Here is a 57,288-nt window from a genome sequence, read left to right as displayed (position 1 = left end):
AAGATCCGCAAAAACTGGTTCGTCTGATGATTCAGGAAATGGAAGACACGCTGGTGGAACTGCGTTCTACCTCCGCCCGTGCGCTGGCAGAAAAGAAACAGCTGATCCGCCGTATCGAGCAGGGTGAAGCCCAGCAGATTGAATGGCAGGACAAAGCCGAACTGGCGCTGCGTAAAGATAAAGACGATCTGGCCCGTGCGGCGCTGATCGAAAAGCAAAAACTGTCCGAGCTTGTCACCACGCTGAAAAACGAAGTCACCGTGGTGGAAGAAACGCTGGATCGCATGAAGTCAGAAATTGGTGAACTGGAAAGCAAACTGACCGAAACCCGTGCGCGTCAGCAGGCGCTGACCTTACGCCATCAGGCGGCGGCCTCGTCGCGTGACGTTCGTCGTCAGCTCGACAGCGGTAAAATTGATGAAGCCATGGCACGTTTTGAGCAGTTTGAACGCCGCATTGATCATATGGAAGCGGAAGCAGAAAGCGTCAGCATCGGTAAAAAGAAATCGCTGGATCAGCAATTTGCCGAACTGAAAGCCGACGATGAAATCAGCGCACAAATCGCTGCCCTGAAAGCGAAAATGAACGGCAACCAGGACGCATAATGTTTGCCAGTAAACCTGCCTGTTCGCAGGCGGGTTGTTGCAGGATAAACGCCGTAACCGGTAATAAAAAAGACTCATAAGGAGAGACAATGAGCTTCCTGTTCTTAGCCATCCCGCTGACCATTTTCGTTTTATTCGTGGCGCCCGTCTGGTTGTGGCTTCACTACAGCAATCGCCAGCAAAATGGCAGCCAGCTCAGTCAGCATGAGATGCAAAATCTCACCAGCCTGACCCATGAAGCGCAACGTATGCGCGAACGTATTCAGGCGCTGGAAGAAATTCTTGATGCCGAACATCCGGGCTGGAGGCAATCATAATGGCGACCCGTCTGTCTGAGAAAAAACTCTACCGTGTGCCGGAAGAGGGCGTGGTAAAAGGCGTGCTGGCCGGGCTGTCGCATTATCTGGGCGTGCCGGTTAAATTGCTGCGGATTATGGCCGTATTGTCGATTTTCTTCGGCCTGTTTATGTTCACCGTTGTGGCATACATCATTCTCAGTTACGTGCTGGACCCGGTGCCTGCCAGTGAATATGACGAAGATACCGCGCCGTCGCCGCGTAATTTGCTGGAAGAAGCCGACCGCGAGCTGCAAGCCAGTGAGCAGCGTTTGCGTCAGGTCGAACGTTACGTCACCTCAGAAACCTTTGGCGTACGCAGCCGCTTCCGTCAGCTTTAACTCAGTATTATCCGCTTTGCCTCTGGTCGCCGGAAATTGCTCCGGCTGCCATTTTCCCTTTCACGTCCCGCTTAAGGAATCACTATGACCCGTTATCTGAATTCCTCGCTGCCGGGTAAGCGCAGCCTGTTTTCGAAAATTTTCAGCGTGGCGATCACGCTGGCGCTGACCTTTGGTCCTGCCGGGCTGGCGGCGCGAGTGCTGGGCGTGGTGGGAAAAGGGCCACTGCGGTATGTTTTAGCACTATTATTAGAACCGTTATTCAAACGTATTCTGACCGCGCTGTTTGGGCGCTACGCCAGGGAGAGCAATGAAAAGACTACAAAACGAGTTTAATTCACTGATCAATCGCGGCATGGATCGCCATCTGCGGCTGGCCGTCACCGGTTTAAGCCGCAGCGGAAAAACCGCCTTCATCACCGCCTTCGTTAACCAGCTTTTACATATGCACAGCGGCGCACGTTTACCGCTGTTTTCGGCTGCCCGCGAGGAGCGTCTGCTCGGTGTAAAGCGCGTTCCCCAGCGTGATCTGGGCGTGTCGCGATTTGCCTACGACGAAGGACTGGCATCGCTTTATGGCACGCCGCCCGCGTGGCCGACGCCGACCCGTGGCGTCAGCGAAATCCGTCTGGCACTGCGTTACCGCTCCAACGATTCCCTGCTGCGTCACTTCAAAGACACCTCCACGTTATATCTGGAGATCGTCGATTATCCCGGCGAATGGCTGCTGGATTTGCCCATGCTGGAGCAAAATTATCTCGACTGGTCCCGCCAGATGGCGGGGCTGTTACAGGGCGATCGTGCAGAATGGGCGAAGCCGTGGCTGACGTTGTGCCAGCAATGTGATCCGCTGGCACCGGCAGATGAAAATCTGCTGGGCGCGATTGCGCAGGCGTACACCGACTATCTGGTGCGTTGCAAAACGGAAGGTTTACATTTTATCCAGCCGGGGCGTTTTGTTTTACCGGGCGACATGGCCGGTGCGCCTGCGCTGCAATTCTTCCCCTGGCCCGAACTGAACCGCTATTCCGATGCGCAACTGGCGCAGGCAGATAAAAACAGCAACCTCGGCATGCTGCGCGCCCGTTTCGACTACTACTGTCAGCACATCGTGAAGGGCTTTTATAAAGACCACTTTGTGAAATTTGACCGCCAGATTGTGCTGGTCGATTGCCTGCAACCGCTGAACAGCGGACCGCAGGCGTTCAACGATATGCGTCTGGCGCTGACTCAGCTGATGCAAAGCTTCCACTACGGCAAGCGCACGCTGTTCCGTCGTCTGTTTAATCCGTGTATCGACAAACTGATGTTTGCCGCCACCAAAGCCGACCACATTACCGGCGATCAGCACGCTAATCTGGTGTCGCTGTTACAGCAACTGGTGCAGGAAGCCTGGCAGAATGCGGCGTTCGAAGGCATCAGCATGGACTGCGCCGGTCTGGCCTCGGTGCAGGCGACGGAAACCGGCATGGTGGAATATCAGGGGCAAACGTTGCCCGCGCTGAAAGGCCACCGTTTGCAGGATGGCGCGCCGCTGACCGTATTCCCCGGCGAAGTGCCTGCACGCCTGCCGGGACATGCGTTCTGGCAGAAACAGGGTTTCCATTTTGACGAGTTTCGTCCGCGTGAAATGAGCGTGGACACCCCGTTGCCGCACATCCGTCTGGATGCGGTGATGGAGTTTTTACTGGGAGATAAAATGCGATGAGCGAACCGATTAAACCGCGTATCGATTTTGAAACGGAATTAAAGGCCCCGGTCGATCCGGTGATCAAACCGGCGCTGGCGTTTGACGAGCAAATGTCAGAACGTTTTATTCCGGTTTCCGTTGAAACGGATGAACAGCAGGAAGAGGGCGAGGCCGAAGCAGTGCTCAACCGCGCATTGAAACCACGCCGCAGTTTATGGGGAAAAGTGGTGCGTCTGGGCGTGGCGGTGCTGGGGATCAGCGTCGTGGCGCAGGGCGTGCAATGGGTACACGACGCGTGGATCCAGCAGGATTGGGTGGCGCTCGGTGCCTGTACCGCCGGCGGGTTGATTATCATCGCCGGTGTCGGTTCCGTCGCGACGGAGTGGCGGCGTTTGTACCGTCTGCGGCAGCGTGCTGACGAGCGTGACAAGGCACGGGACTTACTGCACAGCCACGGTCTGGGGCAGGGGCGGGTGTTTTGCGAAAAACTGGCGGCGCAGGCCGGGCTGGATAACAGTCACCCGGCATTGCAACGCTGGCAGGCATCGCTGCATGAAACGCAAAATGACCGCGAAGTGGTCGAACTCTACGCCCGTCTGGTTCAGCCGGTGCTCGATGCGCAGGCGCGTCGGGAAATCAGCCATTCCGCTGCCGAATCGGCACTGATGATCGCCGTCAGCCCGCTGGCGCTGGTGGACATGGCGTTTATCGCCTGGCGCAACCTGCGTCTGGTGAACCGTATTGCCGTCCTGTACGGCATCGAACTCGGTTATTACAGCCGCATCCGCCTGTTCCGTCTGGTGCTGCTGAACATGGCCTTCGCCGGTGCGTCCGAACTGGTGCGCGAAGTGGGCATGGACTGGATGTCGCAGGATCTGGCCGCGCGTCTTTCTGCCCGTGCGGCACAGGGCATCGGTGCCGGTCTGCTGACCGCACGTCTGGGCATCAAAACCATGGAACTTTGCCGTCCGCTGCCGTGGCTGGAAGGGGATAAACCGAAACTCGGTGATTTTCGCCGCGAGCTTATCGGCAAGCTGAAAAACAGCATGGTGAAGAGTGATAAAACCAGGTCAGGCGTTTAATGACCCGCTGATGGAAAAATAATACAAAAAAGCCCCCGCGCGAGCAGGGGCTTATATTACTCTGACTGAGTTGCTTATAAATAAACTTTCTATAAAACGAAAGCCGTTTATAAACTAGGTTGTCAGATAGTTCTGTGCTTTAGCAAGACCATCGGAAATTTGTGAATACGCCTTGTTCACCGCATTACTGGTGTCACTTACCGCGTCCTGACCAAAGTTTGATAGGCGATCGGCAACTTTATTCACATCTTCCGACCAACCCGCACCATTAACCATTTCAATATCATGTTCTGTTAATTGTTTCATCTTAGGCCTTCCTTTTAATCTGTTAAAGCAAGTCCCCTTAAATACCGGGGGCGATGAAAACATTGAGTAAGTCTATGGAGATAATTTCTACGCAATGTCTTCACAGGGATTAAGCCTAGAGCACTGCGGAATGAATTTGACTAGGAATAATCTCCTAAGTGGAATTTTAAATATAACCTTCTGTTTTAAATAATCATTAATCCTTAAGAAAATCTGAATGATTAATTTTACGGGCAAAAAATAATCATCATGAGGTGAGGGTTTTTAATTGTGATTCCGGATGTAAACTAATATGACAGCGCAGCCGTAACTGAACAGAAATAAGGGTTTTTTCTGTTTCAGAGTAATCGCGGTGGCAGAGGGAGTGCGGGCTGCTATCTTTCAAAGATTCTGTTTTTCAGCCTGTTTTTCCGGACTTATAAAATATGCTCTTTCGTAAAGAGGTGAATGAACATCAGCAAAGCCACTGGGCGGGTAAGGCGTTATTACTCGCGGGCTGGCCTTTATGGATCGTGACCTCGCTGACCGCTCTTTTCCTGTTCGCCTTACTGATTTTCCTGATCTTTGCTAACTATACCCGCCGCATTAATGTCAGCGGTGAAATAATCACCCAGCCGCACAGCATCAATTTGTTCAGCCCTGAGCAAGGGGTGGTGACCAAATTGTACGTGGAAACGGGCAAGCCGGTAAAAAAAGGCCAGCCGCTGTATGAAATCGATGTCAGCCGGGTAACACAGGCCGGGAACGTCAGCACCACCACACTGGCCGCCATCAAAAAACAACGCGAGCAAATCGATTCCATCGTGGCGCAGCTGGAGCATAACAAGCAGGAAACGCTGCAAAATCTGCAACAGCAACTCGACCAGTATCAGAAGGCGCATGAGGTTTCGCAAAGTATGGTGGATTCCGCGCAGGAAGGGCTGGATGCCATGAAGAAAAGCATGCAGAACTATGGCGCGTATCAGAAGAAAGGGCTGATCAATACCGACCAGCTGAATAATCAGCGTTACCTGTTTTATCAGCAGCAAACTTCATTCCAGAGCCTGAATACGCAGGCGATTCAGGAAGCGTTGCAGATCACTAATCTGCGCAGCGAACTGGTCACCCGCGCGGCGGAGTTCGATAACCAGATTTCGCAGTACGGCTACCAGCGTAATGACCTCGAGCGTCAACTGGCGCAGGCCGATGCCAGAGGTTCATTGCTGATCACCGCGCCAACCTCCGGCAAAATCTCCTCGCTGAGCGTTACGCCCGGACAGATGGTTAACGCCGGTGACAGTCTGGCGCAACTGGTTCCGGCCAGTAATTCTCCGTTCTTCCTGGTGGCCTGGCTGCCGAACGAAAGTGTGCCTTACGTGAAATCGGGCGAGCACATTAATATTCGCTATGAAGCCTATCCGTTTGAAAAATACGGTCAATTCCCCGGCAAGGTGGAATCGATTTCTTCCGCACCGGTTTCTGAGCAGGAGCTGAATTCCTACGCCAGTGCAGCGCGCACCGCCAACGGCACGGTCAGCGGCCCCTATTACAAAGTGATTGTGTCACTGGATAAAAAAGCCATGGACTGGCACGGCGAGACGCTGAATTTATCCAGCGGCATGAAAGCCGAATCGACATTATTCCTGGAGAAAAGGCCGCTGTATCAGTGGATGTTGTCTCCGTATTACAGCATGAAGAAAAGCGTGGTGGGGCCAATCAATGAATCTCGATAACGTACGGGAGCTGGCTGACCGCCTGCACTTTAGCTGGCGCCACCGGGTGCCACAGATTATCCAAACCGAAGCCGCCGAATGCGGGCTGGCGAGTCTGGCGATGGTGTTCGGCTATCACGGCAAACATGTCGATTTGCAGAGTCTGCGCCAGCGCTACGGCATCTCCTCACGCGGCGCGACGCTGCGCACCCTGATGGATATCGCCACGGCCAATGAGATGAAATCCCGCGCCCTGAAGCTGGATATCGACGAGCTGAACGCGCTGAAAACGCCGTGCATTTTGCACTGGGATCTCAATCATTTTGTGGTACTGGTCGGCGTTAAGCAGGGCAAAGTCATCATTCACGATCCGGCCTTTGGCCGCCGGTCGCTGGGTATGCGCGAGGTGTCCGAGCACTTCACCGGCGTGGCGCTGGAGCTGTGGCCGGACAACGGTTTCACCTCCGAAAAACCGCGTGTCAGGTTGGATCTGCGCAAAATGATGGGCAACGTCAGCGGGTTGATCCCGGCGCTGACGAAAATCTTCTGCCTGTCGCTGATGATCGAATCGGTCAACCTGCTGCTGCCGGTCGGCATGCAACTGGTGATGGACCACGTGATCCCGGCGAAAGACCCGGATTTACTGACCCTGATTTGTCTCGGTCTGCTGTTCTTCATTATTTTCCGTACCGGCGTCAGTATGCTGCGCGCCTGGACGTCGCTGGTGATGAGTACGCTGATTGACGTGCAATGGAAGGCGCGCCTGTTCGACCATCTGATGAAACTGCCGCTCGATTATTTTGAGAAACGCAAACTTGGCGATATTCAGTCGCGTTTTACCTCGCTCGATACACTGCGCACCACGCTGACCACCAACGTGGTGAACAGCATTATCGACGGCATTATGTCGGTCGGACTGATCGTGATGATGGTGTTATACGGTGGCTGGCTGATTTGGGTGATCCTCGGATTTACGGCGATTTATGTCGTGTTCCGTCTGACCACTTATAACGCTTACCGGCAGGTTTCCGAGGAGCAGATCGTTAAAGGCGCCCGCGCCGGTTCGCACTTTATGGAAACGCTGTACGGCATCAGCACGCTGAAAGCGCTCGGGTTGTCGAAAGCCCGCGCTAATTTCTGGCTCAATCTGAACATTGATAACGCCAATGCAACGGTGCGCAAAACCAAGTTTGAGATGATGTTCACCGGCGGTAACACGCTGATCGCCACCCTCGATCAGGTGGCGTTGTTGTGGCTGGGGGCGACGCAGGTCATTGACGGCCATATGACGCTCGGGATGTTCGTGGCCTTCAACACCTATCGCGGGCAGTTCTCCGAACGCGCGGCCAATCTGCTGAATATGGTGCTGCAGCTGCGGATGCTTTCCCTGCACCGCGACCGTATCGCGGATATCGCGCTGACCGACACCGAAAAATCGTTACCGGAGCGTGAGTTACTGCGGGCGGGCGAGGCGGCGTCGCTGGAAGTGCGGGATCTGGTGTTTCAGTATGACAGCCTTTCCGCACCGCTGATTAACGGCCTGAATCTGTCGGTGGCGGCGGGGGAAAGTGTGGCGATCACCGGGCCGTCGGGGCAGGGTAAAACCACGCTGATGAAAATTATGACCGGTTTGCTGACCCCCACTGAAGGCCGCATTCTGATCAACGGCATGGATATCACCACCGCCGGACTGAACAATTACCGCAGTTGCATCGCCTGTGTGTTACAGGATGATACGTTGTTCGCCGGATCTATCGCCGAGAACATTGCCAGTTTCGACGAACAGAAAGATGAAGAGCGTATTATCGACTGCGCGCGCCGTTGCAACATCCACGACGATATCGAACGCATGCCGATGGGCTATGAAACGCTGATCAGCGAACTGGGCGGCAGCCTGTCCGGCGGTCAGAAACAGCGTTTGCTGATCGCCCGCGCACTGTATCGCCGTCCGGCCATTTTATTCCTCGACGAGGCCACCAGCCATCTCGATCTGGACAACGAAATGCGCATTAATCAGGCCATCAGCGAACTGGATATTACGCGGATATTTATCGCGCACCGGCCATCAACGATTGCCTCAGCAGATCGCGAGATCAAACTCGGTTAACTCCTTCCTTCAGGCGATCCCAACCGGTGGGATCGCCTGATAAAATGCGGCCTCTGTTACATCTCCTCACGGAAAGTTCATCATTTGTTTAAAAGTTATTATAAAATGCGGGCTTCATCGTCTGACGGCGCTGCATTGCCTCCTGCCGTCTGAACTGTCTGCGCTCCTGTTTCTCAAAAATATCAGCGCAACAGATTAATTTTTAGGAGTTTTCATGTCGAATCAGTTCCCGAGCTCACGCCTTCGCCGCCTGAGACAGTCCGAATCCCTGCGCACTCTTTTTCAGGAAACTGAATTTAGCGTCAATGATCTGGTACTGCCGATTTTCGTAGAAGAAGAGACCTCTGAATACGTACCCATCGAAGCCATGCCCGGTGTGCTGCGCATCCCTGAATCCCGTCTGGCGTTTGAAATTGAACGCTATGCCCGCGCCGGTATCCGCTCGGTGATGACCTTCGGTATTTCGCATCACATGGATGCCACCGGCAGCGATACCTGGAACGAAAACGGTCTGGTCGCGCGTATGGCGCGTATCTGTAAAGACACCGTGCCTGAAATGATCGTCATGTCCGACACCTGTTTCTGCGAATACACCTCACACGGCCATTGCGGCGTGCTGCATGATCACGGCGTGGATAACGACGCGACGCTGATCAACCTCGGCAAACAGGCTGTGGTTGCGGCGGCGGCGGGCGCAGATTTCATCGCACCTTCTGCGGCGCAGGACGGTCAGGTACAGGCGATCCGCAGTGCGCTGGATGAAGCCGGTTTTATTGATACCTCGATCATGGCGTATTCCACCAAGTTCGCGTCCTCCCTGTACGGACCGTTCCGTGAAGCGGGCGGCAGCGTGCTGAAAGGCAACCGCAAGCAATATCAGATGAACCCGATGAACCGCCGCGAAGCCGTGCGTGAATCGTTGCTCGACGAGCAGGAAGGCGCCGATGCGCTGATGGTCAAACCGGCTGGCGCGTATCTGGATGTGATCCGCGATATCCGCGACGCTTCCCGCCTGCCACTGGCGGCCTATCAGGTCAGCGGTGAATACGCGATGATCAAGTTCGCGGCACAAGCCGGTGCTATCGATGAACGCGCCGTGGTGCGTGAAAGCCTGGGCGCGATTAAACGTGCGGGCGCAGACATTATCCTGACGTACTTTGCGATGGATATCGCTGAAAACGGGCTGTGATCCCCTTCGTCCTTCAAGCCACCTTGCTGCGACCCGAATGATTTTGGGGTTGAGAACAGTGTTCTAAAAATACAAAACCGGGCAATTGCCCGGTTTTGTATTTGCCCGTAAAGGCTACTTCTTCACAATGCCCGCAATATCATTGGTATTCATCAGATGATAATCGCCGTTCATGTCGGTGTAGCTGGTCATGCCGGTATCGCGGTCACGATCGGGTTCGCCGTGGGCGAAAAACTGGTCACCGGATTTGGTGTTGATCACGTAATCACCAGCACAGCCGGTCAATGTCAGCGCCAGAACCACAGCCGTCAGGCAGGATAATTTCTTCATTGTTCAGTCGTTTCCCTTTGCAATCATCTGCCCGCATTACAAAACAACCCGCCGTAAGAAGCAAAGAATAAAAATGTCACTAAGCGTAATAGTGCGTGGTAACAGGAAAATGTGCACCAGTGCGGTGCGATGTGATCCCGTCGTTGTTTCTGTCAGTTGCCCGTAACGCTCGCCTGCCGCTATCTATACTCACATAACCCGTAACATTCTCAGAGGTTCCGTAACACTGGCAGATATTTTGCTTACGTCCTGTACCGCAGAAATTTCTTACCTTTGATGTTTTTACCTTCGGAGAACTTGCGGGATGGCCTCCGTCCGTTGCTGGTGCGTTAAATTTCAGATTGCTGCTTCAGATGTGTCTTTTTAGTTCCGGTTTACCCTCAAACTCAGTGCTAAGGATCATGATGATGTCGATGAAATTTATGAAAAGTCCTCTTTCTCTTTTGCTGGCAGGTTGTCTGGTCACCGCCTTTTCCGCGCGTGCGGATATTGTGATTGGCGTGGCTGGCCCGTTCACCGGCCCGAACGCCACCTATGGCGATCAGTACTGGCATGGCGCCACACAGGCAGCGGAAGACATTAATGCCGCTGGCGGAATCAACGGCGAGAAAATTAAACTGGTGCAGGGCGATGACGCCTGCGAACCAAAACAGGCGGTCGCGGTGGCTAACCGGCTGGTCGATCAGGATAAGGTGCAGGCGGTGGTCGGACATTTCTGCTCCTCTTCCACCATGCCTGCGTCTGAGGTGTACAACGACGCCGGAATTATTGCTATCACGCCGGGATCGACCAACCCGCAAATTACCGAACGCGGCATGAGCGACATGTTCCGTATGTGCGGACGTGACGACCAGCAGGGGCAGGTTGCCAGTGATTACATCATCGATAAGCTGAAAGCCAAAAAAGTGGTCATCATCCATGACAAGGACACTTACGGGCAGGGGCTGGCGGATGCCACCAAAGCGGCGCTCAACAAGCGTGGCGTGAAAGAAGTGATGTATGAAGGTCTGTCGCGTGGCGAAAAAGACTTTAACGCGCTGGTCACTAAAATCAGCGCGCAGAAACCGGATGTGGTGTTCTTCGGCGGCTGTCATCCGGAAGCCGGTCCGCTGGTGCGCCAGATGCGCGAGCAGGGCGTCCAGGCCACATTCTTCTCCGGTGACTGCATCGTGAACGAAGAAATGGTGACTGCCGCAGGCGGTCCGCAATACACCAACGGCATTCTGATGACCTTCGGCAAAGACCCGCGTCTGATCCCGGAAGGCAAAGCAGTAATCGATAAATTCCGCGCCAGCAAGTTCGAGCCGGAAGGCTACACCTTGTATTCCTATGCGTCAGTTCAGGCCATTGCGGCGGCATTCAAAGCCACCGGCGGCAGCGATTCCGCCAAAGCCAGTGAATGGCTGAAAGCCAACAGTGTCGATACCGTCATGGGCAAAAAAGCCTGGGACAGCAAAGGCGATCTGAAAGTCTCGGATTACGTGGTCTATAAGTGGGATGACAAAGGCAAATATCAGGAAGTGAAAGAATAAAGGATAAAGCACTCTTATTTGCCATTTTGAACCCGTGTCAGACCGCGCCTTAGCCAGGCGCGGTCACAAAACGAGACTGCGTATTTATGGATTCATTCTTTCTGCAACAGTTGTTTAATGGCATCACGCTGGGCGCTGTTTACGGGTTGATCGCCATCGGCTATACGATGGTTTATGGCATTATCGGCATGATCAACTTCGCGCATGGCGAAGTGTATATGATTTCGGCCTACCTCTGCGCCATCGCGCTGGCGCTGCTCTCCTTCTTCGGGTTGCACTCTTTTCCGCTGCTGATCCTCGGCACGCTGGTGTTTACCATCGTGGTGACCGGGGTGTACGGCTGGGCGATTGAACGCATTGCCTATAAACCGCTGCGAAATTCCACACGCCTCGCGCCGCTGATTTCCGCCATCGGCATGTCGCTTATCCTGCAAAACTACGCACAAATCAGTCAGGGGCCACGACAACAGGGCATTCCGACCATGCTGGATGGGGCATTTCGTTTCCATATCGGCGAGAGTTTTGTACAGATGACCTACACCAAAATTTTCATTCTGGTGGCTTCGCTGGTGGGGATGCTGGTCCTGTCATGGATTATCAGTCACACCAGACTCGGGCGGATGTGTCGTGCGGTGCAGCAGGACAGAAAGATGGCCTCGATCCTCGGCATTAACACTGACCGCATTATCTCGCTGGTCTTTATGATTGGCGCGGCGATGGCCGGGCTGGCCGGGGTTCTGGTGACCATGAACTACGGCACCTTCGATTTTTACGCCGGTTTCATCATCGGCATCAAAGCCTTTACGGCGGCGGTTCTCGGCGGCATCGGGTCGTTACCGGGCGCAATGCTCGGCGGGCTGATTCTGGGCATTGCGGAAGCGCAATTCTCGGGCATGGTGAATTCCGATTACAAAGACGTGTTCTCTTTTGGATTGCTGGTGGTGATCCTCATTTTCCGCCCTCAGGGCCTGCTGGGCCGTCCGGTCGTGACGAAAGTGTGAGGGGAAAAAAATGACGACACAAACTGCTGTAAACAGTGGCTTTTCACTGAAACGCTGTGTGCTGGATGCTGTTTTTGCCGGGCTGGTGGCGCTGATTATTTTCGGGCCGGTGGTCGGCGTGGTGCTTGATGGCTACAGCTTTAACTTCCACACGCAGCGGCTGGTATGGATTATTGCCGCGGTGATGGTGGGGCGTTTTCTGCTCAGTGCCTTTTTAGAAACGGCGAAGGGACAGAAAATGCGGGCGCGTTTCGAATCGGACAGCGCAGGCGTGTATGTCCGGCCACCGGATCACAAAAGCAATTTGCGCTGGATTATCCCGCTGCTGCTGGTGCTGGCGATTTTCTTCCCGTTCGTCGCCACCAAATACATTCTGACCGTCGCGATACTGGGGCTGATTTATGTGCTGCTCGGACTCGGCCTGAATATCGTGGTCGGTCTGGCCGGTTTGCTCGATCTGGGGTACGTGGCGTTCTACGCCATCGGGGCTTACGGGCTGGCGCTCGGGTATCAGTATCTCGGCCTCGGCTTCTGGTCGATGCTGCCGCTGGCGGCGGTGATGGCGGCGCTGGCCGGGGCTTTGCTCGGTTTCCCTGTGCTGCGCATGCACGGCGATTATCTGGCGATTGTGACCCTCGGTTTCGGGGAGATCATCCGTCTGGTGCTGACCAACTGGCTGTCGTTCACCGGCGGCCCTAACGGAGTGTCCGCGCCGCCGCCGACCTTTTTCGGGCTGGAATTCGGCAGGCGGGCAAAAGAGGGCGGCGTACCTTTTCATGAGTTTTTCCATCTCACCTATAACCCGAACATGAAGTTTATCTTCATCTACGCCGTGCTGGTTCTGGTGGTGTTGCTGGTGCTGTTTATTAAACACCGTCTGACCCGTATGCCGATCGGGCGGGCGTGGGAAGCACTGCGGGAAGATGAAATTGCCTGTCGCGCGATGGGGCTGAATCATGTGCTGGTCAAACTGTCGGCATTCACCCTCGGGGCGTCTACCGCCGGTATTGCGGGCGTGTTTTTCGCCACCTATCAGGGATTCGTGAATCCGACCTCTTTTACCTTTTTTGAATCCGCGCTGATCCTGGCGATTGTGGTGCTGGGCGGCATGGGCTCGACCATCGGCGTGGTGCTGGCGGCGTTTGTGCTGACCGTGGCACCGGAACTGTTGCGCAGCTTTGCTGAATACCGCGTCCTGCTGTTTGGCGTCCTGATGGTGGTGATGATGATCTGGCGACCACGCGGGTTGATCCGCATCAGCCGCAGCGGGTTTACCGTGCGTAAGGGAGTCGCACCATGAGCGAAGCAATTGCGGATAACACTATCCTGAGCGTGGAACATTTGCGTATGCATTTTGGCGGCATTAAGGCGCTGAACGATGTGAACCTGGCGGTGAAACGCGGGTCGATCACCGCGCTGATCGGCCCGAACGGTGCCGGAAAAACCACCGTCTTCAACTGCCTGACCGGATTTTATAAAGCGTCCGGCGGCAATATCTTGCTGAATACGCGCCGTCGCACCACCAATGTGATTCAGATCCTCGGGCAGAAATTCCAGCCGGATGACTGGGTTAAACCGGCACAACTGGGCAAACGGATTTTCTACAAAATGTTCGGCGGCACCCATCTGGTTAACCGCGCCGGACTGGCACGCACTTTCCAGAATATCCGGCTGTTTCGCGAAATGTCGGTGATTGAAAACCTGCTGGTGGCGCAACACATGCAGACCAACCGTAATCTGATTGCCGGCGTGCTCAATACGCCGGGCTATCGCCGTGCCGAAAATCAGGCACTGGACCGGGCATTTTACTGGCTTGAAGTGGTGGAGCTGGTGGACTGCGCCAACCGGCTGGCGGGGGAAATGTCGTACGGCCAGCAGCGCCGTCTGGAGATTGCCCGCGCGATGTGTACCGCGCCGGAAATGATCTGCCTCGATGAACCAGCCGCCGGACTGAATCCGGTAGAAACCCGCACGCTGAGCAAAATTATCCGCTTCCTGCGCGATCATCACGACATCACCGTGCTGTTGATTGAACATGATATGGGCATGGTGATGGAGATTTCGGATCATATTATCGTGCTTGATCACGGCGATGTGATTGCCGAAGGGGGGCCGCAGGCGATTCAGAACGATGAGAAAGTCATTGCCGCGTATCTCGGTGCTGATGAAGACGAAGAGGTCAGCTTATGAGTGACGCCATGCTGGAATTTCGTGATGTGAATGTGTATTACGGCGCGATCCAGGCGCTGCAACAGGTGTCTTTGCAGGTGAATCAGGGGGAAACCGTCGCGCTGATTGGTGCGAACGGTGCCGGAAAATCGACGCTGCTGATGTCGATATTTGGACAGCCCCGCCTGCACAGCGGGCAGATCCTGTTTCGCGGCGAGGATATCAGCCGTAAATCGACGCACTTTGTGGCCTCGGCAGGCATTGCGCAGTCGCCGGAGGGGCGGCGTGTTTTCCCGGATATGACCGTGGAAGAAAACCTGCTGATGGGCACCATTCCCGTCGGCAACAAACACGCCGCGGAAGATCTGCAAACCATGTTTGATTTGTTCCCGCGTCTGAAAGAACGCCGTAAACAACGGGCGATGACCATGTCCGGTGGTGAGCAGCAAATGCTGGCGATTGCCCGCGCGCTGATGAGCCGTCCGAAACTGTTACTGCTCGACGAACCCAGTCTCGGGCTGGCACCGATTATCGTTAAACAGATATTCCAGACGCTGCGTGAACTGGCCAAAAGTGGCATGACCATTTTTCTGGTCGAGCAAAATGCCCATCATGCGCTGAAGCTGTCTGATCGCGGCTATGTGATGGTCAACGGACAGATCCGGCTGAGTGGTTCCGGGGAAGAACTTTTACATAATCAGGAAGTCCGCAAGGCCTACTTAGGCGGGATCTGATCCCCTGCCGCCTTTCTGCAACTGCCATTAATTTGGCGGGGGCAGCGGGTGGCACCTGAAAGGAATTATTCTGAATTTCATCATTTCCGATCTCCCTCCACATTTCTCCCACAGTATTCAGCTATCATGCATTTCTTACAGAAAGGTGACTATAAAGTTAAATTTCTGAGTTATCATGCGAAATTAGCCGTCAATAATTTGTAAAATGTCAGTTTTATAGGGCAAATCAGTGACCTGAATCAGGGTTAGGACGTTGACCCTCACAGGTTCAACAGGCTATATAGCGCTATCCGTTTTTGGCATGAATTTTCCTGTCTCAAGGATGAAGTGAATGACTAACGGGTCATTCGCTCGATGAGTTGAACCGTCGGCGCTGCTCTCAAAACAGCAGAATTGGGTCGTTGAGTTTATTGTTTAATCAGACAGGGTGCTGAAATGGCTTCTGAGATATTTTCTTTTGTTTTATTTCTTTCCTCTATTTTTTTATACGTCACCCGGGCGTCGGCCAGCCGTGTCTGGTTTTCGCTGGTGCTGTTTTTCCTCGGGCTATACGTCATCCTCAACGTCATCCTGATTGGCAGCAATTACTTCACCGGTGAAGGTATCACTGATGCGGTGTTATATACCGTCACCAGCAGCCTGAAAGGCGCGGGGCTGAACAAATACATCTTACCGTTCATCGGCTTACTGGCCGGACTTATCGCCGTCTTCACCTTGCTGGCGTGGTGCCTCAGACAACGTCGCGCGAAGAACAGCAGCGTGGTGTACAGCGTACTGGCGGTGGTGCTGGCGGTCTTCTCGGTGGGATCCACGCAGGCATTCCAGAACATTTCCCGTCTGGTGAAAACGCAAATCACCGGCAACGGCGCAGATTTCGATACCTATTACAAAGTGCCGGAAAAAATTATTAAAGGCGCGAAAAAACCGAATCTGGTTTATATCTATGGCGAAAGTCTGGAGCGCACTTATTTTGACGATAAAGTATTTCCGGGGCTGACCACGGAATTAAGCCGTCATAAAGCGCAAAGCACCGATTTCACCAATACCAAACAGCTGCCGGGCACCGGTTATACCATCGCAGGTATGGTGGCTTCGCAGTGCGGGATCCCGCTGTTTGCGCCGTTTGATGGCAATGCCTCCAGCGCACTGGCGACCTTCTACCCTGAAAACGTCTGTCTTGGCGATGTGCTCAAAGGCGCAGGCTACACCAACTACTTCTATCAGGGCGCAGAGCTGGCGTTTGCCGGCAAAGGCACCTTCCTGAAATCCCATGGTTTTGACCATCTTTATGGCTACAACGAATTGCGTCCGACCGTCGCGGATCCGTCATACAAAAATGACTGGGGCTGGTATGACGATACCCTGCTGGATGAGGTGTACAAAAAATTCGTGACGCTGAGTCAGGAAGGCAAACCGTTCTCACTGTTCACGCTGACCGTCGATACCCATCATCCGGACGGCTTTATTTCGCGCGGTTGTACCCGCAAGGAATATAAAGTGAACGGAAAAGCCAATCAGTCGCTGAGTGCGGTTTCCTGTAGTCAGGAACTGATTGCCGCATTTATCGATAAGATTAAAAAGTCCGGTTATTTTGATAACACCATCATTGTGGTGTCATCCGATCATCTGGCGATGAACAACACCGCTTACAGCATTCTGACCAAAGAAAACCGCAAAGACCTGTTCTTCGTGCTCGATGGCCGTCATCCGGTCGGCGATCAGAATGGCGCGAAACGCAGCACGCTGGATAACGGTGCGACGGTGCTGGATATGATGGGCGGCGATAACTACATCGGTCTGGGCCGCAGTGGTGTGTCTGCAACCTCCATGACCGCGCAGTTCCTGAATATCGATGACAAAGTGAATGCCTGGAAACCGGCGGTCATCAAACAGTGGGGCTTCCCGAACAGCATTAATCATTACGCGGTGAACACCAAAGACAACACGTTCACGTTCTCCGGCATGACCATCAAAACGCCGTTTATCCTGAAAGTCACGGCAGACAAAATCGAACCGATGTTTGATGTCTATCTGTCCACGCCGCTGAAAAAACAGCTGGCCGGACTGGCCACCAGCGATAACTTTGTCTGGGTGGATAAATGCTACGAAATGGGGCGCGTCTGGGCACCGGAACTGTCGCTCAATACCGGCCTGTGTGTGGCGTCCGGCAACCTGGGCGCGAAACCGACCATCGTGCAGGTCACCGGCGATACGTTCAAAGGTAAAGTGGACTTCGCGAAGGACACCTCAGGCAGCAATGCGATTTATCAGCAAACCCTGAAAACCCTGAACATTGACGATTCCGCCACAACGTATCAGTCGAAAGCCATCGCCTTTATGGTGCCGGGATTGCCGGAACAGGTGAAAGCCATCACCGGGGTTTCCGCTGTTGAAAACTGGGGACGCTGGTCTGATGCTAATCTGGCGCCGTCGGTGCAAATTGACTATGTCAAACCGCTGCCAGCCACTTTTGACGTGGTGATCCGCGCCCGCGCTTACGGCAACAATATCGACAAACCGGTGTCTGTCCGCGTCGGTGATCAGGAGCAGTTTGTCACCTTTGGCGACAAAGACGGCATCGTAAAAGTCCAATTCACCAACCCCGGTGCGGCGCAGAGCATTGTGATCACGCCACCGGAACCGACCGAGCCGACCGAAGGCACCAGCGGTGGCTTCCAGCCACGCAAACTGGGCATCGGTATGGTGTCTCTCGAGGTTCAGCCGGTGGATCCGCAGTCATAATCCGCCGTCCGCCATAAAAAAACCCGCTCCGGCGGGTTTTTTTATGGCCGTTAACGCTGACTTTACCTGATGAATGGCCGGGTGGACTTTTCACCATACTGACTGATATTCTGCTAATGAGAATCACTCTCAAAAAAACAACTGGTCAGGCATCTGACTTTTCTGCCAGCTCACTGCGGGGATACATGACAATCAGTCAGGATCTTTTGCGCCAGCGCAAGGGCTTCATTTTCGTCGGCGACAATCAGCATCGGATAGCCCCAGAATTTCTCGTACGTGCGGGCAAAGCTTTCTGCGGCCATACGGTTGTCGGTATCCGGTTCAATATAAATACTGCCTTTTACCCGCTCGCGCAGGGCATGGCGGTTCTTCTTGCGCCAAAGCACAATCGCCTGCATTTCCTCCTGCGATTGCTCATGGCGCTCGCTGCCCAGACCTTCATCGTTAATAAAGACGAACGGCTGGTTGCGGTCAAGCAGGGCATCAAAATCGGCGAACGGCGACTGATTCGCGGCATGAACCGACGTGGCATTAAACTGCACCCTGACGATGGGAAATTGCCCGGCATTAATAAGCATGATGAGGCTCCTGTAGGTAAGAACGGGCGGCGCAGCATGCATTGCCCGCAAAGACCATCACCTTATCTGACCCGCTGGCAGGGCGTCATTGCACAGAATCGCCAGACTGTTGTTCAATCCGGCCACACTGCCGCGTCACGCCGGGAGAGGGGGTTATGATGTCGGTGTCACTGACCGCCACGTCGCTCAGTCAACCTTCCGGCACGTTTGATGTCGATAATGTGCCGCGACCCGTCGTGTTGCTGAACGCCACAGTGGCGTCAGAAAACTGGGAATATGCCCGACACAGCCATCGCCGGGCACAGCTTTTTTATACACTGCGCGGCATCCTCAATTGTGAAGTCGATCAGGGGACATGGATTGTGCCGCCGCAATGCGCGGTGTGGATCCCCGGCAATCTGCCACATTCGGCGCGCGGTACGGGCGAAACCGAATGCTACTGCCTGTTTATCGAACCGGGTACGGCAGTGGATTTGCCGCAGGAATGCTGCACAATTGCCGTCTCGCCCTTACTGCGTGAACTGATGCTCAAAGCGACCCAATTTCCCGAACTGTATGCGGAACAGGGGCGCGAAGGGCGGCTGATCGCCACGCTGCTCGATGAAATTTCTGCCGCGCCGGTTGAAGGGTTACACCTGCCAATGCCGCAGGATGCGCGGTTACGACGCCTGAGCGCGCTGCTGCTGGCGAACCCGTCAGATAAAATTCTGCTGCGGGACTGGGCGACGCGGATTGGCATGAGCGAGCGCAACATGAGCCGCTTGCTGATGCAGGAAATCGGCATGAGCTTTGGCCAGTGGCGCCGGCAGTTGCATGTGATTTTGTCGCTTCAGCGGTTGTCGCAGGGGGAAAGCGTGCAGACCGTCGCGCTGGATCTCGGATACGAGAATGCCAGCGGCTTTGTCACTATGTTCCGCAAAACGGTCGGAAAACCGCCCGCCAGATACCTCGCCGAACGCCAGTAAACCCCGCCCGTGTGCCTTAGCATTTTTATCGATTTGCTATGCCATTTCAGTTATTCATTTCCGAAATAACTATCATTAAAACAATATTATAAAGAAATATGCCGATGGGTATACTCGCCAAATTCCTGCACGGAAACACAGCCCTGTGCAGGCCTCTCATCATACTTTTGGGGATACGCAATGCGCACGAAATTGACTAAAACTAAGACCCGCCTTAACCGTGCTTTTTTACTGGCTGCAACGTCTGCGGTGCTGATTTCCGGCAGCGTGCTGGCACAGCTGAGTGCCGCGCAGGCCGCCGATAAAACCACCATCAAGGTCGGCATTATCAGCGGTGAGGATGAAGATGTCTGGCGTGAAGTGGTTAAACAGGCCGCCGCAAAAGGTCTGACCGTAAAACCGGTGGTCTTCAACGATTACAACCAGCCTAACGAGGCGCTGCAAAACGGGGAAGTGGATGCCAATGCCTTCCAGCATCAGCCTTTCCTCGATAATCAGATCAAAGTGAATCACTACGATATCGTGCGCGTCGGGGATACCGCCGTCTGGCCGATTGGTCTGTACTCCAAAAAAGTGAAAACTGCCGACGAACTGAAAGAGGGCGCGGTGATTGGCGTGCCCAACGATCCGGCGAACGAAGCACGCGGCCTGATCCTGCTTCAGCAATCCGGTGTGATTAAACTGAAGCCGGGTGCCGGTATTTTCGCTACCACGGCAGATATCACCGAAAATCCACGCCACGTCACCATCAAAGAACTGGATTCCGGCATTATCGGTCGCTCCGTGCCGGATCTGGATGCCGCGATTGTGAACACCGACTGGGCGCTGAAAAGTGGCCTGACGCCTGCCGATCGCATTGCGCAGGAACCGGTTAAAGACAATCCGTATAACAACTTTATCGCGGTGAAAACCGAAAATGTGCATGCGCCGTGGGTGAAGACACTGGTCAGTTCTTACCAGAATGATGCCGTCAAACAGGTGTTTGATAAGGTCTATAAAGGCACTGGCGTTTCCGCCTGGTAAGGATTCAGCATGACGACCCTCTCTGAAACCGGCGCGCATTTCACGGCGACGCCTTCAGAAACCGCCCATGCCCGCCCGGCTGACGCCGGGCAGTTTGCAGCGGAAAGCCTGAAGCCGAACCGCGGGGAGGCGCATGACGTCGTCCGTCTCGACCGCGTCAGCCGCCAGTTTGGCACCACGCAGGCGCTGAAAGATGTCTCACTGACCGTCCGGCGGGGCGAAATCGTGGGCATTATCGGTCGCAGCGGCGCAGGTAAATCTACCCTGATCCGCTGTCTCAACGGACTGGAACAGCCGGACAGCGGAGTGATTGAAATCGAAGGCCGCGCGATCACCGGTCTGAACGAGAAAGCTTTGCAGTCGGTGCGCAGCCGCGTCGGCATGGTGTTCCAGCATTTCAATTTGCTGGCGGCCAAAACGGTTGAACAGAACGTGGCGCTGCCCCTGAAAATCGCCGGGTATGACAAGGCCCGGCGGCAGACACGGGTGGCAGAATTGCTGGCGCTGGTCGGGCTGGCAGACAAAGCGAAAAATTACCCGGCGGCACTCTCCGGCGGCCAGAAACAGCGCGTCGGAATTGCCCGCGCACTGGCGGCGAATCCTGCCCTTTTACTTTGTGACGAAGCCACATCCGCGCTGGATCCTGAAACTACCCGTTCAATCCTTTCGCTCCTGCAATCGCTTAATCAGACACTCGGCATCACCATTTTGCTGATCACTCATGAGATGGAAGTGATCAAAAAAATTGCGCATCGCGTGGCCGTGATCAATGACGGTGAAATTATCGAAGAAGGGCCAGTGTGGCAGGTGTTTGCTCATCCGCAATCACCGCTGACCCGTACGTTGTTGCAGGGATTACTGCCGCAGTTGCCGGAAGCACTGGCAGAACGTCTGTCACCGGTGCGAAAAGGCGAGGCGATTTACAGCGTGCAATATGCGGAGCAGGGCAGGCAGGGGGAAATCCTCACGCTGATGGCTATCGCGTTGCCGGGAAAATTCCGTCTGATCCAGGGCGGGGTGGACCATATCCAGCATTATGCCGTGGTTCGTTTCTTCTTCTCAGTGCCGGTACAGGATGCCGCCGCTGAGCAGGCTGTTTTACACTGGCTGCAACAGCACCAGGCCACCGTGGAGCTGACAGGTTATGTCTCCGGTCATGATTGATTTACTGATTAACGCTGTCGAAGACACCTTGCTGATGACGGCGATTTCCGGCCTGTTTTCCCTGATTGCCGGTTTGCCGCTGGGGCTTATCCTGGTGATGAGCAGTCCGGGCGGCATTGCTGAAAACCGCTGGGTGAACCGCTCGCTCGGGCTGGTGATCAACGGTTTCCGTTCGCTGCCGTTTATTATTTTACTGGTGGCGCTGATCCCGGTGACCCGTTTTCTGGTGGGCACGTCGCTGGGCACCTGGGCGGCGATTGTTCCGCTTTCCATTACCGCCACACCTTATTTTGCGCGGGTGGCGGAGGTGTCGTTGCGGGATGTTGATCGCGGACTGATCGACGCCGTGCGGGCGATGGGAGCCAGTAAGCTGCGCATTGTCTGGGACGTTCTGATCCCGGAAGCCTTGCCGGGCATTCTTTCCGGATTTGTGGTCACGCTGGTGGCACTGATTGGCGCTTCCGCCATGGCGGGCGCTATCGGCGCGGGCGGGCTGGGCGATCTGGCGATCCGTTACGGGTATCAGCGTTTCGAAACGGTTGTGATGATTGAGGTGATCGTAGTGCTGATTGTGATGGTATGCGGTATTCAGTGGCTGGGCGATCGCATCGTGGCGCGGGTCGATAAACGGCATTAAAAAAGCCGGTTGTCATGACGACGACCGGCTTTGTACATCTCTCAGAGTTCGCTGCGGGAACGCCACCGTTCCCGCGCCATAAAGCCTTTCACTCCGGCATCCAGCAACGGGCGCGGCGGCAGATAACTGGCGCGTCCGATCCCCTGCATATCCGCCAGCAACGGATTATCTTCATTCAGGGCATGTTCTGCCAGCAGACGCCCGAATGCGCTCTGTTTTGAACTGCCTGAACCGTTACATCCTGCAGACGAATAAACATTGTCGGCAATTTTCCCCCATACCGGCGCGCCGTTGCGCGTGATGCTGATCAGCCCCGACCAGGTATACGCCATGTTCACGTCCTGCAACTGCGGGTAAATGCGCGCAAACAACCGCTGATGTCTGTGCGCATGGCGGCCGGTTTCAACGGCACCGGTCACCAGCCCCGGTGTAAAGTTGACGTGTTCGCGGATCAGGAAGCGGTGGTCAGAGGTATAGCGCAGCGTCGCGCCCGCCAGCGCATTGACGGGTGTTGACCCCCACGGCGCAATATCGCCGATCAGCGCGCGCTGTTCCGGCGTCAGGGGTTCCGTCAGGGTGGCGAATGTCGACATGGCAAACACGTTGCCTTTGAACAGCGGGAGACCGCGCGCGGCGCCATTGATCGCCAGCATCAGCTTACCGGCGCGCACTTCGCCATGTGGCGTTTGCGCCCGGATCGTGCCCTGCGTATCAATCTGTAAGGCCGGAGAATTGGCGTATACCGTGACATTCGGCGGCAAGGTGTCCGTCAGCCCGCTGATCAGCGCCGCCGGATTGACCAGAATACAGTTGGGCGTATACACCGCGCTGCGGTAGAAACTTGTGCCCAGCCGCTGCCTGAGCGCGGCTCTGTCCAGCAGTTCGAAGTGCTCGCCGAGAGTGGTAAGTTCCTGCTGATAATGCGCGATTTCACCGTCAAACTGCTCGCTCACCGCGCAGTGATATTTCCCCGAATTCAGCCAGTCACATTCAATGTGATGGCGGTCGACGGTGTGTTTCAGATGGCTCAACCCGTACTGCAACAGGCGGCGATACGCATTGGCATGCTCCAGTTCCGCTGATGTGCTGCCCACGGTGTGCGGCAAATCAATTACAAAACCCGAATTTCGTGCCGAGGCGTTATCCGCCACATCCAGCGCTTCGAGCACAACAATGTGCTGGTGAGGGCGAAGTTCCGCAATACGGCGGGCAAACGCCAGTCCGGCAAATCCGGCGCCAATCACCAGCCAGTCGGCGGTGACCGGGCCACGCAAGGCCGGGTAACGACGTGTCTCATCCCGCAGCGCGGCCCAGCCATTAATATTCTGATCAAGAGGTAGGTGTTTAATTTTCATCGTGGCATCAGGCAGTTATCCCAGGTGGTTCAATCCTAAGTGATAGCCGTATAGATGTCTAATGCCGATTAGAGAAAAGGATAATACAGGAACGTGTAAGCGGGTGAAAATTAGGACAAAGTGAACAATAAAACATCGAAATACAGAGAGGGAAGACTGGTAGAATGCGCGCGGGTGCTTGAGGCTTGTCTGGCTTGAGCATTGTTGTTCAAGGCATATAAGACGAAAGCCCCGGGGAAATTTTTCAATCTACCCGAGGCTATCCATCGCATGTCTAAGCAACAGCAGGATAGCCTCTTAAAAGCAGAAATGCAACGGAGGGCAAGATGTCGCGAAAGCTTGTGTTACATGGCCTCATCGTGATTTGTTTCACGCTTTTGGCCTGGACCTGGATGGTACGGGATTCGCTTTGCGAATTGCATATCAAACAGGGCATGACAGAAATTGCGGCAGTCTTAAGCTACGAAATTAAGAGCTAACCGTAAGGTGGGGTTCGCCCCACCTTTTACGATGTTGCCAACGTATGTTGACCTCAGGCACCCGTTCTTTTCCTTTTTTCTCCTCATTCTGTCAAGACCACCAGAATGACCCCTTTTTTATTAGTCTCTCGGTGGTAAATGCCTGCTATAACTTACTACCGAACTGAGCGCGGACAACACGCAAACTCCACTAATCGCCGGCATTACTTGAGTGATGCGTTAATTCTTGGCTTCGATGCTTTCCATCTGGCGGAAATCCTGCTCACACAGCCGGTCCTTGAAATCCCAGGCGCGCGCCATTATCAGATGTATGACGTCCCGGAATACGTCGGTCAGGCGGTGGACCACCTCGAGCAGTTTTTCACGCATCATTTACAGGCAGACTATTATGGTTAAAAAAACCACTTCAGAGCAGCGTCGTGAACTCGGTGCTTTCTTAGTAAGCCGGCGTGCACGCCTTAATCCTCAGGACTTCGGCATGCAGCAGGGTACCCGCCGTACACCCGGTTTACGTCGTGAGGAAGTCGCCATCCTGGCTGGAGTCAGTGTGAGCTGGTATACCTGGCTTGAGCAGGGGAGAGAGATTAAACCTTCGGCAGATGCACTCCAGCGTATAGCAAAAGTTCTAAAACTTAACAGAATTGAATCATCCCATCTTTTTGCCCTTTCACCGCGCGAAGAGCCGGTACCCCATCCCCTAGCGGATGGTGTGAGTGATGGCCTGAAAAGTTTAGTGCGCGCTATCGATCCCATTCCGGCCTATGTGAGAAATGCCCGACTTGATATTCTCGCCTGGAATGATGCTATTGCTGATTTGTTCATCGATTATGGATCGCTGGAACCTCATGAGCGTAATACGTTGCGACTGCTGTTTCTATATCGTCCGTATCGCACGCAGATCCTGGATTGGGAGCAGATGGCACGAGGAATGATCTCCGTTTTCCGCGCGTCACGCGCCCATGCTCAGGACAAAAAGCCTTTTGACCATCTCATTGAAGAACTCTCTGAAAAAAGCCCGGAATTCAAGGAGTGGTGGCTGGATACGGAAGTGAAAGGCATGGGTGAGGGGAGCAAACGGCTTTTGCATCCCACTTCCGGACATATTGAATTTACCTATGTTGCACTCACGCCAGAGGGGAGACCCGACCTTTCTCTGGTGACCTATATTCCCCGACACGTTGCCTGTGACTCCCGGTCATAGGATAACAAGACGCCTTCCAGGGATGATTCGACCTGCCTAAACTGAATTTTATCGAAGCACACAACGTGCTTCTCTTAAACCGTTTATGAGGCAAAAACTATGTCATCCCAATATGTCACACAGAATACGCTTTCTCCTGATGTCGCGACATCACGTAATCCTGCGACGGACGAGTTGATCGCGACTTATGCATTTCAAACTGCTGACGAAGTAGAAGGCATGCTGGCAGGTAATAACGCGGCTTTTCGGTTGTGGCGTGCTACTCCCATGCCGAAACGCGTAGAAGCTTATCGTCGTTTATCAGCGATTCTGCGCGAGCGTTCAGGTACTTTGGCAGCGATCATCACCGCTGAAATGGGGAAAACACTGGCAGCAGCCCGCGCAGAAGTTGAGAAGTGTGCAGCGACAATTGATTGGATTGCCAGCAATGGCCCGGCAATCCTCGCAGATGAACCTGTTTCTGTCGAAAATGACGATCAGGTACATGTCTCCTATCTGCCCATTGGCTCAATTTTGGCCGTCATGCCCTGGAACTTCCCTTTATGGCAGGTCATTCGCGCTTCGGGCCCGATTATGCTGTCGGGTAACGGTTTTATCCTCAAGCATGCGCCCAATGTGATGGGCTCTGCCTATGCTTTGCAGGATGCTTATGAGAGTGCAGGCTTCCCAAAAGGTTTATTCGCCAATCTTATTGCTGATAACGAAACTGTTGCAAAAGTGATTGAGGATGATCGCATTGCCGCAGTGACATTGACGGGGAGTATGCGGGCGGGGTCTGCCGTATCGGCGATTGCAGGCAAAGCATTGAAAAAAAGCTTGCTTGAGCTAGGTGGCTCAGACGCATTTATTGTGCTGGCTGACGCCAATATTGATTTGGCTGTTACCGCGGGTGTTGAAGCGCGATTCCAAAATGCGGGCCAGGTGTGCTTAGCCGCGAAACGGTTTATTTTGGAAAAACCCATCGCGGAGGAATTCACACAAAAATTTATCGCGGCCGTCAGACAGTTGAAGGTTGGCGATCCGCAGGACCCGCAAAACAGAATCGGGCCCATGGCGCGAAAAGATTTGCGTGATGAATTACATCATCAAGTAGAACGAACACTCGCAGCCGGCGCGACACGTCTTCTTGGGGGGAATAAAATCGCGGGCCCCGGCAACTTCTATGAGCCTACCGTACTGGGTGAAGTCGGTCCGGGAATGGCTGCATTTGATGAGGAAACCTTCGGCCCTGTTGCAACTATTACTGTCGCAGATGACGTCGAGCATGCCATTGAGCTGGCAAATACCAGTGATTACGGCTTAGGGGGCAACCTTTGGACCAGCGACGTTTCCCGTGCCCAGCGAATCGCGAGACGCTTAGAAACAGGAGGCGTATTCATCAACGGATTTTCTGCCACGAATGCACGCATCCCGGTTGGTGGTGTGAAAAAGAGCGGGTATGGTCGCGAGCTCTCGCACTTTGGCCTGCGTGAATTCACAAATGCTCAGGCAGTTTGGGCAAAGAAAGTTGACTAAGTGCGTTATCAGTACGTGATAAAACGCAGTTGAATAAGCATTAAAATGAGTGAGTTATCTCATCATGACAGGCATCCGCTATGAGAAGGTGCCTGACATATAAAAGATGAAAAAGTTTTATTAACTATCTGTATACGACCGGTCTATTCGGTGTTAGCTTACTCACATGGCAACGGCGACTAAGCGACATAGCACGACAGCCGTTCCGCTGGAATGAACAGCACGCAGAGTTGGCAGGAATAGCAGGCACGGGTATAACATTTTTATTTAAGAACACATTAGACGACTGGTCTAATTCAACTATCACTTTGAAATACTGGAGAGTAATGATGAAAATTCTGATGGTCTTAACCTCACATGACAAACTGGGTGACACCGGCCGCAAAACCGGCTTCTGGCTGGAAGAGCTGGCCGCACCTTACTACGCCTTTAAAGACGCAGGCGCAGAAATTACGCTGGCTTCACCGAAAGGCGGTAACCCGCCGTTAGACCCAAAAAGTAATGAGCCTGACTTCCAGACCGAGCAGACCCACCGCTTCGAGGCAGACGCAGAAGCAACCGCACACCTGGCGTCAACGGTTCGTCTCGACAGCGTTTCACACGCTGATTACGACGCCGTTTTTTATCCGGGTGGTCACGGCCCTTTGTGGGACCTGGCCGAAGATAAAAACTCCATCGCCCTTATCGAAGCCTTCCTGGCGGCAAACAAACACGTCGCTCTTGTCTGCCATGCGCCTGGCGTGCTGCGCCACGTCAAAACCCCGGAAGGAAAACCGCTGGTAGAAGGCCGTAAGGTCACCGGTTTTACCAACAGCGAAGAGGAAGCCGTGGGCCTGACGCAGATTGTGCCTTTCCTGGTAGAAGACGAGCTGATTGCCAAAGGCGGGATTTACTCTAAAGGGGCGGACTGGAGTTCTTATGTTGTTACTGATGGCCTGCTGATCACCGGGCAAAACCCAACCTCCTCTACCGAGGCGGCAGAAGAACTGATTAAACAGCTGGGTGCATAACGGTTAATCACGTGGGGAGGGAATTCTTTAAGCCCTCCCCACGGAGCAAATCTGGACAACATTACACACCTAAATGTCCGTCCGCTGGCCTGTAAGGCAGGGGGCCAGATGTCAGGGTATTAACTTAAAAAATGACAATTGAAGGAAATACATCATGTTTAAAAAATCATTGACCACGCTGGCTTTAAGCCTGGTTCTGTCAGTTTATGCTCAGTCTTCAATGGCTGCGCCGGTAAAAAACATCGTTCTGGTACATGGCGCTTTTGTTGATGGCTCCGGTTGGGATCCGGTGGCTCGCATTCTGAATAAAGCGGGCTACAACGTATCGATTGTTCAGGAGCCGCAAACCTCGCTGGCTGATGATGTCGCTGCGACTCGACGCGTTCTCGCGTTACAAAGTGGTAAATCATTGCTGGTTGGCCACAGCTACGCCGGCATGATCATCAGTGACGCGGGTAATGATCCCTCTGTTGCCGGTCTGGTTTACATCGCAGCGTTCCAGCCGGAGCAAGGTGATTCATTGCTGAGTCTGGCAAAAAAATATCCGCCAGCTGCTCAGTCAATTACTGAAACGCCAGATCACTTCCTTTATATCAAACCGGAAAATTTCCACGCGGACTTTGCAGCTGACTTGCCCGTCAAAGAAACAAATCTGTTGGCGCAATCTCAACTCATGCCTGCAGTAGCCGCATTCACTGCCCCGGCAGGCGTTCCTGCATGGAAAACGAAGCCTAGCTGGGCCGTCGTGGCGACGCAGGATCGTGCTATTAATCCAGAACTGGAGCGCTTCATGGCTAAACGCGCGCACAGCACCGTCACTGAATTGAAAGGCAACCATGCCATTTACGCATCACAGCCGGAAAAAATTGCGGCGGTGATCGAAAAAGCGGCACAAAGCTTATCTCAGTAAACATCAGTGAAATGCTTTCCAGGCCAGTCATTCTTTCAATGACTGCCCAATGTAAAAATCAATATACGAACAAAAATACTTTTAAATCAACTGCGCTGCCCATGAGGCGTCGCCAACAGAAAAGAGAAAAAAGAGATGAAAACTATTCAGGTGAAAGACGGTTCTAAGATTGCATATAAAGACTTTGGCAAGGGACAAACCATTATATTCTCCCACGGCTGGCCATTATCGAGTGATGCATGGGATGCGCAAATGTTGTTCTTCGGTCAGCAGGGGTTCCGTGTCATCGCTCACGATCGCCGCAGCCATGGCAACTCCAGTCAGACGTGGGACGGCAATGATATGGATACCTATGCTGAAGATTTATCATCACTCATCGAACAGTTAGATCTCAAAGACGTTGTTCTGGTTGGGCATTCGACCGGCGGTGGTGAAGTCGCACGCTATATCGGTACCTACGGTTCAGCCCGTGTCAGCAAAGCCGTTCTTATCGGCGCAGTACCGCCGGTTATGCTGCAAAGTGAGAAAAACCCCGGAGGTCTGCCTATGGAAGTGTTTGATGGCATCCGTGCTGCGGTCGAAAAAGACCGTTCTCAGTTCTACAAGGATTTGACCACACCGTTTTTCAACTATAACCGTTCATCAGAGACGCCTTCTGAGGGTGTGAGGGAAAGCTTCTGGCTTCAGGGCATGCAGGGGGGGATCAAAGGTCAATATGACTGTATCAAACAGTTCTCTGAGGTTGATTTCACTGATGACCTTAAGAAAATCGATGTGCCAACCCTGATCATGCATGGTGATGACGATCAGATCGTTCCGCTGGCCGACTCCGCCATTCTGTCCGCGCAACTTGTCAAAGATGCGCAGCTCAAGGTCTATGCAGGATTTGGCCACGGGATGACGATCACCCAAGCCGGGACGATTAATGAAGACCTGCTGCGATTCATTGAAGAGTAAGCGACTGAACATGGCGCAACGTCTTACCGTATTATTTCAGTGGGTGGCGATAACCATCTGTACGGTATTGCTGAAATCTACAAATAAGCATTAGCAAAATGGAATAGTTTTATCTTGCTTGTAGACGACTGGTCTAGTTCTTGGTAGATTGAACATATGAATACTACAACGCAACTACATAGCAATGAAATCCGCGAGCATATTCTGGCGACAGGTCAGCGTATCATGGCGGGTAAAGGATTTTCCGCGGTCGGATTGAACGAAATACTCAAAGATGCTGGTGTGCCTAAAGGCTCTTTCTATCATTACTTTAGTTCGAAAGAAGCTTTCGGCGCAGATATGCTGGCACATTATTTTGATGATTATCTCGCCGATATCGACAGGACACTGGGCCAGCCTGGTCTCAACATGGCTCAGCGACTGATGAACTACTGGCAGCAGTGGCGGGAATCTCAGTCGTTCTCTGATTGTCAGGGTAAGTGTCTTGCCGTGAAACTAGGTGCTGAAGTTGCCGATCTTTCGGACACGATGCGCTTAACGCTAGAGGCAGGCACTTCCGGGATAATCTCGCGTCTGGCAGAAGCGTTAGAAACGGGCGTAGCCGAGGGGTCTCTCACTATTGACGATACACCTCGCACCGTGGCAGAAAGCCTCTACCAGCTTTGGGTAGGTGCAAGCGTCATGGTCAAGATTGTTCGAAATACTGGCCCGTTTGATTCAGCGCTGCTTACGACAAGAAAAATTATTCATATTACCCCCTAGCCAGGGGGTACTTAGTAAAGAGCTGTTTTTTGTACCCGTTTAATATACGACCGGTCTAATATTTATCACTTAATTAGACGACTGGTCTAATCCAATTATTGATTTGAAATGCAGGAGTTGTTATGAAAATTCTGATGGTCTTAACCTCACACGACAAACTGGGTGACACCGGCCGCAAAACCGGCTTCTGGCTGGAAGAGCTGGCCGCACCGTACTACGCCTTTAAAGACGCAGGCGCAGAAATTACGCTGGCTTCACCGAAAGGCGGTAACCCGCCGTTAGACCCAAAAAGTAATGAGCCTGACTTCCAGACCGGGCAGACCCACCGCTTCGAGGCAGACGCAGAAGCAACCGCACACCTGGCGTCAACGGTTCGTCTCGACAGCGTTTCACACGCTGATTACGACGCCGTTTTTTATCCGGGTGGTCACGGCCCTTTGTGGGACCTGGCCGAAGATAAAAACTCCATCGCCCTTATCGAAGCCTTCCTGGCGGCAAACAAGCACGTTGCTCTGGTCTGCCATGCGCCTGGCGTGCTGCGCCACGTCAAAACCCCGGAAGGAAAACCGCTGGTAGCAGGCCGTAAGGTCACCGGTTTTACCAACAGCGAAGAAGAAGCCGTGGGCCTGACGCAGATTGTGCCTTTCCTGGTAGAAGATGAGCTGATTGCCAAAGGCGGCATTTATTCGAAAGGGGAGGACTGGAGTTCTTATGTGGTCAGCGATGGCCTGCTGATCACCGGGCAAAACCCAACGTCCTCGGCAGCAACGGCAGCCCAGCTAATCAGGCAGTTGAGTGCATAACTGTTGACGAAGTGAAGGTGACAGGATGCCTGCCTGTCACCTCTTACGATGATCACTGATGGAAAATCCTTATGAATCATAAAGCCTTATTCGAGCCAACTCAGCTTGGTCCTTATACCCTTAAAAATCGCATTGTCTTCCCACCGCTGACGCGCCAAAGAAGTGGACAACCAGGAAACATACCCACCGACCTCATGGCCGAATATTACCGTCAACGCGCGGGTGCAGGTTTCATGATCACTGAAGGCACTCAGATTGAGCCTCGTGGACAAGGTTATGCCTGGACACCGGGAATTTATACTGAGCAACATATTGAGGGGTGGAAAAAAGTGACCCGCGCGGTCCATGCGGAAGGGGGGATTATTTTTGCACAACTCTGGCATGTGGGACGCGTTTCTCATTCCGCACTGCAACCAGAAGAAAGTGCCCCTGTGGCTCCTTCAGCCATTCAGGCTGAACAAGCAAAGGCGTTTATTGAGACGGGGCCAGGTACGGGCACGTTGGTCACCCCTTCAATTCCCCGCGAACTGACGCGGTCAGAAATTAAAGATCTCGTGAATTTATATGCCCAGGCGGCGAAAAATGCCATCAGTGCAGGTTTTGACGGGGTCGAGATCCATGCTGCGAATGGTTATTTGGTTAATCAGTTCATTTCAGAGCATGCAAACCAGCGTAAGGATGAATACGGCGGTTCCGTTGAAAATCGACTGCGGTTTTTGGATGAAATTGTGCAGGCTATCTCTCATGCAATAGGGCCAGACCGTCTGGGCGTTCGCTTTACGCCTTTATTTTCCAGCACAGATGAAGACCGCGTCTATATCGGCCTGGTTGAAAGTGATCCGCATAAAACCTATGTAGAAGCGGTAAAAATCCTGGAAAACGCCGGTGTTGCCTATGTGTCTATAGCCGAAGCCGACTGGGCAAATGCTCCTGACTTACCCGAAGCGTTCCGCCGTGAGATCCGCGCGATATTTAGTGGACGCATCATCTACGCTGGTCGATACACAGCAGAACGGGGTGCCCGGATGGTTGAGGAGCAGTTGGCTGACCTCATCGCATTTGGTCGACCATTTATCGCCAACCCTGATCTCCCTGAACGCATTGCGAAGGGTTGGGCATTTAACGATCTTAACAGCAGCACGCTGTATGGCGGGACGGGTGAAGGTTTTACTGATTATCCGGTTTACAACGGGCAGCGTTAGAAAATATTCGGCCAAGAAATCGCCACCCAGGCCTGAGACGCAAATGCGGGTGTCGTCTGAAGAACCGGGACTGCTTTTAAAAACGCCAGTGCGGGAAGATAAATTCTGTATCCGGGACGGGTCAGGCAAAAGCAAAAAGCCCGCTCAGTTTCCTGAGCGGGCTTTTCTAATTTGGCTCCTCTGACTGGACTCGAACCAGTGACATACGGATTAACAGTCCGCCGTTCTACCGACTGAACTACAGAGGAATCGTGTGAACGGGGCGCATAATAGCGAGTGACGCCGCCGGTAGCAAAGTATTTTTTTGATCGGCGTTCTGATGGAAGACAATTTGTTCAGCTTATTAAAAAATAGCCAAAAATCGGCGGCATTCATCAAATAAACTGAATCAGTATGTTAAACAAATGATATTTATTCTCATCCTGAGTCGCGTAAAGTAAGCCTATTACTGCGCCATTTCGCGATGGCTCAACGTCAGGATTACCCGGACATGAGGATAAACACGCTATGAAGAAGATTGGATTTTTATCATTTGGTCACTGGACGCCTTCTCCGCAGTCGGGCACCCGCTCGGCGGCTGAGGCGTTACTGCAATCTATCGATCTGGCGGTCGCGGCAGAAGAGCTCGGCGCGGATGGCGCTTACTTCAGGGTGCATCACTTTGCCCGTCAGCTGGCGTCGCCTTTTCCGTTGCTGGCCGCCATTGGTGCGAAGACCCGCAAAATTGAAATCGGTACCGGCGTGATCGACATGCGGTATGAAAATCCGCTGTATATGGCGGAAAATGCCAGTGCGGCCGATCTGATCTCTGGGGGTCGTTTGCAACTGGGCATCAGCCGTGGCTCACCGGAACAGGTGGTGGATGGCTGGCGCTATTTTGGCTATCAGCCCGCTGAAGGTGAAACTGAGGCTGATATGGCGCGTCGTCATACCGAAGCCTTTCTTGATGTGCTGCGTGGTGAAGGTTTTGCGAAACCGAACCCGCAGCCGATGTTTCCGAATCCGCCGGGCATGTTGCGCCCTGAGCCGTATTCTGAAGGTCTGCGTGAGCGCATCTGGTGGGGCGCTGGCTCGAATGCCACGGCAGTCTGGGCGGCGAAACTGGGCATGAATTTGCAAAGCTCCACCCTGAAAGATGATGAAACCGGTGAGCCGTTCCATATTCAGCAGGCGCAGCAGATCCGCGCTTATCGTGAAGCCTGGAAAGAGGCTGGACATACGCGAACGCCGCGCGTCTCGGTCAGTCGCAGTATTTTCGCGCTGATGGATGACCGTGACCGTGCCTATTTTGGCGGCAGCAGCAACGATGGCGATAAAGTCGGTTTCCTCGATGAGAAAACCCGGGCGATTTTCGGCCGCAGCTATGCGGCGACGCCGGACCTGCTGATCAAACAGCTGAAGCAGGATGAAGCGATTGCTGAAGCCGATACGTTATTGCTGACGGTGCCGAATCAGCTTGGCGTGGAGTACAACGTGCATGTGATTGAATCGATACTTAAACATGTGGCCCCTGAAATGGGCTGGCGCGATTAATCTCCCGTCCGTCCTGAAGCCCGCCTGAGGAAACTCACGCGGGCTTTTTTCATTTTGCGACCCTGAAAGAGAAGCCTCGCTTATTAAGTGGCTATTCTATAATCACTGTGGCCCTTTTTGTGCTGTCAAAACCTTCAATGTCTGCGCATAAATCCGAAGGGAAGGTCTATCAAATACATAGGGTAATTCAGATGTGACTGGCGTAAATCCGCGTATAGAGTAGCAATGAGACTACATAACAGGAGTGTGAGCATGAGCAGTTCTATTGATGAAGAAGCAAAAGACGCAAAGCCCATTGTTGAAGCAAACAGAGAAGCCGATGTCAGCAAATGTCCTTTCCATCAGGGAAATACCAATAAAGCCTCTGGCGGCGGGACCGGTAACCGCGACTGGTGGCCTAACCAGCTCAGAGTCGACTTATTGAATCAGCATTCCGCGCGCTCAAACCCGTTGGGCGAAGCATTTGATTACCGTAAAGAATTTGCCAAATTAGACTATTCCGCACTCAAAGCCGATCTCAAGGGGCTGCTCACCGAGTCGCAACCCTGGTGGCCTGCCGACTGGGGAAGTTATATCGGCCTGTTCATCCGCATGGCGTGGCACAGCGCCGGGACCTACCGTTCCGTTGACGGGCGTGGTGGCTCGGGGCGCGGCCAGCAACGTTTTGCACCGTTAAACTCCTGGCCAGATAACGTCAGCCTTGATAAGGCGCGCCGTCTGTTATGGCCGGTGAAACAAAAATACGGCCAGAAAATTTCCTGGGCCGATTTATATATTCTGGCGGGGAACGTCGCGCTGGAAAACTCCGGCTTCCGCACCTTTGGATTTGGTGCCGGGCGTGAAGACGTCTGGGAACCGGATCTGGACGTAAACTGGGGCGACGAGACCACCTGGCTTGAGCACCGTCATCCTGAAGAACTGGCTAAATCGCCGCTCGGCGCAACGGAAATGGGGCTGATTTACGTCAACCCGGAAGGCCCGAATCACAGTGGCGATCCGGCGTCGGCCGCCCCGGCTATCCGCGCCACGTTCGGTAATATGGGCATGAACGATGAAGAGATCGTCGCCCTGATTGCCGGCGGGCACACGCTCGGAAAAACCCACGGCGCAGGTCCCGCCACCCACGTCGATGTTGATCCTGAAACCGCACCGATTGAAGCACAGGGGCTGGGCTGGGCCAACAACTACGGCTCCGGTGTCGGCGCGGATGCCATCACGTCCGGTCTGGAAGTCATCTGGTCACAGACCCCCACGCAGTGGAGCAACTATTTCTTCGAGAACCTGTTCAAATACGAGTGGGTGCAGACCCGCAGTCCTGCCGGTGCGATTCAGTTTGAAGCCGTCAATGCGCCGGACATTATCCCTGATCCGTTTGATACCGCGAAAAAACGCAAACCGACCATGCTGGTCACCGATCTGACGCTGCGTTTTGACCCGGAATTCGAGAAGATTTCCCGTCGTTTCCACAGCGATCCGCAGGCGTTTAACGAGGCTTTCGCCCGTGCCTGGTACAAACTGACGCACAGGGATATGGGGCCGAAAGCGCGCTATATCGGTCCTGAAGTGCCGAAAGAAGATCTCATCTGGCAGGATCCGTTACCGGCGCCGGTTTATCACCCGACCGTCGCTGATATCGCGCAACTGAAAGAAAAAATTGCCGCGACCGGTTTGTCTGCCGGTGAACTGACCTCGGTGGCATGGGCGTCGGCGTCCACCTTCCGTGGCGGTGACAAACGCGGAGGTGCCAACGGTGCCCGTCTGGCGCTGCAACCGCAGCGAGGCTGGGACGTGAATGCCATCGCCGCCCGTGTATTGCCAACGCTGGAATCCGTGCAGCAGGCATTCCCGAAAGCGTCTCTGGCAGATGTGATTGTGCTGGCGGGCGTGGTTGGTGTCGAAAAAGCGGCAAAAGCGGTCAATGTCGATATTGAAGTGCCGTTCACGCCGGGGCGTGTGGATGCGCGTCAGGATCAGACGGATGTTGAATCCTTCGAATTGCTTAAACCGAAAGCAGATGGTTTCCGTAACTACCGTGGGGAGTCGGCCAACACCTCAACCGAAAATCTGCTGATCGACAAGGCTCAGCAACTGACGCTTACCGCACCGGAATTAACCGTGCTGGTGGGGGGCTTACGTGCGCTTGGGGCGAACTATGACGGCAGTGATCTGGGCGTCTTCACCGATAAAACGGGCGAACTGAACACGGATTTCTTCGTGAATTTGCTGGATATGCGCACGGAATGGAAAGCCACCGATGCGACCGGCGAACGTTTCGAAGGGCGCGATCGGGTCAGCGGGGAAGTGAAATATACCGCCACCCGCGCCGATTTGGTGTTTGGCTCGAACGCGGTGCTGCGTGCCAGCGCCGAGGTTTACGCCAGCGGTGATGCCAAAGAGAAATTCGTGAAAGACTTTGTCGCGGCATGGACCAAAGTCATGGATCTGGATCGCTTCGAACTCTGAGAGACAAAAGCCTGAAAGTATCAAGCCCGCGCAGGTTGCCCTGAGCGGGCTTTTCTAATTTGGCGCGCTGACTGGGATCGTGTCTGCAATTACAGGTATAATCCCGCCCATTATTCAGCGGATTCAGAAACCAAGATGACAAAACTTACTTTACAAGAGCAACTGCTCAAAGCCGGCTTAGTGACCAGCAAGAAAATGGCCAAAGTGGAAAGAACGGCTAAAAAGTCCCGCGTTCAGGCCCGTGAGGCCAGAGAAGCGGTGGAAGAGAATAAAAAAGCGCAACTTGAACGTGACAGGCAGCTCAGCGAACAGCAAAAACAAGCCGCGTTATCGAAAGAATATAAAGCGCAGGTGAAGCAGCTGATTGAAATGAATAAAATCGATATTTCAAAAGGCGATATCGGTTTTAACTTCACCGACAATAATCTGATTAAAAAAATCTATGTGGATAAAACCACCCAGGCTCAGCTGATCAGCGGTCGTCTCGCGATTGCGCGTCTGGTGGTGGATAACGGTGGCGAGAGTCAGTACGCGATTATCCCGGCCAGCGTGGCCGATAAAATCGCGCAGCGTGATGCCGGCAGTATTGTGCTGAACAGCGCGCTGAGTCAGGAAGAACAGGATGAAGAAGATCCGTACGCTGATTTTAAAGTGCCTGATGATCTGATGTGGTGATACTGCGTTCAGAACGGACAGCGGTTACGGGCTTCGATTTTCTCTCCGCTGACGGGATGAACAAAATTCAATGCACTGGCGTGCAGCATTAATCGCGGCGTCAGTTCTGTGCCCGGCAACAGGCGTCCGCCATACAGGTCACAGCCCAAAATCGGGTGGCCCAATTGCTGACAATGAATGCGCAGCTGATGGGTTCGCCCGGTCTCCGGGATCAGTTCCACCCGCGTCAGCGGCAGTAACGTCCCGTCTTCCCCCTCACGATGAAACCGTTCAATCACCTTAAAGCGTGAGCGGGCGGGCTTACCGTGGATGGCGCAAATCGACATCAGCGGGAACAGCGCCGGATCTTTGGCAATCGCCGCATCTATCACCCCTTCGTCGTCGCGCAGGTGCCCGCAAAGCAGTGCGCTGTAGACCTTCGTCACCGAACGCTGACTGAACTGCTGGCAAAGCGCGGCATTAATCGCTTTATTGCGGGCAACCACCAGTAATCCTGACGTGCCGAAATCCAGCCGGTGAACCAGCGTACAGCCGGGGAAAATCCTCACCAGCCGGTGATGTACGGAATCCAGATTTTGCGGATTTTTCCCCGAAAGGCTGAGCAGCCCGGCGGGCTTATTGATCAGCACCAGATGATCGTCCTGAAAGAGGATTTCTATCTCGTCATGGCACGGCGGGGCAATAAACGTATCGGTGATCACAGACATCAGACTGACCGGCGGCAAAAGGGAGGCGGATGATAACGAATTTTCAACCAGCTGGCGAATCGACTGACGTGGCCTCAAAAACGCCGGGGCGATAATAATAAAAAAACGCAATAATATGAGAATAAATAAAACAGAATGATCACAACCAGTGTTGCGATATCTCCTTTCATCTGAGCCGCCTTTATCATGCAGAAATGTGAGTGATTTTGGACGTATGAAAAGTCGCCGTGAGGACAACTTTTCATACGTTGAAGGTGTTCAGGCCCTCAGAAGGTATAAAGCACACCCAGGTTGTAAGTCATGCCACCGCGCTTAACGACAATCGGGCTGTTACCGGCTTTGTCGTCCAGCCAGGTGTAATCGGCACTGACGACGGCGCCCCAGTGCGACGTGAACTGGTGGCTCCAGGTCAGGCTGCTGTCCACACCATAGAACCCCCCGTCAGACTGATAAGGCGCGAAGTCAGTACGGCTGCTTTGTTCACGGCTCACGCCATAAAAGGTGTTCATATAGCGGCGGTCACCAAAGAGTGCCGCCGACTGAAGTGCGACAGTGTCGGTGTCATTTTGCACCGGGAGCAGGGTGACGGAAGTCTGGTAATGCGCGCCCTGGCTGTCCGTCAGTGGCAGGGTGGCTTTACCCTCAAAAGACAGCCACGGCGTGGCTGACCAGCCGACCGCGAGCGCGGTATTCATCGTCGCATCAATATTCCCCATGCCTTTGAGCTTGTTCGAGCCATCCCTCCAGGTGGAATTTCTGTCAGTCCGCCCTAGGCCGTATCCCAGCGTATGCTCCAGATACAGGCCGTTATCCGCCTGCAGGTCATAACCCACGCCTTTGAGCGAATCGAAGAAAAAGGCACCGTCGCGTGCCTGAATGACCGGCGCGACCAGCCAGTGGCGCTGATCGGAACCGCTGTAGCGCGGCGCGCTCTGTGCGCCCATGCCGACGGTAAAAGTGGGGGCGGGTGGGGTATCGTCAGCCAGTGCCTGAAGCACTGTTGCGGACAGACCGAAACAGGTAATGTGCAGTATTAGTTTTCTGGATATCATGTGATTCCTCATCACCCAAACGTATGGTTCGTAGCGGATTGCAGCCGCGTCTGAGACCCGAAGTATGAAGAGGCAGTGTCAATAAACTGTCGGGAATTTATGAAGAAACAGTCAAGGCGACCAAAATGCAGACAAAACGAATCCTGATTATTGAAGATGATGCCGATGCGGCGGACGTTCTCGATGCCTATTTGAAACGTGAAGGTTATGAAGTACAGATTGCGGGAGACGGCCTGTCCGGGTTGGGTATCGCACAGGGCTGGAAGCCGGATCTTATTCTGCTGGATGTGATGCTTCCCGGCATGAGGGGAACAGAGGTATTAGCATCCTTGCGTCGGGAAAGCAGCATTCCCGTCATTATGGTGACGGCGATGGGGGACATGCCCGATAAGATCAGTGCGCTGCGTTTCGGTGCCGATGATTATATTGTTAAACCTTATAATCCTGCTGAAGTAGTGGCGCGGGTGCAGGCGGTGATACGCCGGATGTCGTCAGGTGAAAAATCAGCACCGATCCTCCGGTGGAGAGATCTGGAAGTGAACGCGGAAGCCTTCACTGCAACCGTCAGGACGCCCGCAGGCACGCTTTCCTACCTTGATCTGACGCCGACGGAGTTTTCCGTGCTCACGACACTGATGCGCACACCCACACGCCCGTTTTCCCGTCAGCATCTTCTGGAAAGTTGCCTGCCTGAAAGCGAGGCGCTTGAGCGCGTGGTGGACACGCACATTTACAACTTACGTAAGAAGCTTGAATCAGCGGGCATTGTTAACGTGCTGGTCAACGTGCGCAGCGTCGGTTACAGGTTCAGACAGCCATGATTTCGATCCAATCTCAGTCATTATGGCGCTGGATTTGTGTCCGCATCCTGACGCTGGCCATTGGCAGCGTGATCGTCATTGCGTTTTGCATGTGGCTGCGTTTTGCCATTGAGAACCTCTGGGTGTTACACCATATGTCTCCTGCGCTCAGGGCAGAATTTGACGTGCTGCGTGAAAATCCGGAGCTAAATCTTGCGCGATTTCATCAGATTATCGATGAAGGCTGGGGCGCGCGTTACTCGGATCCGTCTATTGCGAATGCCGACTGGATGATGGTCGGCATACTGGTCGTCGTGGTCATTCCCTTTATTGTGATACTCGGCCTCAAAGCGGCACGTCCGTTGTCCTCGCAGTTCAGTGATCTTGCACAGGTCGCGAGAGCCGTGACCCAGGGTAATTTCAATACGCGTGCCAGATCCGTTAAAAATGCCCCGTCCGAACTCATCCACTTTACTGATGATTTTAACGCCATGATGCTGCAACTCTCGCGTTATGAGAGGGAGTTGCGGGCTTCACACGTGGCGATGGCACATGAATTACGTTCACCGCTGACGGCGGCCGTGGGACGATTGCAGGGGATGCTTGACGGGGTATTTAAACCGGAGCCGCGACAATTGCAGATGGTCATGGAACAACTTCTACACTTAAACCGGTTGATTGATGAGCTTCACCTGCTGTCACTGGCCGATGCAGGCCAGCTCAATCTTGATAACGTCCCAACAGACCTGACTGAATTGCTGCGTGAGCGCGCAGCATGGCTTAATCCTCAGACAACGCAGGCGGGGTTTAGCATCATCCTGAAGCCATCGGAGGTTTGCCATTACGTCGGGGATCCATTTCGTATTGGGCAAGTCTTCACCATATTGATGGAGAATGCGTTGCGCTATGCCGCTGAGGGCCAGCGTCTGGACATTAATGTGGTGCAGCGACCAGAGGGGGTCGACGTTGTCTTTGAGGATTTTGGTCCCGGTGTCGAGGGGGATTTTCTTCCGGTGATGTTTGAACGTTTTACCCGGGCAGAGGCCTCCCGCGCGAGACATTCCGGCGGAAGCGGATTAGGGCTGTCGATTGCCCGTGCAATATGCGAAGCACATGGCGGCAGCATAAGGGCATCACTGAAAGCGCAGGGAGGGTTGATCATCACCGTAAGCCTGACCTGAATGGCCGGTAATAAAAAAGTGATGATCTTGACGGTTTCTTGATGAAATATTACGGGAATCTGGACAGTGAACGGATTGAATAGCGATATCTCAATTCAGGAAGACTGTCATGGCTGTTACCTTCACCGATTATGTGCGCCACGCCGTTCGCCACTTATCCGCCTCCGGTCGGATGCTTCCCTTCATTCCTGCCGCCTGTCTGCTCGTTATTGTCATTGTGCTGACAGGCTGTGGTGAAAAAGCCCATAAACAAGCGCCCTCCATCAGGCCGGTGCGTACATTTACCGCACCGCCGCCTGTTGCTTCCGGCTCCCTGATTCAAACGGGTGAAATTCGCGCCCATGAAGAGGTGACGCTCGGATTCCGGCTGGACGGGCGTATTCTTACGCGACAGGCGCAAGTGGGGGACCACGTGATCGCCGGACAGGTTCTGGCCACGCAAGAAAGTGAGACCAGCCGTAACCAGCTCAGCAGTGCGCAGGCCGATTTGAACAGTGCCCGGGCGGCTGAGCAGGTCGCGGCGCTTAATCTCAGGCGTATGCAGTTATTGATGCCTTCCGGGGCTGTCGCTCGCTCGCAGCTTGATAGTGCGCAGGCAGACTGGCAGGCAGCCCGCGCGAAGCGTCAGAGCAGTGAAGATACGTTCAAAAATGCGCAGGAAAACGTGTCCTGGACAAAGCTCACGGCTCCGGCTGACGGGGTGATAACCCAGGTCAGCGCGTCGGCAGGGCAAGTGGTCAGTGCCGGACAGTCTGTGATCACCCTGGCCAGTGGAAGCCTGCGTGATGCCGTATTTGATGTGGCCGAGCCCCAGTCTGTTCCTCAGCAAGCTGACAGCCTGTTTACTATATCGTTACTTTCGACCCCTTCCATGGTCGCGAAGGGGCATTTCCGCGATGTCAGCCCGCAAGCCGACCCACAAACCCGCACCTGGCGCCTTCGCATCACCCTCGATAACCCGCCACCGGCCATGGCACTCGGTGCCAGTGTTCAACTGACACTTATCGCGTCAGGTCCACTTCTGACAGCACTGCCTGCCTCTGCACTGACCCGCGCCGGGGATAAACCGGCCATTTTTGTCGTTGATGAAAAAACGCAGTCACTGCATTTACGACCGGTCGTTGTGGGACGTTACAGTAGTTCTGAAATATTTATCTCCGCCGGTGTACACACTGGCGAAAGGGTGGTCATTGCCGGGGTGAGTAAACTGCGTGAAGGTGAAAAAGTGATGCCCGGGGAGGACAGTGAATGAAACCGTCTTCCCCCGTCGGGGCTTTCAACCTTTCAGCCTGGGCGCTGAATCATCAGTCATTGATTGCCTTTTTTATGCTGCTGTTAATGGCGGCGGGCGTCATCAGCTATGAGCAACTCCCCCGTAATGAAGATCCGGCGTTTACCATTAAAACTGCCGTGGTATCCGCGAGCTGGCCGGGGGCAAGCGTGGAGGATACGGTTAATCTGGTCACCGATACGCTGGAGAAAAAACTGCAGGAAACGCCTTATCTTGATTTTGTGCAAAGCGAAACGCGTGCCGGGCAATCGGTTATTTTTGTGAATCTTCGCGATAACACACCCCCTTCAGAGGTTGCGGGTATCTGGTATCAGGTGCGCAAAAAGATGCAGGATATCGCGCCGTCACTGCCAGCAGGTGTGCAGGCTCCCTCGGTGGATGACGAATTTGATGACACCTTTGGCACCCTTTATGGCTTTACTTCGGAAGGTTTCACGCCGCGTGAGCTTCGTGACAAGGTCGATGATATCAGCCGCAGTCTGATGTCGCTGCCGGATATGGGAAAAGCCAGCCTGCTGGGTGTGCAGGAGGAGAATATGGTTCTCGAATTTTCACCGGCACAACTGGCGGGAATGGGACTGGATCTCCGGCAAGTCACCGATGCACTGAAGTCGCAAAATGCGGTTGAACCTTCAGGCGTTTTGCGAACCGACAGTGAAAACATTGCCCTGCGTGTGAGTGGCGCACTGACGTCAGAGCAAAGTTTACGCGCGGTGACGCTGCACATTGCCGGGCGCTACATTCCGCTGACGGATATCGCGAAGATTAGCCGCCAGGATGCCGAGCCTCCGTCACCGGCATTCCGGGTCAACGGGCAGCCCGCTATCGGTCTTGCCATTTCCATGGCTTCCACAGGCAACATGCTGTCTTTTGGCAAGGCACTTAATGACCGGATGGCCGTGATTGCCGCACAGCTCCCGCACGGTATTGAAATGGTTAAAGTTGCGGATCAGTCGGCCGTAGTATCGCAGGCGGTAAGCGGCTTTATCCGGGTGTTGATTGAGGCTGTGGTGATTGTGCTGGCGGTGTCCTTCGTCTCATTAGGCACCCGTGCCGGGCTGGTGGTGGCTGCGGCGATCCCCATCGTGCTGGCGATGACGTTTATCAGCATGATGCTTGCCGGCATCGGGTTACAACGTATTTCGCTGGGTGCGTTAATCATCGCCCTGGGTCTGCTGGTGGATGATGCCATGATCACCGTCGAGGCGATGGTGTCACGCATTGAGGCCGGTGATCCTACATGGCGGGCGGCGACTTACGCATTTGAAACGACGGCTTTCCCGATGCTGACCGGCACGCTGGTGATGATAGCGGGTTTTATCCCGGTGGGGTTTGCCGCCTCAAGTGCGGGAGAGTATTGCTATTCTCTCTTCGCCGTGGTTCTGATTGCGCTTTTATGTTCCTGGGTCGTGGCCATCCTTTTTTCACCCCTGATCGGAACCTGGCTGTTGCCTGAGAAACTGGCATCACACGCTGAAAAACAGGGCAGACTGATGCGTTTCTATCAGCGTCTGCTTAATCAGGTTCTGATGCATCGCGTGATGACCGTCGGCTTTGCCTGCCTTTTGTTAGGGCTTGCCGCTTATGCGACCACGTTTATGCAGGGCGAGTTTTTCCCGGCGTCGGATCGTCCGGAACTGCTGGTCAGCCTTACGCTTCCCGGCAATGCTTCTCAACGCGACACGGCGCGTCAGGCGGAGCGGCTGGAGCACGCCTTGAAAAACAATCCGAACATTGACCATTTTTCTACGTATGTGGGGTCAGGCGCAGTGCGGTTTTACCTGCCTATGGACGTGTTACTCAATGATGAGAACACGGCACAGGTGGTCATCGTCGCCAAAAGTCTGGAGGACAGGGATACGTTACGGGCGCGACTGGAAACGGTTTTGGCCCGGGATTTCAGCGATATCACGACGCGCGTTTCGCCGCTGGAACTGGGTCCTCCCGTCGGCTGGCCGGTAAAATATCGTGTCAGCGGACCCGATTATGCAAAGGTCAGGCAGATTGCGCAGCAACTTGCCAGCGTTCTTGGAAACAGTCCCGAAACCCGCGAAGTTAACCTGACCGCCGGTGAACCCGAACGGGTCATCACCTTAAAGGTGAATCAGACTGCGGCACGGGCGGCGGGTGTTACTTCCGAAAGCCTCGCTACGTTACTTAACACAGTCTGGTCTGGCAGCGTAGTCACCACCATCAGGGATAAAAACCGGTTGATTGATGTTGTTCTGCGGGGGAATAAGCGCGAACGGCAAGATTTGACGACGCTGTCCGGGCTGATGATCACCACGGCAAAAGGGCAGAAAATCCCCGTGAGTCAGGTGGCGACGCCGGTCTGGGGAATTGAAGACCCGGTTATCTGGCGTCGTCAGCGCCTGCCGTTTATTACAGTACAAACTGATTTAGCCGCAGGTCTGAGTGCAGAGGGGGTTTCTCAGCAGCTCTCTCCTTTGGTCTCACGTTTCAGGGCAACGTTACCGCCGGCGTATACGATAGAGGAGGGCGGTGTGGTGGCCGAGTCGGACAAAGGCAACAGCTCGGTGTTCGCGGTATTGCCGGTTACCCTGTTTGTTATGCTGACCCTGCTGATGATTCAGTTGCAGCGCTTCTCCCGTATGCTTCTCGCGTTGTTTATGGCTCCCTTCGGACTGATTGGGATTGTGCTGGCGATGTTGCCGACGGGGACGCCGATGGGCTTTGTTGCCTTGCTGGGTATCATCGCACTGGCAGGCATGATTATCCGCAACGCGGTGATCCTTATCAGTGAAGTGGACAATAACGTCAGGGAGGGGCTTGGCCGCGATGAGGCCATCAAAGCAGCGGCACAACATCGTTCCCGGCCAATATTGCTCACGGCTTGCGCTGCGATACTGGGAATGATCCCGATTGCCGGGCAGGTTTTTTGGGGACCCATGGCCTATGCGATTATCGGCGGGCTTATCATTGGCACGGTCGTCACGCTGACAGTATTACCTGCTTCGTTGAGTATTATTATGCAGTTTGAAAGGCGTCGTGATACAGGAAGGATCAATCGATAAACTTTTTTCACAAGGGTATTTTTCCGGATGCGGCAGTGCAATCGAACTGAAATGAACCCAAACTGGGTGTTTCTCCGTCTGCACTCAGCCACGCGATGAAGGCACTGGAGGAAAGGCTGAATATCCGCCTTCTGACCCGCACGACACGAAGCGTTGCCCCCACAGAAGCCGGGGAGCATGCCGAGCGAAGTCTGGTATAGCCGAAGTTCAAACCTTTCCTCAGATTGACCTAAAAAAGCTTTTGCATTGAATAAATGCCGCCTTTACCGCAACTTAAACATCAAGTTTGCGGCCAGTCAGCCACTCCACCATCGCCGGGTTGCGGTGAGAGAAGAAGGCGCTGGTTGCGGTGTCGAGGGCGGCAATTTGCAGCATATCTTCAGCGCTGAGTTCAAAATCGAGAATGTTGATATTCTCTTCCATGCGTTCTTTTCGCACCGATTTGGCCAGTGAAACGATGCCTCGCTGGAAGATCCAACGCAGTACCACCTGGCCCACGCTTTTGCCGTACTTCTGACCAATTGCCGTTAACACGGGGTGCTGGAACAGACCATTTTTACCTTCTGCAAACGGAGCCCAGGCTTCCGGCTGAATACCACGGCTTTGATTCCATGGAACGGCATGCAGCTGCTGGTTGAAGGGGTTAACTTCAATCTGGTTTACTGCAGGGGCAATGTTGTTGAAGGCGATAAGGTCGGCCAGCCGGTCAGGATGGAAGTTGCTGACACCAATGGCGCGAATTTTGCCTGCCCGTTGCAGTTCTTCCATAGCTCGCCAGGCCCCGTGGACATCGCCGTAAGGCTGGTGAATCAGGTACAGGTCGACATAATCAAGTTGCAGTCGGTTCAGGGAGCGTTCGAATTGTGCTTTAGCGCCCTCATAATTTGTATCCTGCAGCCATAGCTTGGTCGTTACAAAGAGTTCGTTACGGGCGATACCGCTTTGTTTCAGTGCGTTCCCGACCTGGGTTTCATTCTGGTAAGACGCGGCGGTATCGATCAGGCGGTATCCCGTATCGATGGCCTCAATAACGGCTTTTTCGCATTCGGCAGCATCCGTCATCTGGAAGACACCAAAGCCCAGCAGGGGCATTTCAATACCGTTGTTCAGTTTTACAGTTTGCATGACGTTATCCTTCAGCTGTTGTATAGGAAAAGCATAACGCAAAGTAATTTATTCGATTAGATGGGGTAATTCGCTAGGGCTTATTAGATGAGTTCATTAATTTTTGAGGGGGGGATGGTCGGCTTTGTGCCAACAGCGGACCTACAGGGGTTTTAAATGGCCACCTCATGAAGTGGCCAACTTTTATCGACCATTTCACTAATGATCCAGATAGAGGTAGTGCATCCAACTGGTCATACGCAGCAGTACTTTACGCATCACTGAAACATGGGCGAAATGGTCTGAGTACACGGCCACTTGTGCGTAAATACCATCAGGCAAAACGTCAATTTCATTGTTTGGCGCCAGTTCAATGATGGCAATCACGCTGTCGCTGCCCGCGACGTTACTCAGTGACTGAAGGGCACCCTGAGCCTGATATGCCCCTCCTGGTACTACGGGAAGAATACTGGTTAATTTTCCAGAAAATACTTGCCCAGGGAGTGCGTTGAATACAACTTCAGCCTCATCGCCAGCCTCCAGTCGTAGCAGCGAGTTTTGTCTGAACTGAGCTATGATTTGCCTTTTTTGCTGAGGAATAAATATCATTACCGGGCGCAGGGGAAGGGAAGCTGCATACGTTCCCGGTCGAATCAATACCTGAGTGACATAACCGTTACTCGGAGCCCGAACGACGGTTTGCTCAAGATTATATTTAGCTTCTGCCAGCTGAGCTCTGATACTCACTATTTGCGATTGCTCCCCGTTCAGCACACTGTCTAACTGACTTCGAATCTGTGACTGCTCGGCAACCGACCCTTTCACAAGCGCATCCTGAGCCAGGTAGTTTTGCCGGGCATTATCAATATCGCTTTCAGAAAAAGGGTTTACACGCGCTTTGCTCCCGGTAAGGTAACGTTGGTAGTCTTTATATAAACGATCGCGTTCGGCACTGACGCGAGATGTGTTAGCGATAGCGCCCTCTAATTGTCCCTTGAGTACTTGATTATTGTGAATAGCCGTCACCAGATCAGCTTGTAATTTATCAACACGAGCCTGAAAGCGGGCTGGGTCGATCCTGAAAAGAAGGTCTCCTTTTTTCATTAACGTATTTTGTTTATTGGTTACCTCGCTAACAATACCCGTTACCTGAGGAGTAATAGGAATTGAAATAACTGCTTTCTGCGCCAAATCTGTATAGGGATGGTTGTAATTCATCAATAAAATGAGAGCGCCAATTAAAAAGACGCCACCTAAGGCCGCAGTGGGTATTGTCCATTTATTTACCGGTATTCTGAAAATCTTAAATATTGCCCACGCAAAAGCGACATAAGTCAGGATAATGAGTAAATCCATCGTGTTACTCCAATGGAGGAATGTTGGTGTTTACCAGTTTTTGTTCTAATTCCGTGACCCGTCGCTGCAACTGGGTCAAGGAAGCTTCCTGAGTTTGCATGCCCCATCCGCGTTCGGGACGATACAATGTGGCCCATATCCATAAAAACGGCCAAATAACATGTAGCGTAAATAAACTCACCCAGCCTGCCACGTGGATAGCATCAGCATGAGGATGATTTCTGGATTTGGCAATGAGATAGGGAATATCATGAAGAATAATAATCCCATAGAAAATAACGAGGAAGACTACAATAAGGACACCCAATGCAAAATAATTCAGGAACATAGCGGCCTAGAACCTCAATAAGTGGTGTTGAGTAAATAATAGACGTCAAATGGCATTGCTGCCTTTTTTTTATGCGCATTAATACACTATACTGAATGTTTACAGAGTGTTTAGATTTAAATCCATGAAATTAGAGCTGTTTTATTTACGATGGGCTGGTTTTTATAGTGCTTTCTCAGCGCTCATTTAAAGAGAAAACATATAATATAACTATATCCCACCAGTAAAGGTTTTTAATGGAGCCAAGTATGGTGATACGGTTCGCAATTTATCAGTTCAAAATGGTCATCTTATTAATACTATTGCTGGGAAGCGCGAAGACTTTTTCCTCCGGTGGGGACCTCATCAAGAAACGGGCCAATGCGGTTCTTTCACTAATGACTTATACGGTGGTGCCTGATATCACCGCCAGCGACCTCAATATCCGCAATACATCCAACGAGAGTACGGCGCTCTCTCTCACTCAGATGGGTGGCGGAGCTACGTTGAGTGAAAAGGTCCCCATCTATCTGGAAGGTGTTCTGGGATATAGTCGATACGATCCCCAGTTTGTTGTCTCCAATGGCAGCGAGAGTCGTAATATCCCGGTCAAATGGAACAGCGTGACGGCCACCGGGGGCATTGGCTGGGACATCCGGCTTCTCAAAGATAAATTGGGGGGTAACCTGGTATTACGCCCCATCGCTAACTTTTCGTTAGGTACAGTGGCGAGCGATTTACGCATCGGCGCCCGGGTGCTTGAACGCCAAAGGGGCGGCGAGTACGACTTCCTCGACGGTGGACGCCTTAATGCCTACGGGTTGGGCGGAGCACTGATGCTGGACTACGAACTGTTCTCCAAGACCCAGGATATTGACCTGGAATTACGCTATTCCTATCAACATTTGCAAAGTTTCGCCACCAGCTCGGACGTTGTCAGCGGCAACGCCGACGCGGAAAATATCGGGCTATATTTGCGCCGTAGAGCACCAATAGCCGACTGGACGCTATTGGATAAACCGGTACGGTATGTAATGGAAGGTGCACGCACAGAATACCTGGGAAATCAAAGAGGCCAGTTAGGTTTTGATAGCTTAAATTCGTTAGGCCTTGGGTTGGAACTCGACAGCAGCAAGTATGATATTGTAATCAGCCGTACACGCGTGGTCGCACGCTACATGTTCGGAAATAACACCACGGGTTACGGTATCGGCATGGCAATCAGTTTTTGATCGCGCAATTGAGCCTGTGGCGATTTCAGGGCATCGGGACATGAGGTAGACTTTTTCGAGGTTTGGGTTTATTGAAGCAATTTAAATTTTTTGCATACTACTTTTTCTTATAAACAATTGCGGGGCCAGAAATTTTATTCGAGGTATTTGCTGAGGTTAAAAATTAAATGTCACCAACTTTAACATAGTTTTGTTTCACCTTTTCAAACTCTACTTTTGACATTAGTTCTGCTGAGAATACGCTGAATGATAGGGTTATTGTAATAAGACCAAGCACAAGTTTCTTCATTTAATATCTCCTGATGGTTGATGGTGTGTTGCTAATCAAGTAAAGCAACATCATGAGTATAGTAGGTAAATAAGTAGCTGGTATGTTTAATTTAAGCACGAAAATCGCCGTCAATAGTCAGAGAGTGTCGGTGGCCAATTTAAAGACAAACACTACTTCATAGTGATTTGACCTGCTACCCATAACTTAAGTTACCTTGATGTAAGTATCAATCGCGAACTTCCGCTTTTCGCTCAAAGCAGTCCCGAGTATTGCTTCGGCTGCCATGTTCAAATAGCGAAAATTCTAATAAAAAATGAATATCAGTAAACCAACCTAGACTACGTTAAATGCTCGTGCTGCAATGTCTTCGGGAATAATAATCGTAGATTGAAGCTCATAATAAAATGGGTATTGCGCTCTCCTCAATATTTATTCATGAAGGTGAGGGTTTAGTATATTTATCATAGGTGTACCATACATAATTCTGCATCAGTTGAAACGCCGGGAAGTTTCAACTGATGCAAAGTCTGCGACTTCTTCGTGATGGTCCATCAGTATTGGAGCTTGGTCCGCGCAGGTTTGAACCCCCTATGACATACGCCATAGGGGGTGACCTATCGAGGTAACGCGCATTGCGTAATATCGAAAATTCTTTGCCAGCTGACTAGAATTGATACGCGAGACCTGCAGCAAGTATGTTGTCGGTAGCAACATTTAGAGGATTATTGTCTTTTAGCAGATTAAGACGATATTCGGCAAAAAGGGACATGTTTTTATTAAAATAATAATACGTGCCGAGGGCCGCATACTTTATGATATCGGCATCGCCAATATTCTCGATGTCTTTTCCTCTGGAGGAGATATAGGCCAGAGAGGGGCGCCATCCATTTATAAATTGATATTGCGCAACCGCTTCAAAAACGTTGGCTTTATTGGCAAATCCTCCACTGATCGGCGTTGCATTTAGCGTTTCACCATATACAGCCGCCAGATAAATCTGGTTAGCATCATATTTCACGGTGGTTGCCCAGTTTTGAGCGTTGTTGCCCTTTCCGCGGACAAAGGAATTTTGCGCTTCGGTCCGGTCCAGACTGGCATAAGCACCGCCAAAACTTATCCCGGAATCAAAGGTATAAGAGGCAGATAAGGCAAATCCGTCGCCATTAGAACGCGTAACGACATTGTCGCTGCCGCTGCGGTCATTTTTGCCCTCATACTGAGCGGCAATATTCAGCCCCTTGACCAGATCGAAAAATCCATTATTACGCCAGGTCAGTAAACCGGAAGAACGGCCGGCCAGAAAGACGTCGTTATAGTCAGAGTCGCTACCAAAGTAGGGTAACATGTCCGTATTGGCCATCACGTCGTAAATCAGGCCAAAATTACGGCCATAGTCAACGGACCCCCACGTATCATATTTTAGGCCTGCAAAGCCAAGGCGGGTGGCATTGCCATCTTGTGCATCGCTCCCCTCCGAGTCACGTAAACTGAATTGATAAGACCAGGTTCCGTAACCCGTCAGTTTGTTTGTGATTTTCGTTTCACCGATAAAACCACCCTGAATATTTGATGAGGCATCGCCGCTATTCTCACTATTATCAGATATGACATGGGAAACTTTTATTCTGTCATTTAAATCCAGTTTATTACCGTCTTTATTATAAATTTCGACAGCTTGTGCAGAGCACATGCCGAGCAGTAGCGATATTGCTATCGCCACGACTGAACGCTTCATCATTTTTTTACCCTGCCAGTAAATATTATTATCCCCTTTGCGGGGTTATATTTTTCCACAATTAACGCAACGATTTTGACTTTACAATTAATACCCTCAGCGCTTTACTTATTTAACCATAAATCGGTTTCCTTATTTCTTTGTGTCATTTCGCGGGCCTCCCATTGTTCTTTGGTCATTGTTTTAACATCAAACTGATCCCGCGTTCGACAGTAGGTATTACCTCCCATACGTCCAACGGCATCCATTAATTGCTGATCGATGTGCAGATTTTCGGGATTGACAGCATCGCTGCGAACATAGACGCCGATCACTTCACCCAGAATAATTTCGCGGGCGGCCCCTACCTGAAGAATGGTGTGACGGCGGCATTCCAGGGCAGCGGGCGCGGCGAGAATACGTGGGCTGCGCACCTTTTCCCCAGGCACAGTTTCCAGGCCGGCTTCCTCCAGTTCATCGACATCCGGCCCAAACTTAATGGCGCAGATTTCCATCTGATTGACGAGGGCGTCATCCACGATATGAACGGTAAATTCGCCGGTCTCACGGATGTTACGTGCCGTGTCCTTGAAGCGCATATCAGCGTAATTTTCTACCCCAATCGCGACTATTGCCGGATCGTGGGTCAGGACATTGAAAAAACTAAACGGACCGGCATTGGGTAAGCCTTCTTTGCTGAGCGTGGTGACCAGCGCTATCGGGCGCGGGATCACCGTACCAATCAAAATCTTGTACCGTTCACGTTCGGTCAAAGAGGCAAAATCAAAATACGTATGTGAGGTTGGGCTTGTCATCTTATGCTCCGGTATCGATGCGGTGTGTCTCGAGCGGGGTGTGACGGCTGAGATTCTCGAATCCGTCGGCGGTAACGACATAGCAGTCGCCAATATTACAGCCTGCTGCGAGAGGCTCCAGCCATTGGGCATGCAGAACAAAAATCATGCCCTCTTCAAGGCGGTCGTAGTTGTGCGAGGAGATGTTAAAGCTGTTTTGCCCCCCCGCCATGCCGATCGAATGACCCAGATTCGGATTGTGAGGGCCATAGGTGGCCGGATACACGTGCATTAATTTTCTGCCCTGAGCTTCCCAGTCGATGTCTTTGACATATTGACGCGGGATCAATCTGGCTGAACCATCCTCTTCGGGCGCCCAGTTATAAGGCATGGTGCGCGCTTCGGGTGAGGTCAGCATGCCGCGGGCAATCATGGGCTCAAAGGCGGCGTTATTGATATCTCGCATCAGTGCGCCGGGTTTAATCAGCTTTTCCGCACGTTTTACGCCTTCGGTGCAGGCGGCAAGCACGTCTTCCTGATGCGCCGTGATTTCACCCACGGCGATCATGCGGGCGGTCTGTGCCGTATATCCGCGCCAGGTCACGTTAGAAATATACAGGTTAATCAGGTCGCCAGGCCGTACAACGTGTCCATAGGGTTTGCCGCAGTGGGTACCAAATTCATTGATACCAATCTGATAACCGTCGCCGGTTTCGCCGCCGAAGGCCATTTGTGCCATCGTGAAGGCTGCAAAAATTTCGTGATCGGTTACGCCCGGTTTGGCAACGTGGTAGGCGGCCTGGGTCCCGATACTGGCCAGCTGCGCAGCGGCGCGAAACATCGCGACTTCTCCGGGCGATCTGACCTTTTGCAGCCGGTCGAGGATAGGGTTGTCAGCAACGAATTTACATTTTGGCATCAGCGCATTGAGCGCCGCCCAGAAAGTAAGAGAGGTACGATCGCCAATCTGGCCAATCTGAGCGTGGCGAAGTCCTAAATACGCCAGAATCTCGGCACATTTTTCAGCCGTTTTAATTACTGAATCCCCGGGACGATCGGCATATTCACGGCCTATAGGGCCAATCTGCCATATCTCATCGACCAACAGCGGTTCGCCACCGGGAGGCAGCAGGACGGACTGCGTAAAAAATGAGAGGAGTGTCAGTGGCTTGTCCGAATCGGTTGGAACAATCAGCACGCCCTCTCGCATCCAGTCACAAATATAGCGAAGGTAAGCATTGGAGGTATGGAACCAACCGACACTGCCGGTATGCACAATAATGGCGTCGTGCCCGGCTTCAACCGCCTGACGTCTAATTCTGCGCAGGCGCTCCTCAAACTCTTCAACAGGCAACGGTAAAGGGGCGGAGAATTCGAAATCAGGCTGGAAATCGGCCAGCAGCGATCCGATGCGATAGCCTACGGCGGGTGTCGCACGAGTATTCATACAATATTCCTTTCAAATCGGCTAATAAGACATTTTATTTAATCGTGAAGCTGTCGCGTGGGGACGAGTACCCGTCGGGCAATCAACAGACCCAGTAACGTCACGGCGATTAATATTCCTGAAATAGCCGCCACGCGAACATCCAGTGATTCTTCAATGAGTGCAAACATGCGCAGCGGAAGCACCGTGGTACGGGCATCAGCAAGGAAAAGCGAGACGGTGACGTTGTCCAGCGACTGAATAAACACTAAAAAGGCACCAGCCATAATCCCCGGCGTCAGCAGAGGTAACGTGACGCGGCGCAGGGTCATAAACCAGCTGGCGCCCATCGTGGTCGACGCTTCGGCAAGGGAAGGGTTCATGCCCTGTGCAACCACGGAAACCGCGCGATACATTAATGGACCAAACACCACCACATGCCCCACCACGGTCAGCCAGAGTGAAGGCTGGAACCCGATAAAATTGGCGACAATCAGCGCGGCCAGGCCGTAGACCAGACTCGGCAAGACTAAAGGCGCCAGCAACAAGGGCTCGAGGGTGTTGACGCTTCGGCGCTTCATGCGGGTCATGCCAATGGTGGCTGGTACCGCAAACAGGAGCGCGCCCAGAACGGCCAATCCGGCAATTTTCAGTGAATTCCACGCCGCGATATGTTCGGTAGCGGACCTGACGGGATCCAGTAGCGCTTCATACCAGCGCAGGGAAAATCCCTGTGGTGGATATTTCAACGTCTGGCCCGAAGTAAATGACATCATCAATGCGATAACGATCGGCGCAACCAGATAGATGACGCAAAGCGAGCCAAAGCCGTAAACAAAAACCTTGTATAAAACGGCAGGGATAGGATTATCGCGATGATTAGGCATGGCCGACCAATCTCCTGTGGCGTGAAATCATGGTCAATGCGACCAGCAGACAACCGGTGGTCAACAGCAATACCACGGCAATGGCAGAGGCCAGCGGCCAGTTGAACAGCGTGCTGACTTCACGATAAATGAGCTGCGGCACATAAACATTACGCGCCCCCCCGATCACTGCCTGCGTGACGAACGAGCTGCTGGTACTGGCAAAAACTAAAATCCAGCCGGCAAGCAACCCCGGCAACATCAGCGGTATCAGCACCGTAGCCAGTATTCGCCAGGATCCCGCACCGGAGACCTGAGCCGCTTCGGTAAGCTGGAAAGGCGTACGAGACAGCACGGCAATCAACGGCAGAATAATCAGCGGCAGGTCAATCTGGCACATGGCCAACACCAGCCCAAGCTCGGTAAACATCAGGCTGGTTGGCGTCCCGGTGATCCCTAAAGAGAACAGCGCTTCACTGATGGGCCCCTGACGGCCCAGAATAACTATCCAGGCAAAGGTACGGACGACGTTACTCGTCAACATCGGAATGAGCGTCAGAAAAACCAGAATCTGCCGCACATTTTTTCCGCTGTGCCAGTACAGCAAGGCAATAGGCACGCCGAGCAGGGTGGTTCCGATGACCGTTTCTATACCAAGGCGAGCCGTATTAATCAGAACGCGAAAGTTAAATGAGTCGCCGAAAAATTGCCCATAATGGCCGAGGGTGACGCCGTGCGGGCCAGCAAAGCTATAACCCACCAGAACGGCCAGCGGGGTCGCAAAGAACACCACGGAAAGTACCAGCATCGGAATAACGTAAGGAAAACCGCTCTGCTTCATTTTATTCACCTCAACCGGCAACCAGCGTGTCGAACTGGCGGATCCAAGTATCACGATTCTTGTTGATTGACGCCCAGTCTGGATAAACCAGCGTTTTTATCTGCTCGCGAGTGACATAGGCGGCAATAGCGGGAGAAAGCACCACCGATTTGTTGGTCGGGAACATGTCTGTTGGAGGCTGCATCAACTGCTGCTGAACGCTCTGCGAAATGGCGGCATCCATGTAGGCATAGGCTGCGTCGAGGTTGGTTGATCCCTTGGTCAGATGGATGTTGACCGGCGCCGCCGGCGAGCCGGTTTCAGGGTGAACAAATTCCGCCTTCATCCCGAGGCTTTTCAGACGAGAAACGTTATTGGTGCTGCACATGAAAACGGCAATTTCGCCTTGCTGGAAAAGTGTCATCTGGTGATTGGTGCTGTCGACAATCCCCTTCAGCTGGTCCGGGTGTTTTTTGAATAATTCAAAGACGGCCTGCATATCTTCCGGGCCGGTACCAAAGATTTTGGCCATCTCCGTATAGGCCATGACCGCCGTGTTTGACTCAAAGCCCGTCCAGGAAACCAGACCTTTATAGGCGGGGTTTTCAAACAGATCGCGATAGCCTTTAGGCCGTGGAACCAAATCGGGGTTATAGGCAATGCCGTTGACTTCAACCGTCACGGTCGGACCATATTCGCCTTGAAACGAGGGGTCCAGTAAGTCCCAATTCTTCAATCGGCTCGGATCTATTTTCTGAATAAGATTTTTTTGGATAGCGACGGTAGTTTGCCCCGGTGACATCAGCAGTGTGTCATAGGGCGGGCGGCCCGGGCTTGCCAGGGTTTTAGCCAACTGGTCCTGCGCCATCACCGGCGCGATGGTCAGGCCGAATCCCTCTTTCTGCAGGATGGGCGTCAGCGTATTGCGATAGGCGTCTTCCCAGTTGCCGGGGAACGTCGCGGCAATTGCGCTGCTTTGGCTGGCAGCCGCTGCACGCAGTGAAAGGGGGAGCAATGTCGACGCAGCAACGCCGGCCACCAGATAACCGAACCGACGACGACTGATTTCAAAGTCTTTCATTCTATCTACCTCTAATAGTCTGTTATTAACGGGTAAATTCCGGTTCAGCCGGAAAAACGTGACACCGAGTGGTGTCAATTTCTGCGAAAAGTTGAGTTCCCGGCGCGGGTATAAAGGTGGATGGCCCGCGAAGTTCCGATGCGCGCAGGCTGTTACCATCTTCAAGCGCCAGATCGTGCACAAGAGAAGGGCCAAGCGGGACGGACACGGTCATACGAACGGGCTGCGTGTTTTCGCCACGCTGGGGAATAAGGCGAACCTCCTCCGGTCGGAAGGTCACAGTGACCCTGGAACCCTGTGTGAAATTCAAACGTCGAGGCAAGCGAAGGGTTTTATTATCGGTCAGGGTAATCAGCGTGCTGTCATTTTCTAGCTGGCCTACCGTGCCGTGCAGCATGTTGGTTTGACCAATAAATGTGTTAACGAACAAGGTCTTTGGCTTGTCGTAGACGGCCATCGGGGTATCAATCTGCTCAACCTGACCTTTATTCATCAGCACCAGACGATTAGCCAGGCTTTGGGCTTCCTCCTGATCGTGGGTAACGATAAGCGTGGTGATGCCCAGCGTTTTTTGCAGATGCAGCAGTTCAACCTGTAGATCAAAACGCAGCGCACGATCCAATGCACCAAAGGGTTCATCAAGCAGCAACAGTGAAGGGCGACCGGCAATGGCGCGAGCTACGGCGACGCGCTGCTGCTGTCCGCCCGACAGCTCGCGCGGCAGTCGATTGCCAAAGTCGTTCAGTCTGACCAGCGCCAGCATCTCTTCTACGCGTTGTTTACGTTCGGCACGTGAAATCTGCTGGCAGGCCAGAGGATAGGCAATATTTTCAGCAACGGTCAGATGCGGGAATAACGCGTAATTTTGAAATACCATCCCAATACCACGCGCTCTGGCAGAGACGACCGCAAGGTTCTGCCCTCCTAGATCAATCTGCCCGGCCTTTGGCTGGATCAGTCCAGCAATGGCGCGCAGTACGGTTGATTTGCCGCAGCCGCTTGGACCCAGCAAGGCAACGATTTCGCCCGCCTCAATATGGAATGAGACATCGTTTATGGCATTTTTCCCGCCATAACTGTGTGTAAGCCCCTGAACCAGGGTCTTGATGCAGGACTCACCATAAACGAAACCAAAGAGATTCTCGTCCAGCTTTATGCCTACACG

The 57,288-nt window shown here is 53.1% G+C and carries 54 protein-coding genes, 1 tRNA gene and 3 pseudogenes (1 of these 58 only partly in view); 40 read left to right on the top strand and 18 right to left on the bottom strand.

The genetic code is table 11. The features are described from left to right. The 6 genes from pspA to EYY67_RS10200 all read left to right on the top strand — a co-directional run. Window positions 1–605 carry the 3' portion of a phage shock protein PspA gene (gene pspA / locus EYY67_RS10225; RefSeq protein ID WP_131693449.1) on the top strand. The gene continues 67 nt to the left of window position 1, outside the view, so only the last 605 of its 672 coding nucleotides appear in the window; its start codon lies beyond the left edge, outside the window; the stop codon is at window positions 603–605. 89 nt (window positions 606–694) lie between these two features. After that, window positions 695–922, top strand: coding sequence for an envelope stress response membrane protein PspB (gene pspB, locus EYY67_RS10220; RefSeq protein WP_013576050.1), 228 nt, complete (start codon window positions 695–697; stop codon window positions 920–922). Continuing rightward, window positions 922–1,281, top strand: a complete 360-nt coding sequence (pspC, locus tag EYY67_RS10215) for an envelope stress response membrane protein PspC (RefSeq protein ID WP_095921559.1) — start codon at window positions 922–924, stop codon at window positions 1,279–1,281. Before pspB ends, pspC begins: the two co-directional genes overlap by 1 nt. Window positions 1,282–1,365: 84 nt before the next feature. Further along, window positions 1,366–1,617, top strand: coding sequence for a phage shock protein PspD (locus EYY67_RS10210; protein ID WP_095921560.1), 252 nt, complete (start codon window positions 1,366–1,368; stop codon window positions 1,615–1,617). Next, window positions 1,592–2,989: a YcjX family GTP-binding protein gene (locus tag EYY67_RS10205; RefSeq protein ID WP_095921561.1), complete on the top strand. Its 1,398-nt coding sequence runs from the start codon at window positions 1,592–1,594 to the stop codon at window positions 2,987–2,989. Before EYY67_RS10210 ends, EYY67_RS10205 begins: the two co-directional genes overlap by 26 nt. Then, window positions 2,986–4,053, top strand: coding sequence for a YcjF family protein (locus tag EYY67_RS10200; RefSeq protein ID WP_131693448.1), 1,068 nt, complete (start codon window positions 2,986–2,988; stop codon window positions 4,051–4,053). Before EYY67_RS10205 ends, EYY67_RS10200 begins: the two co-directional genes overlap by 4 nt. 114 nt (window positions 4,054–4,167) lie before the next feature. Here the strand turns inward: EYY67_RS10200 and EYY67_RS10195 are convergent, their stop codons facing one another. Continuing rightward, window positions 4,168–4,359: a hypothetical protein gene (locus EYY67_RS10195; protein WP_013576041.1), complete on the bottom strand. Its 192-nt coding sequence runs from the start codon at window positions 4,357–4,359 to the stop codon at window positions 4,168–4,170. Window positions 4,360–4,784: 425 nt separating this feature from the next. Between EYY67_RS10195 and EYY67_RS10190 the strand changes: the two genes are divergently transcribed. The 3 genes from EYY67_RS10190 (at window position 4,785) to hemB (ending at window position 9,346) form a co-directional block, all read left to right on the top strand. Beyond that, entirely contained in the window at window positions 4,785–6,071 is a 1,287-nt protein-coding gene (locus EYY67_RS10190; RefSeq protein ID WP_131693447.1) for an HlyD family secretion protein, read from the top strand. After that, the gene (locus EYY67_RS10185; RefSeq protein WP_131693446.1) at window positions 6,058–8,157 is read left to right on the top strand and encodes a peptidase domain-containing ABC transporter; all 2,100 of its coding nucleotides are present in this window, start codon (window positions 6,058–6,060) and stop codon (window positions 8,155–8,157) included. Before EYY67_RS10190 ends, EYY67_RS10185 begins: the two co-directional genes overlap by 14 nt. 214 nt (window positions 8,158–8,371) lie before the next feature. Next, window positions 8,372–9,346 (top strand): porphobilinogen synthase, encoded by a 975-nt coding sequence (gene hemB / locus EYY67_RS10180; protein WP_131693445.1) that lies wholly within the window; start codon window positions 8,372–8,374, stop codon window positions 9,344–9,346. 114 nt (window positions 9,347–9,460) lie between these two features. Here the strand turns inward: hemB and EYY67_RS10175 are convergent, their stop codons facing one another. Continuing rightward, complete coding sequence (locus EYY67_RS10175; protein ID WP_095921570.1) at window positions 9,461–9,676, bottom strand: YgdI/YgdR family lipoprotein; 216 nt, start codon at window positions 9,674–9,676, stop codon at window positions 9,461–9,463. Between the two features lie 407 nt (window positions 9,677–10,083). Here EYY67_RS10175 and EYY67_RS10170 point away from each other — a divergent pair, with 407 nt between their 5' ends. From EYY67_RS10170 to opgB, 6 genes are all read left to right on the top strand, one after another. Then, window positions 10,084–11,208 (top strand): branched-chain amino acid ABC transporter substrate-binding protein, encoded by a 1,125-nt coding sequence (locus EYY67_RS10170; protein ID WP_095921571.1) that lies wholly within the window; start codon window positions 10,084–10,086, stop codon window positions 11,206–11,208. Between the two features lie 86 nt (window positions 11,209–11,294). Then, complete coding sequence (locus EYY67_RS10165) at window positions 11,295–12,209, top strand: ABC transporter permease subunit (protein ID WP_119826216.1); 915 nt, start codon at window positions 11,295–11,297, stop codon at window positions 12,207–12,209. Window positions 12,210–12,219: 10 nt separating this feature from the next. Beyond that, window positions 12,220–13,509 carry a high-affinity branched-chain amino acid ABC transporter permease LivM gene (gene livM / locus EYY67_RS10160; RefSeq protein WP_119826214.1) on the top strand — a complete coding sequence of 430 codons (1,290 nt, stop codon included), beginning with the start codon at window positions 12,220–12,222 and terminating at the stop codon, window positions 13,507–13,509. Beyond that, window positions 13,506–14,399, top strand: coding sequence for an ABC transporter ATP-binding protein (locus tag EYY67_RS10155; RefSeq protein ID WP_119826212.1), 894 nt, complete (start codon window positions 13,506–13,508; stop codon window positions 14,397–14,399). The genes livM and EYY67_RS10155 overlap by 4 nt, the downstream gene beginning before the upstream one ends. Further along, a complete protein-coding gene (locus tag EYY67_RS10150) occupies window positions 14,396–15,112 on the top strand; it encodes an ABC transporter ATP-binding protein (RefSeq protein WP_131693444.1) in 717 nt (238 codons plus the stop codon). The genes EYY67_RS10155 and EYY67_RS10150 overlap by 4 nt, the downstream gene beginning before the upstream one ends. Window positions 15,113–15,547: 435 nt before the next feature. After that, a complete protein-coding gene (gene opgB, locus EYY67_RS10145) occupies window positions 15,548–17,854 on the top strand; it encodes a phosphatidylglycerol--membrane-oligosaccharide glycerophosphotransferase (protein WP_131693443.1) in 2,307 nt (768 codons plus the stop codon). A 170-nt stretch (window positions 17,855–18,024) separates the two neighbouring features. On the opposite strand, the gene EYY67_RS10140 is transcribed toward opgB, so the two are convergent. Next, complete coding sequence (locus EYY67_RS10140) at window positions 18,025–18,432, bottom strand: hypothetical protein (protein WP_095921577.1); 408 nt, start codon at window positions 18,430–18,432, stop codon at window positions 18,025–18,027. Window positions 18,433–18,587: 155 nt separating this feature from the next. Here EYY67_RS10140 and EYY67_RS10135 point away from each other — a divergent pair, with 155 nt between their 5' ends. The 4 genes from EYY67_RS10135 (at window position 18,588) to EYY67_RS10120 (ending at window position 22,221) form a co-directional block, all read left to right on the top strand. Then, window positions 18,588–19,397 (top strand): AraC family transcriptional regulator, encoded by an 810-nt coding sequence (locus tag EYY67_RS10135; protein ID WP_411740897.1) that lies wholly within the window; start codon window positions 18,588–18,590, stop codon window positions 19,395–19,397. A gap of 180 nt (window positions 19,398–19,577) precedes the next feature. Next, window positions 19,578–20,420 (top strand): MetQ/NlpA family ABC transporter substrate-binding protein, encoded by an 843-nt coding sequence (locus EYY67_RS10130; protein WP_131693442.1) that lies wholly within the window; start codon window positions 19,578–19,580, stop codon window positions 20,418–20,420. A gap of 9 nt (window positions 20,421–20,429) precedes the next feature. Continuing rightward, window positions 20,430–21,584 carry a methionine ABC transporter ATP-binding protein gene (locus tag EYY67_RS10125; protein ID WP_131693441.1) on the top strand — a complete coding sequence of 385 codons (1,155 nt, stop codon included), beginning with the start codon at window positions 20,430–20,432 and terminating at the stop codon, window positions 21,582–21,584. Continuing rightward, entirely contained in the window at window positions 21,565–22,221 is a 657-nt protein-coding gene (locus tag EYY67_RS10120) for a methionine ABC transporter permease (protein ID WP_095921580.1), read from the top strand. Before EYY67_RS10125 ends, EYY67_RS10120 begins: the two co-directional genes overlap by 20 nt. A 41-nt stretch (window positions 22,222–22,262) precedes the next feature. Here EYY67_RS10120 and EYY67_RS10115 read toward each other — a convergent pair whose 3' ends face one another. Further along, on the bottom strand, window positions 22,263–23,576 hold the full coding sequence (locus EYY67_RS10115; RefSeq protein ID WP_131693440.1) for an NAD(P)/FAD-dependent oxidoreductase: 1,314 nt from the start codon (window positions 23,574–23,576) through the stop codon (window positions 22,263–22,265). A gap of 326 nt (window positions 23,577–23,902) precedes the next feature. On the opposite strand from EYY67_RS10115, the gene EYY67_RS10110 reads away from it, so the two are divergent. From EYY67_RS10110 to EYY67_RS10060, 11 genes and pseudogenes are all read left to right on the top strand, one after another. Then, window positions 23,903–24,055, top strand: a complete 153-nt coding sequence (locus tag EYY67_RS10110) for a Hok/Gef family protein (protein WP_095921582.1) — start codon at window positions 23,903–23,905, stop codon at window positions 24,053–24,055. Between the two features lie 207 nt (window positions 24,056–24,262). Continuing rightward, window positions 24,263–24,451 (top strand): hypothetical protein, encoded by a 189-nt coding sequence (locus EYY67_RS10105; RefSeq protein WP_095921583.1) that lies wholly within the window; start codon window positions 24,263–24,265, stop codon window positions 24,449–24,451. Then, entirely contained in the window at window positions 24,444–25,256 is an 813-nt protein-coding gene (locus EYY67_RS10100; protein ID WP_131693439.1) for a helix-turn-helix transcriptional regulator, read from the top strand. Before EYY67_RS10105 ends, EYY67_RS10100 begins: the two co-directional genes overlap by 8 nt. Window positions 25,257–25,355: 99 nt before the next feature. Next, on the top strand, window positions 25,356–26,771 hold the full coding sequence (locus EYY67_RS10095; protein WP_131693438.1) for an NAD-dependent succinate-semialdehyde dehydrogenase: 1,416 nt from the start codon (window positions 25,356–25,358) through the stop codon (window positions 26,769–26,771). A 329-nt stretch (window positions 26,772–27,100) separates the two neighbouring features. Beyond that, window positions 27,101–27,781, top strand: coding sequence for a type 1 glutamine amidotransferase domain-containing protein (locus EYY67_RS10090; protein ID WP_095921586.1), 681 nt, complete (start codon window positions 27,101–27,103; stop codon window positions 27,779–27,781). Between the two features lie 154 nt (window positions 27,782–27,935). Further along, on the top strand, window positions 27,936–28,691 hold the full coding sequence (locus EYY67_RS10085; protein WP_119823748.1) for an alpha/beta fold hydrolase: 756 nt from the start codon (window positions 27,936–27,938) through the stop codon (window positions 28,689–28,691). A 135-nt stretch (window positions 28,692–28,826) separates the two neighbouring features. After that, on the top strand, window positions 28,827–29,648 hold the full coding sequence (locus EYY67_RS10080; protein ID WP_131693437.1) for an alpha/beta fold hydrolase: 822 nt from the start codon (window positions 28,827–28,829) through the stop codon (window positions 29,646–29,648). Between the two features lie 12 nt (window positions 29,649–29,660). Then, a pseudogene (locus tag EYY67_RS24840) lies at window positions 29,661–29,735 on the top strand (YdgH/BhsA/McbA-like domain containing protein); the annotation flags it as partial. A 69-nt stretch (window positions 29,736–29,804) separates the two neighbouring features. Next, window positions 29,805–30,410 (top strand): TetR/AcrR family transcriptional regulator, encoded by a 606-nt coding sequence (locus EYY67_RS10070; protein ID WP_119823752.1) that lies wholly within the window; start codon window positions 29,805–29,807, stop codon window positions 30,408–30,410. Window positions 30,411–30,532: 122 nt separating this feature from the next. Continuing rightward, entirely contained in the window at window positions 30,533–31,213 is a 681-nt protein-coding gene (locus tag EYY67_RS10065; protein ID WP_131693436.1) for a type 1 glutamine amidotransferase domain-containing protein, read from the top strand. Between the two features lie 71 nt (window positions 31,214–31,284). Further along, the gene (locus tag EYY67_RS10060) at window positions 31,285–32,415 is read left to right on the top strand and encodes an alkene reductase (protein WP_131693435.1); all 1,131 of its coding nucleotides are present in this window, start codon (window positions 31,285–31,287) and stop codon (window positions 32,413–32,415) included. A 172-nt stretch (window positions 32,416–32,587) separates the two neighbouring features. Here EYY67_RS10060 and EYY67_RS10055 read toward each other — a convergent pair. Continuing rightward, window positions 32,588–32,663 (bottom strand) — tRNA-Asn (locus tag EYY67_RS10055). A 259-nt stretch (window positions 32,664–32,922) separates the two neighbouring features. Here EYY67_RS10055 and EYY67_RS10050 point away from each other — a divergent pair. From EYY67_RS10050 to EYY67_RS10040, 3 genes are all read left to right on the top strand, one after another. Then, window positions 32,923–33,948, top strand: a complete 1,026-nt coding sequence (locus tag EYY67_RS10050; RefSeq protein WP_095921591.1) for an LLM class flavin-dependent oxidoreductase — start codon at window positions 32,923–32,925, stop codon at window positions 33,946–33,948. Window positions 33,949–34,200: 252 nt separating this feature from the next. Further along, window positions 34,201–36,411, top strand: coding sequence for a catalase/peroxidase HPI (katG, locus tag EYY67_RS10045; RefSeq protein WP_229920950.1), 2,211 nt, complete (start codon window positions 34,201–34,203; stop codon window positions 36,409–36,411). Window positions 36,412–36,546: 135 nt separating this feature from the next. Beyond that, window positions 36,547–37,086, top strand: a complete 540-nt coding sequence (locus EYY67_RS10040) for a DUF2058 domain-containing protein (protein ID WP_095921592.1) — start codon at window positions 36,547–36,549, stop codon at window positions 37,084–37,086. Between the two features lie 8 nt (window positions 37,087–37,094). Here the strand turns inward: EYY67_RS10040 and EYY67_RS10035 are convergent, their stop codons facing one another. Together EYY67_RS10035 and EYY67_RS10030 are read right to left on the bottom strand one after the other, a co-directional pair. Then, window positions 37,095–37,793, bottom strand: a complete 699-nt coding sequence (locus tag EYY67_RS10035) for an RluA family pseudouridine synthase (RefSeq protein ID WP_095925111.1) — start codon at window positions 37,791–37,793, stop codon at window positions 37,095–37,097. 266 nt (window positions 37,794–38,059) lie between these two features. Beyond that, entirely contained in the window at window positions 38,060–38,845 is a 786-nt protein-coding gene (locus EYY67_RS10030) for a MipA/OmpV family protein (protein WP_095921593.1), read from the bottom strand. 125 nt (window positions 38,846–38,970) lie between these two features. Here EYY67_RS10030 and EYY67_RS10025 point away from each other — a divergent pair, with 125 nt between their 5' ends. The 5 genes and pseudogenes from EYY67_RS10025 to EYY67_RS10005 form a co-directional block, all read left to right on the top strand. Continuing rightward, the gene (locus EYY67_RS10025; RefSeq protein ID WP_095921594.1) at window positions 38,971–39,666 is read left to right on the top strand and encodes a response regulator; all 696 of its coding nucleotides are present in this window, start codon (window positions 38,971–38,973) and stop codon (window positions 39,664–39,666) included. Continuing rightward, window positions 39,663–40,826 carry a sensor histidine kinase gene (locus EYY67_RS10020; RefSeq protein WP_131693434.1) on the top strand — a complete coding sequence of 388 codons (1,164 nt, stop codon included), beginning with the start codon at window positions 39,663–39,665 and terminating at the stop codon, window positions 40,824–40,826. Before EYY67_RS10025 ends, EYY67_RS10020 begins: the two co-directional genes overlap by 4 nt. 109 nt (window positions 40,827–40,935) lie before the next feature. Next, window positions 40,936–42,078, top strand: a complete 1,143-nt coding sequence (locus EYY67_RS10015) for an efflux RND transporter periplasmic adaptor subunit (RefSeq protein WP_131693433.1) — start codon at window positions 40,936–40,938, stop codon at window positions 42,076–42,078. Further along, entirely contained in the window at window positions 42,075–45,152 is a 3,078-nt protein-coding gene (locus EYY67_RS10010) for an efflux RND transporter permease subunit (protein WP_131693432.1), read from the top strand. The genes EYY67_RS10015 and EYY67_RS10010 overlap by 4 nt, the downstream gene beginning before the upstream one ends. A gap of 59 nt (window positions 45,153–45,211) precedes the next feature. Continuing rightward, a pseudogene (locus tag EYY67_RS10005) lies at window positions 45,212–45,328 on the top strand (helix-turn-helix domain-containing protein); the annotation flags it as partial. Between the two features lie 97 nt (window positions 45,329–45,425). Here the strand turns inward: EYY67_RS10005 and EYY67_RS10000 are convergent. The 3 genes from EYY67_RS10000 to EYY67_RS09990 form a co-directional block, all read right to left on the bottom strand. Beyond that, the gene (locus tag EYY67_RS10000; RefSeq protein ID WP_131693431.1) at window positions 45,426–46,277 is read right to left on the bottom strand and encodes an aldo/keto reductase; all 852 of its coding nucleotides are present in this window, start codon (window positions 46,275–46,277) and stop codon (window positions 45,426–45,428) included. 198 nt (window positions 46,278–46,475) lie between these two features. Further along, the gene (locus tag EYY67_RS09995) at window positions 46,476–47,612 is read right to left on the bottom strand and encodes an HlyD family secretion protein (RefSeq protein ID WP_119823863.1); all 1,137 of its coding nucleotides are present in this window, start codon (window positions 47,610–47,612) and stop codon (window positions 46,476–46,478) included. A gap of 4 nt (window positions 47,613–47,616) precedes the next feature. Next, on the bottom strand, window positions 47,617–47,940 hold the full coding sequence (locus EYY67_RS09990) for a DUF3302 domain-containing protein (RefSeq protein WP_119823865.1): 324 nt from the start codon (window positions 47,938–47,940) through the stop codon (window positions 47,617–47,619). Between the two features lie 248 nt (window positions 47,941–48,188). Here EYY67_RS09990 and EYY67_RS09985 point away from each other — a divergent pair, with 248 nt between their 5' ends. Further along, a complete protein-coding gene (locus tag EYY67_RS09985; RefSeq protein ID WP_119823867.1) occupies window positions 48,189–49,151 on the top strand; it encodes a hypothetical protein in 963 nt (320 codons plus the stop codon). Between the two features lie 163 nt (window positions 49,152–49,314). Here EYY67_RS09985 and EYY67_RS09980 read toward each other — a convergent pair whose 3' ends face one another. The 8 genes from EYY67_RS09980 to EYY67_RS09945 form a co-directional block, all read right to left on the bottom strand. After that, the gene (locus EYY67_RS09980; protein ID WP_411740921.1) at window positions 49,315–49,440 is read right to left on the bottom strand and encodes a hypothetical protein; all 126 of its coding nucleotides are present in this window, start codon (window positions 49,438–49,440) and stop codon (window positions 49,315–49,317) included. Window positions 49,441–50,086: 646 nt separating this feature from the next. Then, window positions 50,087–51,160, bottom strand: a complete 1,074-nt coding sequence (locus EYY67_RS09975; RefSeq protein WP_131693430.1) for a porin — start codon at window positions 51,158–51,160, stop codon at window positions 50,087–50,089. A gap of 101 nt (window positions 51,161–51,261) precedes the next feature. Next, window positions 51,262–51,951, bottom strand: coding sequence for a flavin reductase family protein (locus EYY67_RS09970; protein WP_131693429.1), 690 nt, complete (start codon window positions 51,949–51,951; stop codon window positions 51,262–51,264). 1 nt (window position 51,952) lies between these two features. Beyond that, complete coding sequence (locus EYY67_RS09965; protein ID WP_095925591.1) at window positions 51,953–53,377, bottom strand: M24 family metallopeptidase; 1,425 nt, start codon at window positions 53,375–53,377, stop codon at window positions 51,953–51,955. Window positions 53,378–53,415: 38 nt separating this feature from the next. Further along, window positions 53,416–54,243, bottom strand: a complete 828-nt coding sequence (locus tag EYY67_RS09960; protein ID WP_131693428.1) for an ABC transporter permease — start codon at window positions 54,241–54,243, stop codon at window positions 53,416–53,418. Then, window positions 54,236–55,063: an ABC transporter permease gene (locus tag EYY67_RS09955; RefSeq protein WP_095925593.1), complete on the bottom strand. Its 828-nt coding sequence runs from the start codon at window positions 55,061–55,063 to the stop codon at window positions 54,236–54,238. The genes EYY67_RS09960 and EYY67_RS09955 overlap by 8 nt, the downstream gene beginning before the upstream one ends. A gap of 10 nt (window positions 55,064–55,073) precedes the next feature. After that, window positions 55,074–56,123 (bottom strand): ABC transporter substrate-binding protein, encoded by a 1,050-nt coding sequence (locus EYY67_RS09950; protein WP_131693427.1) that lies wholly within the window; start codon window positions 56,121–56,123, stop codon window positions 55,074–55,076. 25 nt (window positions 56,124–56,148) lie between these two features. Next, window positions 56,149–57,222, bottom strand: a complete 1,074-nt coding sequence (locus EYY67_RS09945) for an ABC transporter ATP-binding protein (RefSeq protein ID WP_242675597.1) — start codon at window positions 57,220–57,222, stop codon at window positions 56,149–56,151. Here EYY67_RS09945 and EYY67_RS24605 point away from each other — a divergent pair. Further along, window positions 57,214–57,288 (top strand): annotated as a pseudogene (locus tag EYY67_RS24605) (carboxymuconolactone decarboxylase family protein); the annotation flags it as partial. The gene EYY67_RS09945 and the pseudogene EYY67_RS24605 overlap by 9 nt on opposite strands.

This window comes from Rahnella victoriana (assembly GCF_004330295.1).
In the GTDB taxonomy this organism is placed as follows: Bacteria; Pseudomonadota; Gammaproteobacteria; order Enterobacterales; family Enterobacteriaceae; genus Rahnella; species Rahnella victoriana.
The sequence above is the reverse complement of the archived record's forward strand: the minus strand, read 5'-3'. Positions and strand labels throughout refer to the sequence as shown.

Coding starts and splice junctions, on each gene's coding strand:
- pspB (WP_013576050.1), top strand. CDS start 695: ATGAGCTTCCTGTTCTTAGCCATCCCGCTGACCATTTTCGTTTTATTC.
- pspC (WP_095921559.1), top strand. CDS start 922: ATGGCGACCCGTCTGTCTGAGAAAAAACTCTACCGTGTGCCGGAAGAG.
- EYY67_RS10210 (WP_095921560.1), top strand. CDS start 1,366: ATGACCCGTTATCTGAATTCCTCGCTGCCGGGTAAGCGCAGCCTGTTT.
- EYY67_RS10205 (WP_095921561.1), top strand. CDS start 1,592: ATGAAAAGACTACAAAACGAGTTTAATTCACTGATCAATCGCGGCATG.
- EYY67_RS10200 (WP_131693448.1), top strand. CDS start 2,986: ATGAGCGAACCGATTAAACCGCGTATCGATTTTGAAACGGAATTAAAG.
- EYY67_RS10195 (WP_013576041.1), bottom strand. CDS start 4,359: ATGAAACAATTAACAGAACATGATATTGAAATGGTTAATGGTGCGGGT.
- EYY67_RS10190 (WP_131693447.1), top strand. CDS start 4,785: ATGCTCTTTCGTAAAGAGGTGAATGAACATCAGCAAAGCCACTGGGCG.
- EYY67_RS10185 (WP_131693446.1), top strand. CDS start 6,058: ATGAATCTCGATAACGTACGGGAGCTGGCTGACCGCCTGCACTTTAGC.
- hemB (WP_131693445.1), top strand. CDS start 8,372: ATGTCGAATCAGTTCCCGAGCTCACGCCTTCGCCGCCTGAGACAGTCC.
- EYY67_RS10175 (WP_095921570.1), bottom strand. CDS start 9,676: ATGAAGAAATTATCCTGCCTGACGGCTGTGGTTCTGGCGCTGACATTG.
- EYY67_RS10170 (WP_095921571.1), top strand. CDS start 10,084: ATGTCGATGAAATTTATGAAAAGTCCTCTTTCTCTTTTGCTGGCAGGT.
- EYY67_RS10165 (WP_119826216.1), top strand. CDS start 11,295: ATGGATTCATTCTTTCTGCAACAGTTGTTTAATGGCATCACGCTGGGC.
- livM (WP_119826214.1), top strand. CDS start 12,220: ATGACGACACAAACTGCTGTAAACAGTGGCTTTTCACTGAAACGCTGT.
- EYY67_RS10155 (WP_119826212.1), top strand. CDS start 13,506: ATGAGCGAAGCAATTGCGGATAACACTATCCTGAGCGTGGAACATTTG.
- EYY67_RS10150 (WP_131693444.1), top strand. CDS start 14,396: ATGAGTGACGCCATGCTGGAATTTCGTGATGTGAATGTGTATTACGGC.
- opgB (WP_131693443.1), top strand. CDS start 15,548: ATGGCTTCTGAGATATTTTCTTTTGTTTTATTTCTTTCCTCTATTTTT.
- EYY67_RS10140 (WP_095921577.1), bottom strand. CDS start 18,432: ATGCTTATTAATGCCGGGCAATTTCCCATCGTCAGGGTGCAGTTTAAT.
- EYY67_RS10135 (WP_411740897.1), top strand. CDS start 18,588: ATGATGTCGGTGTCACTGACCGCCACGTCGCTCAGTCAACCTTCCGGC.
- EYY67_RS10130 (WP_131693442.1), top strand. CDS start 19,578: ATGCGCACGAAATTGACTAAAACTAAGACCCGCCTTAACCGTGCTTTT.
- EYY67_RS10125 (WP_131693441.1), top strand. CDS start 20,430: ATGACGACCCTCTCTGAAACCGGCGCGCATTTCACGGCGACGCCTTCA.
- EYY67_RS10120 (WP_095921580.1), top strand. CDS start 21,565: ATGTCTCCGGTCATGATTGATTTACTGATTAACGCTGTCGAAGACACC.
- EYY67_RS10115 (WP_131693440.1), bottom strand. CDS start 23,576: ATGAAAATTAAACACCTACCTCTTGATCAGAATATTAATGGCTGGGCC.
- EYY67_RS10110 (WP_095921582.1), top strand. CDS start 23,903: ATGTCGCGAAAGCTTGTGTTACATGGCCTCATCGTGATTTGTTTCACG.
- EYY67_RS10100 (WP_131693439.1), top strand. CDS start 24,444: ATGGTTAAAAAAACCACTTCAGAGCAGCGTCGTGAACTCGGTGCTTTC.
- EYY67_RS10095 (WP_131693438.1), top strand. CDS start 25,356: ATGTCATCCCAATATGTCACACAGAATACGCTTTCTCCTGATGTCGCG.
- EYY67_RS10090 (WP_095921586.1), top strand. CDS start 27,101: ATGAAAATTCTGATGGTCTTAACCTCACATGACAAACTGGGTGACACC.
- EYY67_RS10085 (WP_119823748.1), top strand. CDS start 27,936: ATGTTTAAAAAATCATTGACCACGCTGGCTTTAAGCCTGGTTCTGTCA.
- EYY67_RS10080 (WP_131693437.1), top strand. CDS start 28,827: ATGAAAACTATTCAGGTGAAAGACGGTTCTAAGATTGCATATAAAGAC.
- EYY67_RS10070 (WP_119823752.1), top strand. CDS start 29,805: ATGAATACTACAACGCAACTACATAGCAATGAAATCCGCGAGCATATT.
- EYY67_RS10065 (WP_131693436.1), top strand. CDS start 30,533: ATGAAAATTCTGATGGTCTTAACCTCACACGACAAACTGGGTGACACC.
- EYY67_RS10060 (WP_131693435.1), top strand. CDS start 31,285: ATGAATCATAAAGCCTTATTCGAGCCAACTCAGCTTGGTCCTTATACC.
- EYY67_RS10050 (WP_095921591.1), top strand. CDS start 32,923: ATGAAGAAGATTGGATTTTTATCATTTGGTCACTGGACGCCTTCTCCG.
- katG (WP_229920950.1), top strand. CDS start 34,201: ATGAGCAGTTCTATTGATGAAGAAGCAAAAGACGCAAAGCCCATTGTT.
- EYY67_RS10040 (WP_095921592.1), top strand. CDS start 36,547: ATGACAAAACTTACTTTACAAGAGCAACTGCTCAAAGCCGGCTTAGTG.
- EYY67_RS10035 (WP_095925111.1), bottom strand. CDS start 37,793: ATGTCTGTGATCACCGATACGTTTATTGCCCCGCCGTGCCATGACGAG.
- EYY67_RS10030 (WP_095921593.1), bottom strand. CDS start 38,845: ATGATATCCAGAAAACTAATACTGCACATTACCTGTTTCGGTCTGTCC.
- EYY67_RS10025 (WP_095921594.1), top strand. CDS start 38,971: ATGCAGACAAAACGAATCCTGATTATTGAAGATGATGCCGATGCGGCG.
- EYY67_RS10020 (WP_131693434.1), top strand. CDS start 39,663: ATGATTTCGATCCAATCTCAGTCATTATGGCGCTGGATTTGTGTCCGC.
- EYY67_RS10015 (WP_131693433.1), top strand. CDS start 40,936: ATGGCTGTTACCTTCACCGATTATGTGCGCCACGCCGTTCGCCACTTA.
- EYY67_RS10010 (WP_131693432.1), top strand. CDS start 42,075: ATGAAACCGTCTTCCCCCGTCGGGGCTTTCAACCTTTCAGCCTGGGCG.
- EYY67_RS10000 (WP_131693431.1), bottom strand. CDS start 46,277: ATGCAAACTGTAAAACTGAACAACGGTATTGAAATGCCCCTGCTGGGC.
- EYY67_RS09995 (WP_119823863.1), bottom strand. CDS start 47,612: ATGGATTTACTCATTATCCTGACTTATGTCGCTTTTGCGTGGGCAATA.
- EYY67_RS09990 (WP_119823865.1), bottom strand. CDS start 47,940: ATGTTCCTGAATTATTTTGCATTGGGTGTCCTTATTGTAGTCTTCCTC.
- EYY67_RS09985 (WP_119823867.1), top strand. CDS start 48,189: ATGGTGATACGGTTCGCAATTTATCAGTTCAAAATGGTCATCTTATTA.
- EYY67_RS09980 (WP_411740921.1), bottom strand. CDS start 49,440: ATGAAGAAACTTGTGCTTGGTCTTATTACAATAACCCTATCATTCAGC.
- EYY67_RS09975 (WP_131693430.1), bottom strand. CDS start 51,160: ATGATGAAGCGTTCAGTCGTGGCGATAGCAATATCGCTACTGCTCGGC.
- EYY67_RS09970 (WP_131693429.1), bottom strand. CDS start 51,951: ATGACAAGCCCAACCTCACATACGTATTTTGATTTTGCCTCTTTGACC.
- EYY67_RS09965 (WP_095925591.1), bottom strand. CDS start 53,377: ATGAATACTCGTGCGACACCCGCCGTAGGCTATCGCATCGGATCGCTG.
- EYY67_RS09960 (WP_131693428.1), bottom strand. CDS start 54,243: ATGCCTAATCATCGCGATAATCCTATCCCTGCCGTTTTATACAAGGTT.
- EYY67_RS09955 (WP_095925593.1), bottom strand. CDS start 55,063: ATGAAGCAGAGCGGTTTTCCTTACGTTATTCCGATGCTGGTACTTTCC.
- EYY67_RS09950 (WP_131693427.1), bottom strand. CDS start 56,123: ATGAAAGACTTTGAAATCAGTCGTCGTCGGTTCGGTTATCTGGTGGCC.